This is a genomic window from Pseudomonas purpurea, from assembly GCF_039908635.1.
In the GTDB taxonomy this organism is placed as follows: domain Bacteria; phylum Pseudomonadota; class Gammaproteobacteria; order Pseudomonadales; family Pseudomonadaceae; genus Aquipseudomonas; species Aquipseudomonas purpurea.
In genome coordinates this window covers 4,145,407-4,201,548 of the sequence record NZ_CP150918.1, presented here as the reverse complement: position 1 = coordinate 4,201,548, position 56,142 = coordinate 4,145,407, and the positions used below count along the sequence as shown (strand labels likewise).

General features: G+C 61.2%; 54 protein-coding genes, 3 pseudogenes and 1 riboswitch (2 of these 58 cut by a window edge). Of the genes and pseudogenes, 34 read left to right on the top strand and 23 right to left on the bottom strand.

Going from position 1 to position 56,142, the window contains the following annotated elements:
• A pseudogene (locus AABM54_RS18840) lies at positions 1–246 on the top strand (ATP-binding protein); it begins 1,102 nt to the left of the window's first position.
• 20 nt (positions 247–266) lie between these two features.
• Here the strand turns inward: AABM54_RS18840 and AABM54_RS18835 are convergent.
• Positions 267–1,265, bottom strand: coding sequence for an AraC family transcriptional regulator (locus tag AABM54_RS18835; protein WP_347901512.1), 999 nt, complete (start codon positions 1,263–1,265; stop codon positions 267–269).
• A 334-nt stretch (positions 1,266–1,599) separates the two neighbouring features.
• Between AABM54_RS18835 and AABM54_RS18830 the strand changes: the two genes are divergently transcribed.
• Together AABM54_RS18830 and AABM54_RS18825 are read left to right on the top strand one after the other, a co-directional pair.
• Positions 1,600–2,934, top strand: coding sequence for a dicarboxylate/amino acid:cation symporter (locus AABM54_RS18830; protein ID WP_347901511.1), 1,335 nt, complete (start codon positions 1,600–1,602; stop codon positions 2,932–2,934).
• Positions 2,935–3,131: 197 nt separating this feature from the next.
• Entirely contained in the window at positions 3,132–4,313 is a 1,182-nt protein-coding gene (locus tag AABM54_RS18825) for a CaiB/BaiF CoA-transferase family protein (protein WP_347901510.1), read from the top strand.
• 102 nt (positions 4,314–4,415) lie between these two features.
• On the opposite strand, the gene AABM54_RS18820 is transcribed toward AABM54_RS18825, so the two are convergent.
• Together AABM54_RS18820 and AABM54_RS18815 are read right to left on the bottom strand one after the other, a co-directional pair.
• Positions 4,416–4,910 (bottom strand): SprT family zinc-dependent metalloprotease, encoded by a 495-nt coding sequence (locus AABM54_RS18820; RefSeq protein ID WP_347901509.1) that lies wholly within the window; start codon positions 4,908–4,910, stop codon positions 4,416–4,418.
• A 183-nt stretch (positions 4,911–5,093) separates the two neighbouring features.
• A complete protein-coding gene (locus tag AABM54_RS18815; protein WP_347901508.1) occupies positions 5,094–5,696 on the bottom strand; it encodes a Yip1 family protein in 603 nt (200 codons plus the stop codon).
• 437 nt (positions 5,697–6,133) lie between these two features.
• Between AABM54_RS18815 and ttcA the strand changes: the two are divergent.
• A pseudogene (gene ttcA / locus AABM54_RS18810) lies at positions 6,134–6,960 on the top strand (tRNA 2-thiocytidine(32) synthetase TtcA).
• Between the two features lie 49 nt (positions 6,961–7,009).
• On the opposite strand, the gene arnT reads toward ttcA, so the two are convergent.
• From arnT to arsC, 6 genes are all read right to left on the bottom strand, one after another.
• The gene (arnT, locus tag AABM54_RS18805; RefSeq protein WP_347901507.1) at positions 7,010–8,662 is read right to left on the bottom strand and encodes a lipid IV(A) 4-amino-4-deoxy-L-arabinosyltransferase; all 1,653 of its coding nucleotides are present in this window, start codon (positions 8,660–8,662) and stop codon (positions 7,010–7,012) included.
• A gap of 379 nt (positions 8,663–9,041) precedes the next feature.
• Positions 9,042–9,716 carry a histidine phosphatase family protein gene (locus tag AABM54_RS18800; protein ID WP_347901506.1) on the bottom strand — a complete coding sequence of 225 codons (675 nt, stop codon included), beginning with the start codon at positions 9,714–9,716 and terminating at the stop codon, positions 9,042–9,044.
• Between the two features lie 422 nt (positions 9,717–10,138).
• Positions 10,139–10,810 (bottom strand): DNA-3-methyladenine glycosylase I, encoded by a 672-nt coding sequence (locus AABM54_RS18795; RefSeq protein WP_347901505.1) that lies wholly within the window; start codon positions 10,808–10,810, stop codon positions 10,139–10,141.
• Between the two features lie 79 nt (positions 10,811–10,889).
• Positions 10,890–11,315 (bottom strand): DUF2069 domain-containing protein, encoded by a 426-nt coding sequence (locus AABM54_RS18790; protein WP_347901504.1) that lies wholly within the window; start codon positions 11,313–11,315, stop codon positions 10,890–10,892.
• Positions 11,308–11,913: an NAD(P)H:quinone oxidoreductase gene (wrbA, locus tag AABM54_RS18785; RefSeq protein WP_347901503.1), complete on the bottom strand. Its 606-nt coding sequence runs from the start codon at positions 11,911–11,913 to the stop codon at positions 11,308–11,310. The genes AABM54_RS18790 and wrbA overlap by 8 nt, the downstream gene beginning before the upstream one ends.
• Positions 11,910–12,263 carry an arsenate reductase (glutaredoxin) gene (gene arsC / locus AABM54_RS18780; protein WP_347901502.1) on the bottom strand — a complete coding sequence of 118 codons (354 nt, stop codon included), beginning with the start codon at positions 12,261–12,263 and terminating at the stop codon, positions 11,910–11,912. The genes wrbA and arsC overlap by 4 nt, the downstream gene beginning before the upstream one ends.
• 114 nt (positions 12,264–12,377) lie before the next feature.
• On the opposite strand from arsC, the gene AABM54_RS18775 reads away from it, so the two are divergent.
• The gene (locus AABM54_RS18775) at positions 12,378–12,845 is read left to right on the top strand and encodes a TlpA disulfide reductase family protein (protein ID WP_347901501.1); all 468 of its coding nucleotides are present in this window, start codon (positions 12,378–12,380) and stop codon (positions 12,843–12,845) included.
• A gap of 189 nt (positions 12,846–13,034) precedes the next feature.
• On the opposite strand, the gene AABM54_RS18770 is transcribed toward AABM54_RS18775, so the two are convergent.
• From AABM54_RS18770 to AABM54_RS18755, 4 genes are all read right to left on the bottom strand, one after another.
• Positions 13,035–13,439, bottom strand: coding sequence for an META domain-containing protein (locus tag AABM54_RS18770; RefSeq protein ID WP_347901500.1), 405 nt, complete (start codon positions 13,437–13,439; stop codon positions 13,035–13,037).
• Positions 13,439–13,873, bottom strand: coding sequence for a hypothetical protein (locus AABM54_RS18765; protein WP_347901499.1), 435 nt, complete (start codon positions 13,871–13,873; stop codon positions 13,439–13,441). The genes AABM54_RS18770 and AABM54_RS18765 overlap by 1 nt, the downstream gene beginning before the upstream one ends.
• A gap of 146 nt (positions 13,874–14,019) precedes the next feature.
• Complete coding sequence (locus AABM54_RS18760) at positions 14,020–15,006, bottom strand: 2-hydroxyacid dehydrogenase (protein ID WP_347901498.1); 987 nt, start codon at positions 15,004–15,006, stop codon at positions 14,020–14,022.
• Positions 15,007–15,070: 64 nt separating this feature from the next.
• On the bottom strand, positions 15,071–17,824 hold the full coding sequence (locus AABM54_RS18755) for a response regulator (RefSeq protein WP_347901497.1): 2,754 nt from the start codon (positions 17,822–17,824) through the stop codon (positions 15,071–15,073).
• Between the two features lie 218 nt (positions 17,825–18,042).
• Between AABM54_RS18755 and AABM54_RS18750 the strand changes: the two genes are divergently transcribed.
• From AABM54_RS18750 to AABM54_RS18720, 7 genes are all read left to right on the top strand, one after another.
• Positions 18,043–18,765, top strand: a complete 723-nt coding sequence (locus tag AABM54_RS18750; protein ID WP_347901496.1) for a response regulator transcription factor — start codon at positions 18,043–18,045, stop codon at positions 18,763–18,765.
• Complete coding sequence (locus tag AABM54_RS18745; RefSeq protein ID WP_347901495.1) at positions 18,752–20,110, top strand: histidine kinase sensor domain-containing protein; 1,359 nt, start codon at positions 18,752–18,754, stop codon at positions 20,108–20,110. The genes AABM54_RS18750 and AABM54_RS18745 overlap by 14 nt, the downstream gene beginning before the upstream one ends.
• Before the next feature lie 146 nt (positions 20,111–20,256).
• Positions 20,257–21,159, top strand: a complete 903-nt coding sequence (cysM, locus tag AABM54_RS18740; RefSeq protein ID WP_347901494.1) for a cysteine synthase CysM — start codon at positions 20,257–20,259, stop codon at positions 21,157–21,159.
• Positions 21,159–22,511: a 23S rRNA (uracil(1939)-C(5))-methyltransferase RlmD gene (gene rlmD / locus AABM54_RS18735; RefSeq protein WP_347901493.1), complete on the top strand. Its 1,353-nt coding sequence runs from the start codon at positions 21,159–21,161 to the stop codon at positions 22,509–22,511. The genes cysM and rlmD overlap by 1 nt, the downstream gene beginning before the upstream one ends.
• A 125-nt stretch (positions 22,512–22,636) precedes the next feature.
• Positions 22,637–24,880 carry a GTP diphosphokinase gene (relA, locus tag AABM54_RS18730; protein WP_347901492.1) on the top strand — a complete coding sequence of 748 codons (2,244 nt, stop codon included), beginning with the start codon at positions 22,637–22,639 and terminating at the stop codon, positions 24,878–24,880.
• Positions 24,881–25,017: 137 nt separating this feature from the next.
• On the top strand, positions 25,018–25,851 hold the full coding sequence (mazG, locus tag AABM54_RS18725; RefSeq protein ID WP_347901491.1) for a nucleoside triphosphate pyrophosphohydrolase: 834 nt from the start codon (positions 25,018–25,020) through the stop codon (positions 25,849–25,851).
• A gap of 25 nt (positions 25,852–25,876) precedes the next feature.
• Positions 25,877–26,419, top strand: coding sequence for a DUF2058 domain-containing protein (locus tag AABM54_RS18720; protein WP_347901490.1), 543 nt, complete (start codon positions 25,877–25,879; stop codon positions 26,417–26,419).
• A 77-nt stretch (positions 26,420–26,496) separates the two neighbouring features.
• Here the strand turns inward: AABM54_RS18720 and AABM54_RS18715 are convergent, their stop codons facing one another.
• The 4 genes from AABM54_RS18715 to purM form a co-directional block, all read right to left on the bottom strand.
• Positions 26,497–26,676 carry a hypothetical protein gene (locus AABM54_RS18715; protein ID WP_347901489.1) on the bottom strand — a complete coding sequence of 60 codons (180 nt, stop codon included), beginning with the start codon at positions 26,674–26,676 and terminating at the stop codon, positions 26,497–26,499.
• Positions 26,677–26,971: 295 nt separating this feature from the next.
• Complete coding sequence (locus AABM54_RS18710) at positions 26,972–27,685, bottom strand: DUF3108 domain-containing protein (RefSeq protein WP_347901488.1); 714 nt, start codon at positions 27,683–27,685, stop codon at positions 26,972–26,974.
• 8 nt (positions 27,686–27,693) lie between these two features.
• On the bottom strand, positions 27,694–28,344 hold the full coding sequence (purN, locus tag AABM54_RS18705; RefSeq protein ID WP_347901487.1) for a phosphoribosylglycinamide formyltransferase: 651 nt from the start codon (positions 28,342–28,344) through the stop codon (positions 27,694–27,696).
• 23 nt (positions 28,345–28,367) lie between these two features.
• Positions 28,368–29,426 carry a phosphoribosylformylglycinamidine cyclo-ligase gene (gene purM / locus AABM54_RS18700; protein ID WP_347901486.1) on the bottom strand — a complete coding sequence of 353 codons (1,059 nt, stop codon included), beginning with the start codon at positions 29,424–29,426 and terminating at the stop codon, positions 28,368–28,370.
• A gap of 385 nt (positions 29,427–29,811) precedes the next feature.
• Between purM and AABM54_RS18695 the strand changes: the two genes are divergently transcribed.
• From AABM54_RS18695 to AABM54_RS18670, 6 genes are all read left to right on the top strand, one after another.
• A complete protein-coding gene (locus tag AABM54_RS18695) occupies positions 29,812–30,864 on the top strand; it encodes a DUF2066 domain-containing protein (RefSeq protein ID WP_347901485.1) in 1,053 nt (350 codons plus the stop codon).
• Positions 30,865–30,901: 37 nt separating this feature from the next.
• A complete protein-coding gene (locus tag AABM54_RS18690) occupies positions 30,902–31,975 on the top strand; it encodes an AI-2E family transporter (RefSeq protein ID WP_347901484.1) in 1,074 nt (357 codons plus the stop codon).
• A gap of 229 nt (positions 31,976–32,204) precedes the next feature.
• The gene (gene hda, locus AABM54_RS18685) at positions 32,205–32,909 is read left to right on the top strand and encodes a DnaA regulatory inactivator Hda (protein WP_008033543.1); all 705 of its coding nucleotides are present in this window, start codon (positions 32,205–32,207) and stop codon (positions 32,907–32,909) included.
• 214 nt (positions 32,910–33,123) lie between these two features.
• On the top strand, positions 33,124–33,747 hold the full coding sequence (locus AABM54_RS18680) for an NlpC/P60 family protein (protein WP_347901483.1): 624 nt from the start codon (positions 33,124–33,126) through the stop codon (positions 33,745–33,747).
• 166 nt (positions 33,748–33,913) lie between these two features.
• On the top strand, positions 33,914–34,447 hold the full coding sequence (locus tag AABM54_RS18675) for a C40 family peptidase (RefSeq protein ID WP_347901482.1): 534 nt from the start codon (positions 33,914–33,916) through the stop codon (positions 34,445–34,447).
• 15 nt (positions 34,448–34,462) lie between these two features.
• Positions 34,463–35,125, top strand: coding sequence for a class I SAM-dependent methyltransferase (locus AABM54_RS18670; protein WP_347901481.1), 663 nt, complete (start codon positions 34,463–34,465; stop codon positions 35,123–35,125).
• 133 nt (positions 35,126–35,258) lie between these two features.
• On the opposite strand, the pseudogene AABM54_RS18665 reads toward AABM54_RS18670, so the two are convergent.
• Positions 35,259–36,573, bottom strand: a pseudogene (locus AABM54_RS18665) (sorbosone dehydrogenase family protein).
• A gap of 66 nt (positions 36,574–36,639) precedes the next feature.
• Entirely contained in the window at positions 36,640–37,224 is a 585-nt protein-coding gene (locus AABM54_RS18660) for a hypothetical protein (protein WP_347901480.1), read from the bottom strand.
• Positions 37,225–37,378: 154 nt separating this feature from the next.
• A riboswitch (cobalamin riboswitch) is annotated at positions 37,379–37,596 on the top strand.
• A gap of 79 nt (positions 37,597–37,675) precedes the next feature.
• Between AABM54_RS18660 and cobO the strand changes: the two genes are divergently transcribed.
• The 14 genes from cobO to AABM54_RS18590 all read left to right on the top strand — a co-directional run bounded on the left by cobO (position 37,676) and on the right by AABM54_RS18590 (position 49,138).
• Entirely contained in the window at positions 37,676–38,287 is a 612-nt protein-coding gene (gene cobO, locus AABM54_RS18655) for a cob(I)yrinic acid a,c-diamide adenosyltransferase (protein WP_347901479.1), read from the top strand.
• Entirely contained in the window at positions 38,284–39,609 is a 1,326-nt protein-coding gene (locus AABM54_RS18650) for a cobyrinate a,c-diamide synthase (protein ID WP_347901478.1), read from the top strand. The genes cobO and AABM54_RS18650 overlap by 4 nt, the downstream gene beginning before the upstream one ends.
• Positions 39,606–40,256, top strand: a complete 651-nt coding sequence (gene bluB / locus AABM54_RS18645) for a 5,6-dimethylbenzimidazole synthase (RefSeq protein WP_347901477.1) — start codon at positions 39,606–39,608, stop codon at positions 40,254–40,256. Before AABM54_RS18650 ends, bluB begins: the two co-directional genes overlap by 4 nt.
• Positions 40,253–41,161, top strand: coding sequence for an adenosylcobinamide-phosphate synthase CbiB (gene cbiB / locus AABM54_RS18640; RefSeq protein WP_347901476.1), 909 nt, complete (start codon positions 40,253–40,255; stop codon positions 41,159–41,161). Before bluB ends, cbiB begins: the two co-directional genes overlap by 4 nt.
• Positions 41,154–42,146 carry a threonine-phosphate decarboxylase CobD gene (gene cobD, locus AABM54_RS18635; RefSeq protein WP_347901475.1) on the top strand — a complete coding sequence of 331 codons (993 nt, stop codon included), beginning with the start codon at positions 41,154–41,156 and terminating at the stop codon, positions 42,144–42,146. Before cbiB ends, cobD begins: the two co-directional genes overlap by 8 nt.
• On the top strand, positions 42,143–43,594 hold the full coding sequence (locus tag AABM54_RS18630) for a cobyric acid synthase (RefSeq protein WP_347901474.1): 1,452 nt from the start codon (positions 42,143–42,145) through the stop codon (positions 43,592–43,594). The genes cobD and AABM54_RS18630 overlap by 4 nt, the downstream gene beginning before the upstream one ends.
• Before the next feature lie 150 nt (positions 43,595–43,744).
• Entirely contained in the window at positions 43,745–44,266 is a 522-nt protein-coding gene (cobU, locus tag AABM54_RS18625) for a bifunctional adenosylcobinamide kinase/adenosylcobinamide-phosphate guanylyltransferase (protein WP_347901473.1), read from the top strand.
• Positions 44,263–45,318 carry a nicotinate-nucleotide--dimethylbenzimidazole phosphoribosyltransferase gene (gene cobT / locus AABM54_RS18620; protein ID WP_347901472.1) on the top strand — a complete coding sequence of 352 codons (1,056 nt, stop codon included), beginning with the start codon at positions 44,263–44,265 and terminating at the stop codon, positions 45,316–45,318. The genes cobU and cobT overlap by 4 nt, the downstream gene beginning before the upstream one ends.
• On the top strand, positions 45,315–45,890 hold the full coding sequence (gene cobC / locus AABM54_RS18615) for an alpha-ribazole phosphatase family protein (RefSeq protein ID WP_347901471.1): 576 nt from the start codon (positions 45,315–45,317) through the stop codon (positions 45,888–45,890). Before cobT ends, cobC begins: the two co-directional genes overlap by 4 nt.
• A gap of 2 nt (positions 45,891–45,892) precedes the next feature.
• The gene (locus tag AABM54_RS18610; protein WP_347901470.1) at positions 45,893–46,624 is read left to right on the top strand and encodes an adenosylcobinamide-GDP ribazoletransferase; all 732 of its coding nucleotides are present in this window, start codon (positions 45,893–45,895) and stop codon (positions 46,622–46,624) included.
• Between the two features lie 81 nt (positions 46,625–46,705).
• The gene (locus AABM54_RS18605; protein WP_347901469.1) at positions 46,706–47,110 is read left to right on the top strand and encodes a MarR family transcriptional regulator; all 405 of its coding nucleotides are present in this window, start codon (positions 46,706–46,708) and stop codon (positions 47,108–47,110) included.
• A gap of 88 nt (positions 47,111–47,198) precedes the next feature.
• A complete protein-coding gene (locus AABM54_RS18600) occupies positions 47,199–48,398 on the top strand; it encodes an MFS transporter (RefSeq protein ID WP_347906254.1) in 1,200 nt (399 codons plus the stop codon).
• Positions 48,395–48,517: a hypothetical protein gene (locus AABM54_RS18595; protein WP_347901468.1), complete on the top strand. Its 123-nt coding sequence runs from the start codon at positions 48,395–48,397 to the stop codon at positions 48,515–48,517. The genes AABM54_RS18600 and AABM54_RS18595 overlap by 4 nt, the downstream gene beginning before the upstream one ends.
• Before the next feature lie 69 nt (positions 48,518–48,586).
• Entirely contained in the window at positions 48,587–49,138 is a 552-nt protein-coding gene (locus AABM54_RS18590; protein WP_347901467.1) for a glutathione peroxidase, read from the top strand.
• A gap of 86 nt (positions 49,139–49,224) precedes the next feature.
• Here AABM54_RS18590 and AABM54_RS18585 read toward each other — a convergent pair whose 3' ends face one another.
• From AABM54_RS18585 to AABM54_RS18575, 3 genes are all read right to left on the bottom strand, one after another.
• Positions 49,225–50,496 carry an outer membrane protein transport protein gene (locus AABM54_RS18585; protein WP_347901466.1) on the bottom strand — a complete coding sequence of 424 codons (1,272 nt, stop codon included), beginning with the start codon at positions 50,494–50,496 and terminating at the stop codon, positions 49,225–49,227.
• A 145-nt stretch (positions 50,497–50,641) separates the two neighbouring features.
• A complete protein-coding gene (locus tag AABM54_RS18580) occupies positions 50,642–51,124 on the bottom strand; it encodes a hypothetical protein (protein ID WP_347901465.1) in 483 nt (160 codons plus the stop codon).
• Positions 51,125–51,400: 276 nt separating this feature from the next.
• Positions 51,401–51,625, bottom strand: coding sequence for a hypothetical protein (locus tag AABM54_RS18575; protein WP_007898912.1), 225 nt, complete (start codon positions 51,623–51,625; stop codon positions 51,401–51,403).
• Between the two features lie 1,023 nt (positions 51,626–52,648).
• Here AABM54_RS18575 and AABM54_RS18570 point away from each other — a divergent pair.
• Together AABM54_RS18570 and rmuC are read left to right on the top strand one after the other, a co-directional pair.
• The gene (locus AABM54_RS18570) at positions 52,649–52,972 is read left to right on the top strand and encodes a sel1 repeat family protein (protein ID WP_347901464.1); all 324 of its coding nucleotides are present in this window, start codon (positions 52,649–52,651) and stop codon (positions 52,970–52,972) included.
• Positions 52,973–53,147: 175 nt separating this feature from the next.
• Entirely contained in the window at positions 53,148–54,512 is a 1,365-nt protein-coding gene (gene rmuC, locus AABM54_RS18565) for a DNA recombination protein RmuC (RefSeq protein WP_347906252.1), read from the top strand.
• A 30-nt stretch (positions 54,513–54,542) separates the two neighbouring features.
• Here the strand turns inward: rmuC and AABM54_RS18560 are convergent, their stop codons facing one another.
• Positions 54,543–56,142: the end of a NahK/ErcS family hybrid sensor histidine kinase/response regulator gene (locus tag AABM54_RS18560; RefSeq protein ID WP_347901463.1), read on the bottom strand. 1,871 nt of this gene lie beyond the right edge of the window; only the last 1,600 of its 3,471 coding nucleotides appear in the window; its start codon lies off the right edge, out of view; its stop codon occupies positions 54,543–54,545.

The window sequence follows — 56,142 nt, the reverse complement described above, 5'->3', positions numbered from 1 at the left end:
CGGATCAGTGTGCGCGAGGTGATGGGTGACATCGAGTTATGCGTCGAGGACGACGGGCCGGGTGTGCCGCCGGATCAGCGGGCGCGGATCCTCAAGCGCGGCGAGCGCCTGGACCGCCAGCATCCGGGGCAGGGCATTGGTCTGGCGGTGGTCAAGGACATCATCGAAAGCTACGGCGCGCAGTTGACCTTGAACGACTCGGTGCTGGGCGGGGCGGCGTTCCGGATTCATTTTCCGGTGGCGTGAGCGAAGCTCGGCACTGAAACTCAATCCTCCTGGGCGCGGTAAGCGCCGGGGGTCAACCCGGTCCACTTCTTGAACGCCCGGTGAAACGCCGAGGGTTCGGAGAACCCCAGCTGTTCGGCGATCTGTTGCAACGACAGGTCGGCGCGGCCCAGGTGATAAATCGCGATATCGCGGCGCAACTGGTCTTTCAATTCCTGAAAACTCGAGCCCTCCTCACGCAAGTGCCGGCGCAACGTCTGCGGGCTGATGTGCAGGTGCGCGGCCACTGTTTCCAGGTCTGGCCAGCGCGAACTGTCGCGGCTGAGCAAGCGGCGCAACTGGCTGCTGAGGCTGTCCCCGTCGTCCGGGCGCGACAGCAGGTCGGCCGGCGAGCGTTCGAGAAAATGCTTGAGGGTGCGTTCGTCCTGCAACAGCGGCATGGCCAGGTAGCGGCTGTGAAACAGCAGGCTGCTGCGGGAGGCCGAGAACTGCTGCGGGCAGGGAAACAACAGGTCGTACTCGGCCGCATGCGCCGGTTTCGGGTAACTGAAGGTGGCTTCTTCCAGACGAATTCGCTGGCCGATCAGCCAACTGCCGAGCCGGTGCCAGATCACCAGCAGGCACTCGGTGAGGAAGTGTTCAGGGTCCCGCAGGGGCGAGTCGTCCAGGCTCAGGCGCACCATTTCGCCTTCGCGGCTCAGGGTCAGGCGCGGGCCGTCGGGGAATAGGCTATAAAATAATAAGCCGCGATGGAGTGCTTTCGACAGCGTCGGGCAGTGAATCAGGGCATGGCACATCATGGCAAAGGTGCCGGGTTTACTCGGGCCCTGGCCGAACCCCAGGTATTCGTCATCCAGCCCCTGCCATAGGCCTTGCAGCAGGCGGGTGAACTGCTCGGGGGCGAGGCGTGCGCGCGGTTCGTCAAGCAGTTCGGCGCTGATGCCCAGCGCCTGCAACAGCGGCGAATAGTCGTAACCCTGCCGACGCGCCCCCTCGAGGGCGGCGCGGGCGAAATGGCTGGCGATGGTACGTTCACGCATGGGTCGGGTCCGTCCAGTGAGTGGCGGATCTTAGCCACGACCCCACGCATGGACAAGGCGGATATCCGCCAAATTGTAGGACGAGATCCGGGAGGTGGGCGGGAATCCGCCACTTTGTGCGAGTGGGTGAGTCACGGCGACTGGGCTGTCACCCCTGCTGGCAAAGGGCTTGTGGGTGTTTTTGGTGAGCTGGCACGGGGTTTGCGATAAGGGCTGGAGATCTGCCAGCGCGCAGCTCGACAAAACAAATTCCTCCAGTGCAGGAGGGTTCGCAATTCAAGTGTCGTGGGCAACAGCCGGATGTTGCCACGCGGGACTCTTGAGGAACTTTGCAATGACGACTCGTCAGCCACTGTACAAATCCCTGTATTTCCAGGTGATCGTAGCCATCGCCATCGGCATTCTGCTCGGTCACTTCTACCCGCAGACCGGCGTGGCGCTCAAGCCGCTGGGCGACGGGTTCATCAAACTGATCAAAATGGTCATCGCCCCGATCATTTTCTGCACCGTCGTCAGCGGTATCGCGGGCATGCAGAACATGAAGTCGGTGGGCAAGACCGGTGGCTACGCGCTGCTGTACTTCGAAGTCGTGTCCACCATTGCCCTGCTGATCGGCCTGGTCGTGGTCAACGTCGTGCAACCGGGTGCCGGCATGCACATCGACGTCGCCACCCTGGACGCCTCGAAAGTCGCCGCCTACGTGACCGCTGGCGCTGACCAGAGCATCGTCGGCTTTATCCTCAACGTGATCCCGTCGACCATCGTCGGTGCGTTCGCCACGGGCGACATCCTGCAAGTGCTGATGTTCTCGGTGATCTTCGGTTTCGCCCTGCATCGCCTGGGTGCCTACGGCAAGCCGGTGCTGGACTTCATCGATCGCTTTGCCCACGTGATGTTCAACATCATCAACATGATCATGAAGCTCGCGCCGATCGGTGCGCTGGGTGCCATGGCCTTCACCATTGGCGCCTACGGTGTTGGCTCGCTGGTGCAACTGGGTCAGTTGATGATCTGCTTCTACATCACCTGCGTGCTGTTCGTGGTGGTGGTGCTGGGCGCCATCTGCCGCGCTCACGGTTTCAGCGTGCTGAAACTGATCCGCTACATCCGTGAAGAGCTGCTGATCGTACTGGGTACTTCCTCGTCGGAATCCGCCCTGCCGCGCATGCTGATCAAAATGGAGCGCCTGGGCGCGAAGAAGTCGGTAGTGGGTCTGGTGATCCCGACCGGTTACTCGTTCAACCTCGACGGCACCTCGATCTACCTGACCATGGCCGCCGTGTTCATCGCCCAGGCGACTGACACCCACATGGACATCACCCACCAGATCACGTTGCTGTTGGTGCTGTTGCTGTCCTCCAAAGGTGCTGCGGGCGTGACGGGTAGCGGTTTCATCGTGTTGGCCGCGACTCTGTCCGCCGTTGGCCACCTGCCGGTTGCCGGTCTGGCGCTGATCCTGGGTATCGACCGTTTCATGTCCGAAGCCCGCGCCCTGACCAACCTGGTCGGTAACGCAGTGGCAACACTGGTCGTGGCCAAGTGGGTCAAGGAACTGGACGAAGACAAGCTGAAGGTCGAACTGGCTTCCGGTGGTCGCGGTATCTCCGACACCCGCGAAGAAGACGATCTGGGCGTGGCTGAAGGCCCAACCCCGACGTCGGTGAAGTAATTCACTGAACCATGAAAAACCCGCTTCGGCGGGTTTTTTATTGCCTGCATACCTCCCCTCGCAGGAGCCGGCCGGGAGGCGTTCCTGCCGCGAGTGAGCGGGGCTTGAGCGCAAAAGTCACCCCGGCTGATGGTTAAGGTGATTGCTGTCCGGCCATCGGCTACCTAGGCTTGAGGCGTCGCTTACGGAGAACGCTCATGCTCGGTCCACTGGCATCACTCAAGGTTCTGGATTTCTCGACGCTGCTCCCGGGGCCATTCGCCTCGCTGTTGCTGGCGGACATGGGCGCCGAGGTATTGCGCATCGAATCGCCGACGCGCCTGGACCTGTTGCGGGTGTTGCCGCCCCATGATCGGGGCGTCTCCGCGAGCCATGCTTACCTCAATCGCAACAAACGCAGCCTGGCGCTGGACCTCAAGCAACCGGCGGCGCTGGAGGTGGTCAAGCAGTTGCTGCGCGACCACGACATTCTGCTGGAGCAATTCCGGCCGGGGGTGATGGAGCGTCTGGGGCTGGGCTACGAGGCGTTGAAGGCGATCAACCCGCGGTTGATTTACGTGTCGATCACCGGTTACGGCCAGACCGGCCCGTACAAGGACCGCGCCGGGCACGACATCAACTACCTCGCGCTGGCGGGCGTGGCCAGTTACACCGGGCGCCAGGACAGCGGGCCGCTGCCCTTGGGGATTCAGGCCGCGGACATCGCCGGCGGCTCGCTGCACGGGGTGATCGGCTTGCTGGCAGCGGTGATTGCTCGCCAGCACAGCGGCGTTGGGCAGCACCTGGATGTGAGCATGACCGACTGCGCGTTCAGCCTGAATGCCATGGCCGGCGCGGGCTATCTGGCCTGCGGTGTGGAGCCTGGACGCGAAGACCAGATGCTCAATGGCGGCAGCTTCTACGACTACTACCGCACGCGCGATGGTCGCTGGTTGTCGGTGGGCAGTCTGGAGCCGGATTTCATGCAGCAACTGTGCGCCGTATTGGGCCAGCCCGAGTTGGCTGCGCACGGGTTGTCGCCCAGGCCCGAGCAGCAAAAGGCCTTGAAGCTGGCGTTGCAGATCGAATTCGAGAAGCATGATTTTACCGAACTGCGTGAGCGGTTCGCCGGGATCGATGCCTGTGTCGAGCCAGTGCTGAGCCTGGCAGAGGCGGTTGAACACCCGCAGCTCAGGGCGCGGGAAGTGGTGACTGAGGTGCCCCGTGGCGATGGCTCGACCCAGGCTCAGATGGCGTGTGCGTTGAAGTTCTCGGATGGGCTGCCCGAGCCGAAACATATCGGTGCGGCGCTGGGGGCGCATACCGATCAGGTGCTGAGTGAGTTGGGGTACAGCGAGCAGCGGATCGAGGCGTTGCGCGGTGCCAAGGTCATTCTCTAGTGTCTGATCGGCCGCTATCGCGAGCCAACCCGCTCCCGACGCAGATCCAATGTGGGAGCGGGCTTGCTCGCGAAGAGGCCGGCCCAAACACCGGAAATCTCACTACTCGACTCGCATTTCCCCACTGAACACGAGGGTGTTGCGGCAGCGCCGGCACAAGTACCGTCGTCCCTGGCGCACCAGGCTATGGCGCTGGGCGGAAAACGGGAAATCGCTGTCGACGCACGGGCACTTGTAAATGTAGCGGGTGGCGCTGCGACGTTGAATCGCGTAGGTGTGACAGCGGTGGGGCGGCAATTCGTAGACGCCGCGCATGATCAACTGCCATTCCTCGCCGTGGGGTTGAATCCGGTCGCCAAACAACTGATGAGCGATCAGGTGCGCCACTTCGTGGGCAACGGTCTGCTTGAGGAAGTCGTCGCTGTTTTCCCGGTACAGCTGCGGATTGAAGCGCAGCAGGTTTTCGTGCAGATGCGCCACGCCGGCTTTCTGGCCACGCAACTTGAGGCTGACGACCGGGCGTTTGAAAGAGCGTTTGAAAAAGGATTCGGCTTGTTGGAAGCACTGTTCGACGCGGGTATTGAGTAGCTCGGGCATGCTTGACGGGTCTCCAGAGTCACCGAGTATGCCGCAAACGCCGCGCATTCCGAATCGTCCAGGCGCTGAATGGTCGCGGGGCAATTAAAAGGCCGCCTCGCGGCGGCCTGTATTGGCAGATCCTGGTGTGGTGTGTTGGCGGCATCCTTTGCTCGCTCGACTGCCCGCGTTAGCAGCGTTTGGCTAGTTGGTATAGACCGGGCCGACGCCCAGGCCCCAGACAATCACGGTGAACGCCATGATGGCGACCAGCACCACCAACCCTACGGCCAGCACCGAGCTTGAGAACAGAAAACCTTCGTCCGATGGAATGTTCATGAAGGTCGGCAACCCCACGTAGAGCAGGTACACCGTGTAGCAGACGGCGGCCGTGCCGACGACCATTCCCAGCCACAAGTGCGGATAGAGTGCCGCCAGCCCGCCGATGAACAGCGGTGTCGCGGTGTAGGTGGCAAACGCGACGCAACGCGCCAGGCTCGGGCTCGCGTCATAGGTGCGCGCCATCCAGTGAATGAACGCGCCCATCACCGCGACGCCACCGAGCATCGCCAGGTAAGACATGATGGTCATCCACAGGGCGCTTTCCTGGGTCAGCATGACCGGCGCCCGGCTGCCGATGACCCAGCCGACCTGCGTGGTGCCGATGAACGCCGACACGGCGGGGATCGCCGCAAGAATCAGCGTGTGCGTGAGGTACATGTGGCTGATGCTTTCCTCTTGGTCGCCACGGATTTCTTTCCATTCTTGATCAGGGTGGGTGAAAAGCCCCACGACGTGATGGATCATAGTCAGTCACTCCTTCGTGATTGCTATCGCCCCCCAGCGGAGCGCTTACGGGCCTGCGGCCCTGTAAGAAAGGTCTGAAATGTGTGCGACCTTATGTCGCAGTATAGGGAGGAGTTGTGGGCGCGGGAGCGGCTGCTTTAGAGCAAATTGCGCTGTAAACCCGGGGGTTAATCGCTGCTGAGTCTTGCGCAAACCCCCTGTGGCGAGGGAGCTTGCTCCCGCTCGGCTGCGCAGCAGTCGCAAAACCTGCCGCCTCAATTTGCCTGATACAACGCGGTGGATGGTTTTGGGGCCGCTTCGCGCACCAGCGGGAGCAAGCTCCCTTGTCACAGGGGTATGCTTCGCTCGGACAAAGTGCACTTCCCTGGCATCTTCGCCGATACAAAGTTTTTGCGTAAAATGCCGTCCTTTCGTCACTCCTCGCGGATTTGAGCATCATGGGCACGCTTTCGGTCAACCAGAACAAACTGCAGAAACGTCTTCGCCGGCAGGCCGGTGAGGCCGTCGCCGATTTCAATATGATCGAGGAGGGCGACAAGGTCATGGTCTGCCTGTCCGGAGGCAAGGACAGCTACACCCTGCTCGATGTGCTGATGCACCTGCAAAAGGTGGCACCGATCAAGTTCGAGATCGTGGCGGTGAACATGGACCAGAAGCAGCCGGGTTTCCCCGAGGATGTGTTGCCGGCCTACCTCAAAACACTGGGCGTGGAATACCACATCGTCGAAAAGGACACCTATTCGGTGGTCAAGGAGCTGATTCCGGAGGGCAAAACCACGTGCTCGCTGTGTTCGCGCCTGCGCCGTGGCACGCTCTACACCTTCGCCGACGAAATCGGTGCGACGAAAATGGCCCTCGGTCACCACCGCGATGACATCGTCGAGACGTTCTTCCTCAACATGTTCTACAACGGCTCGCTCAAGGCCATGCCACCCAAGCTGCGTGCCGATGACGGGCGCAACGTGGTGATCCGGCCGCTGGCCTACTGCAACGAGAAAGACATCCAGGGCCCTACTCGGACTTCAAGCAGTTCCCGATCATCCCGTGCAACCTCTGCGGCTCCCAGGAAAACCTGCAACGCCAGGTGGTCAAGGAAATGCTTCAGGAGTGGGAGCGCAAGACGCCGGGCCGTACCGAAAGCATCTTCCGTGGTTTGCAGAACGTGATTCCGTCCCAACTGGCGGACCGCAACCTGTTCGACTTCACCAACCTGCGCATCGACGAAACCGCTGCCTCGCGCTTCGTCAACGTGGTCAATCTCTGATTCATTCCGCCCCCTGGTGCCGTGGCGCCAGGGGGGCGGCTGATTCAGTTCATGGCTGGCGCTGGGGGAAAACCAGAATCACGATCTCGCCTTTCTGGTAACGCTTGCCATCGACCGGCAACAACTCGACTTCCTGTTCCTCGACCACGTTCTTGACCCGCATCACCACGCCCACCGGGCCGTGCTTACGGGCTTCGGTCATCCACTGCTGGACGTTGTTCATGTCCACCTGGCGCTGGCTGGCGTCAGCGTAGTCCAGACCATATTTCAACTCGCCCGACGTGTTGTACAGCACGACGTCCGTTCGTCGCAGGCGCCAGGTCAGGGCAGAGGCAGCGCTCAGGTCGTTACTCAACAGTGCCGTGGTGGGTTGCAGCTCGGCCAGGTGTTCGTTGACGAACTGGTCGGGCATCTGGCTGTAGACAATGCTGTTGGGCATACCGGGCGGCAGCAGCGCGACCAGCAGCCAGATGCCCAGGGCCGGGGCGGCCCAGAACGTCAGTGGCCGGAAGGCTTGCAGCACGTTGGCGATGATCCAGCCCATCAGCACAATGAAGGTCAGCGACAGGCTGAGCATTTCTTCATGGCCGTAGACCGGTCGGGCTATTTGCAGGTAGATCAGCGCGATCAGGGCGCCGATCCCCACGACCAGATTGAGTACACCGTTGATCCGCAGCACCCGGCCCCTGGCTTGAGTGATGTGCTCGATCAGCACGTGGCCCATCAGCAGCGCCAGCGGCAGCAGGCACGGCATGATGTAGGTCGGCAGTTTGCCTCGGCTCAGGCTGAAAAAGGCCAGCGGCAAGAGCATCCAGAGCAACAGGAAACCAATGGCCGGATTGAGTTTTTCCTTCCAGCCCTGGATCAGCGCCGACGGCAACAGCGCGGCCCATGGCAGGCTCGACGCTATCAGCAGCGGCAGGTAGAACCACCATGGCCGGGTGTGCTGGGCATCGTCTGCGGCGAACCGGCGAATGTGTTCGTGCCAGAAGAAAAACCGCCAGAAGTCCGGCTCCTGGGTGTGAATCTTCAGCACCCAGGGCAAGCACACGAGGGCCGCCACCAGAACGGCCAGCGGGCCGTAGCGCAGTAATTCACCCAGGCGTCGCTGCCAGAGCATGTAGGGGAGGGCGATCAGTACGGGCAGCAACCAGGCCAGAAAGCCCTTGGTCATGAAACCGATGCCGCAGGCAACGCCCAGCATCGCCCAGGCACCCGTTCGGGCACGGGTGGTGGTGCTGGAAAGTGCAAACCACAGGGCCACCAGGCTCAAGTTGACCCAAAGAGTGAACTGCGGATCGAGATTGGCGTACCCGGCTTGTCCAGCGATCAGGCCGAAGCTCATGTAGAGCCAGGCGGCGGCAAAGCGCTTGCGCGGATCGGTCCATAGACGCCCGGCAATCAGGTAGGTCAGCAGCACACTCAGCCCGGTCGTCAGCGCTGAGGCAATACGCACACCGAACAGGTTTTCACCGAAGACTGCCTGGCCCACGGCAATCAGCCAATAGCCGGCAGCCGGTTTTTCGAAGTAACGAATGCCCATGAAATGCGGCGACACCCAGTCACCGCTCAGGAGCATTTCCTGACTGATTTGCGCGTAACGGGTTTCGTCGGGGATCCACAAGCCGTGAGTGCCCAGCGGCAGGAGATAGAACAGGCCAAAGGCCAACAGCAGCAGCGGCAATGCCCAGCGTCTGATCATCGTTGCTGTCCCTGCGGCTGACCCTCGTGATCGTTCAATGCATAGCCTGGCAGGGGCGCCATGAGTGAGGGGAGCAGTGTCTGGTGCATGACATTCCTTGGAGTCAGGGGCTGATCATAGAAGTGGTTTTGCGGCCGGGTACTCAAACAACGGTGTGTTTCAGGCACGGGCGAAACAGGTTGGATAACCAGAGAGATTCAAGCGCTTAAACAAAAAAAGTCCAGTTTCAGTGTTCAGATAAGTGCAATTCTCATTGTCGGTTTAAATGAGTGGAGTTGAGTGCTAGTCCAGATTGACTCAAAGTCAAACGGCAATACCGTAGAGCGAGGCACTCGTGGCGAAAGAGGCCTCTATTTCCTGGGCTTTAAAATCGTAACAACTAATTTAATGTCTTCTTCAAGGCCTGCGGCCAATCTTCGGCATTAAGTAAACCGAGTATTTTCAACTGGCCGTCATTCCCGACCGTCACAAAGAGCGAACTGGTGTACTCGCTGAATTGCGCATGCTCGAACCCCAATGCACTTTCGACGTCGCTGATGCAGCCGCTGTGGGTAATCAGCACCAGGTTGCGCTGCCGGGCCTTGTGCTTCAGGGCGGCGTCCCCCAGCGTTTTGTCGCATTTGGCTGCCCAGTCCTGCGCGCTGCCGGCATGGGCAAACATCGCTGTGGAGGTTTGTTGCGTGCGGGTGGTCGGGCTGCTGACGACATCGGCGTTTTCCATGCCGATGGTCTGGAACGCCTTGCCCAGTTGAGTAGCCACCTCATTGCCATGGCGGGTGATGCCATCCGCCGGTCCCAGGCACGGGTTGCTGGAGCGGTCGCAGCGCTCGGCATGCCTGACCAGCACGATGAGGTCGCCGGCTTTCCAGTGTTGGTAAACGCCTGCGCTGAGCAGGTGGTCGCTTTCCCCCAGGTTCAAGGGGCTTCTGGGCCACACGGCAAAGCCTGTGACCAGTGCCGCGATCAGCACCGCCACACTTCCCAGCAGGATTTTCTTGAGTCGGCGGGTTTTACCGTTACTTGGCGATACACCCGGCAGGACAGCGTTGGCCACATTGATTACCTGTGTGCGTTTTTCAAGCGAATCGCTCAATGCGCAAGGGCGCGGATTGCGGCGGTGTCACATCGAACTGGAACGCAGCAAATCTAGGGCAATCGTGGTGGGGGATTGGTGAAACCAATGTGAAAAATTCGAGTGGGCATGAACGATCCTTGTCAGCCAGATAAACGTTGAACGGGCAGTAGTCCCTGCGCGTGGCGCACCCGTGGCCCTCACGGTATGGCAGAAGAGTTACTTGTTCTTGGAGGCTGGAAACTAACGATAGTCGATAACCAGGAAGTATCGAGAGGGAGGCTGAAGTGTTGCGGAAATTGTGTGTCCGGGTGTTAGCGTGTGGCAGGCGGACACTACACACAGTCTGAAAGTGTAAGGCCTGCCGCGGCAAGTTCATCCCGCAGCAGGGTTTTGCCAGCGTTTTAATGGTTGACGGTAAACGCCAGCATGGCCGACAGCTGACACAACGGGCGGCCACTTTCCTGATGCAATTGATTGAAGACGGCTTGCACGGTTGCCCGGTCCCGCTGGCTGTTGGGAACCTTGTCGATGATGTTCTGCGCATTCAGCGCCGCCACCACATCCGTGGTGGGAATGAACGTGTCTTTGCCGATCATTCGCAAAAAACGCGGGGCTGAGAGGCCGCCGAGCTGGCTGCCGTGTTTGGCCAGGTATTGCCAGAGGCCAACGATATCGGTCACCGGCCAGTTCGCGATGAAGTTGCCGAAACTGCCGTGCTCATGGGCAATGTCGAGTATCAACTGCGCGTTGCGCGGCACGCTTTTGAGTTTGCCCAGGTGCCGGATAATGCGCGTGTCCTGCATCAGCCGTTCCAGGTGTTCGGCGCCCATCAGCACGACCTTCTGCGGGTCGAAACCAAAAAAGACCTGCTCGAATGCGGGCCATTTTGCGTCCACCAGGCTGTGTTTCAGCCCGGCGCGAAACACTCGCAAGGCCAGCATCGACAGGTAGCGGTCGGCGCCGAGCGCGCGCAGTTGCTGCTCGGACGCGGGGACCGGCAAGTGCGCCTCCAGGGCTGCCGCTGAACCGAAGCGGTTAAGGCAGTATTCGTTCAGCCATTTGTAATCGTGCATGCCCGCTCCGGGTTCGGTGACGACAGTCATGTGAGTCTTGCAACACTGAGGGGGCGGCCCTCAGGGGCAGGGTGTTCGATCAGGCGACGCTTGCCTCGCCTTCACCGGCGAGTTTGCGATTGAGCTGAAAGCGCCAGCGAACATACAGCAGGGCCGAGCAGAACACGGCCAGGCTCGCGAGCATTTCCAGCAGCCCGAACAGTTGGCGGTTCGGATCGAACACGGCAATGGCGCCCTTGATGAAGTACAGGTTCACCACGAAACACATCCACGAATGCCCGCGCGCACTGCCGCTGAGCATACCGGGCGCCAACAGCAGCAAGGGCACCAGTTCGATCAGCAGGATTACCCAGGGGCGGGCGCCGTGCAGGTCGGCGATCACCAGGTAGTAGGCGCACAGCAGGCCGATCAGGCCAATAAAACACATCAGGCTGAGCACCCGGCTGATGCGCACGCGTGGTTCCAGCCACTCGAGGGAGGGCAAAATCTTCGGCTTTTTAGCCACGGTTGCTCTCCAGTTGCAGGGCGGTTTTCGCCAGGCGCAGGCCCAACGCCCGGCACAGTGCGACTTCGTGTTCATTCAAGCCGCTTTTGCCGTCGGCACCGGCATGGTGGCTGGCGCCGTAAGGCGTACCGCCGCCACGGGTTTCCAGCAGGGCCGATTCGCTGTAAGGCAGGCCGGTGATCAGCATGCCGTGGTGCAACAACGGCAGCATCATCGACAGCAGGGTGGTTTCCTGGCCGCCGTGCAGGCTTGCCGTGGAGGTGAACACGCCGGCCGGTTTGCCAACCAGGGCGCCGGTCAGCCACAGGTTGCTGGTGCCGTCGAGGAAGTATTTGAGCGGCGCCGCCATGTTGCCAAAGCGGGTCGGGCTGCCAAGGGCCAGGCCCGAGCAGTTTTTCAGGTCGTCGAGGCTGGCGTACAAGGCGCCTTCCTCGGGAATGCTCGGTGCGACGGCTTCGCAGTCGGCTGAGATCGCCGGCACGGTGCGCAGGCGTGCTTCCATCCCGCCCTGTTCGATGCCGCGAGCAATTTGCCGGGCCATTTCATTGGTCGAGCCGCTGCGGCTGTAATACAGCACCAGAATGTACGGCGCGCTCACGGCAGAATCTCCAGCACGTTCTCCGGCGGACGGCCGATCACGGCTTTGTCGCCCGCTTCAAGAATCGGCCGTTCCATGAGTTTGGGGTGCGCGGCGATGGCAGCGATCAATTGCGCCTCGCTGAGGGTGCTGTCGGCCAGGTTCAGCGCCTTGTATTCGTCTTCGCCGGTGCGCAGCAGTTGGCGTGCGCCGATTCCCAGCTTGCCCAGCAGGCTTTGCAACTGCGCGGCATTCAGCGGGGTTTCCAGGTAGCGGACCACAGTGGGCGTCAGGCCTCGGGCTTCCAGCAGTTCCAGCGCACCGCGCGATTTCGAACAGCGCGGGTTGTGATAAAGCGTCAGATCGGTCATGTGCGGGTCGCATCTTGCGTAAGGTGGCGGCTATTCTACCTGCGCCGCGAGCAGTCCTGAACCTTGGGAGGCGATGGGTCGCAGCGAAATCACTTTTTTAACAGGGATCAGCTCATGACAAGGCGATTGGCAGCAGCATTGGTACTCCTCTTTCCCCTGCTGCTCAGCGGCTGCGGTTACGACTTCGGCGTGGATCAGCGGGGGCAGAAAGTTGCGTCCGAGCGCCTGGACAATCAATGGCTGGTGCTCAACTACTGGGCGGAATGGTGTGGGCCGTGCCGTACCGAAATCCCTGAACTGAATGCCCTGGCCGAGCAGCTCAAGGCCCAGAAGGTCGGTGTGTTCGGGGTCAATTTCGACAATGTTCAGGGCGAAGACCTGAAGGCTGCCAGTGAAAAGCTCGGGATCACCTTCACGGTGCTGGCCCAGGACCCGGCCGATCATTTTGAATTGCCACGCAGCGAAGCCTTGCCGGTGACGTACATCATCGACAATAAGGGCAAGGTGCGTGAACAGTTGCTGGGGGAGCAGACGGCGGCAGGCGTGATGGCGAAGCTGAAAGCATTGCAGGCCAAGAACTGATTGTGTATCGACGGCCTTAAAGTGGGCTTTTGTGGCGAGGGAGCTTGCTCCCGCTGGGCTGCGCAGCGGCCCCAAAACCAGGCAGCGCGGTTAGTCGGATGTACCGCGGTGAATGGTTTTACGACGGCTGCGCAGCCGAGCGGGAGCAAGCGCTCTCGCCACAGGTGTCACTTGGCTGAGACGGGGTGATCAACCCTCTTCCAGCCACCAGCGCAGTGGCTTGCCTTCGGCTGGCCAGAAGCGCAGTTGCTCGATCGGTGAAATGTCCCAGCGCTGCACGGTTTCCAGGGCTTGCAGGAAGCGTTTTTCCTGCTCCATCAGGGCCGGTGCGCACATTTTTCGGGTGCGGCCGACCTTGCCGAAGCTCAGTTGCTGACCTTCAAGGGTGTACGGCGCGAACCAATGGTTGCAGCCGCCCGTGCCATAAGCGCGCCCGTCCTCACCGAGGGTGATGGTCAGGTGGCTGTTGTCGATCAACGGACGTTCGCCGATCCACTCCAGCACGTAGCTGCGCTCTTGCTGTAGTTTTACCGGGTCACCCGCGCAGCCTGACAGGCCCGCGCCGATCATGACGGCCAACGCGAGGCGTTTCATTACGCAGGCTCCTGACATTTAGGGCACAGGTGTTTCTCACCCTGGCTGGTCCAGCCCAACTCGGCGATACGTGCGCTCGCCGCAGGCTTTTGTGCCTTGACGCCAAGTTTGGCGTCGACCGCGAACTCGAAGTTCAATTCGGTGGCGCAGCTGTCGCAATTGACCTTCCACTGGTGAATCGCCAGTTCGGCAAACACCGGGCCACTCGCCATGGCCACCCATTGGCCCATGGGCTTGAGCAGGTGGCGAACGTTTTCAACGGTCAGGCGCATGGACAAGTCCTTGCTGCCCTTGAGCGTGACCAGCAGCACGTCACTGGCACGGATCGAGCCGCCGTTGCCGGTGACTTGAAAACGACCCGGCGCCAGAGAGCGGCATTCGATCAGTGTGTGCTGCGGGTTCATCAGGGTGTAGCGGAAATCGTGTTCGACCATGGGTCCTCCAAATATGGCCGGTATGCTAGCACGCGAAAGAATTCGGGATGGCGCGCGGTTGCGACCTTCGATCAGGTTCAGGCGCCCATGCGCGTCTGAAAGTCGGCTCGGGCCCGCTGTCGAGGCGGGCCGTGAGGTCTGCGGGGTCAGTCGACCCGGTTCTGTGGATTGCCCGCCGCCCAGGCCGCGATGTTCTGCAAGGTCGTCGTTGCAATCGCCGCCAGTGCTTCGCGCGTCAGGAACGCCTGGTGAGCGGTGATGATCACATTGGGGAACGTCAGCAGGCGCGCCAGCACATCGTCCTGCAAGGGCAGGTCGGAGCGGTCCTCGAAAAACAACTGGGCTTCCTCTTCATATACGTCCAGCCCCAGATAACCCAGTTGACCGTTTTTCAGCGCGTCGATCAGCGCGGGCGTGTCCACCAGGCCGCCGCGCCCGGTGTTGATCAGCATCGCGCCCGGTTGCAAATGGGCCAGCGACTCGCAGTTGATCAGGTGCTTGCTGTCTGGCGTGAGCGGGCAATGCAGGCTGATGATTTGCGATTCGGCCAGTAACTGCGGCAGGGGCAGATAACGTGCGCCGAGAGCTTCGACCTGCGGGTTGGGGTAGGGGTCGTAGGCCAGCAACCGGCAACCGAAGCCATTCATGATTTTGGCAAACGTGGCACCGATCTGGCCGGTGCCGACCACGCCGACGGTCTTGCCCACCAGGTCGAAACCGGTCAGCCCGTGCAGGCTGAAATCGCCTTCGCGGGTGCGGTTGTAGGCGCGATGCAGGCGCCGGTTCAACGCCAGAATCAGCGCCACCGCGTGCTCGGCCACGGCGTGGGGCGAGTAGGCCGGAACCCGCACGATGGAAAGCCCCAGGCGTTTGGCGGCGGCGAGGTCGACATGGTTGTAACCGGCCGAGCGCAGGGCAATCAGCCGCGTGCCGCCCGTCGCCAACTGTTCGAGTACCGGGGCGCTGAGGTCGTCATTGATGAAGGCACAGACCACGTCGTGGTGCTCGGCCAGTGCCACGGTGTCCAGGCTCAGCCGCGCGGCTTGAAACTGTAGCTGCACGCCGGACGGCAACGCGGCTTCAAGGAAGCTTTCGCGGTCGTAGGTCTGGCTGCTGAAGAGAATCGTGCGCATGACAGGCTCCATATTCGTGAGCGCCGAGCTTAACCCTGACAGGCCTCGGCGCTATTGCTGTGGATCAGGCGCTGATGCGCGCTTCGCTGGCCAGGCGGTTGATCGCCCGTTCGAGTTCGTCGAGGGCGCTGACGGCTTTGGGGTCCTGTTGCTTGAGCAGGGTTTCGCTGCGTTGGCACGCCGCGCGCAGTTGCGGTACGCCGCAGTAACGGGTGGCGCCATGCAGGCGATGGACGCGTTCGATCAGAGCATTGTGGTCATTGGCCTCGCGGGCCACCCGAATGGCTTCGCGGTCGGCTTCCAGCGAGGCGAGCAGCATGGCCAGCATATCGGCTGCCAGATCTGCCTTGCCGGCTGCCAGGCGCAGGCCTTCGTCGGGGTCGAGCACCAGCAGGTCAATGCCGGTGCCCGACGCGTCGCTGCCGCGCTCCGGCCCTTGATTGCGCAGGGCCAGGCCGGTCCATTTCAAGACCACCTGCGCCAGTTGCCGTTCGCTGATGGGCTTGGTCAGGTAGTCGTCCATGCCGCTTTGCAGCAACGCGCGTTTTTCGTTGGCCATGGCGTGAGCGGTGAGGGCCACCACCGGCAACGGCGTGCAATGGCGCTCGCTTTCCCACTGGCGGATCGCTTCGGTGCTCTGGCGGCCGTCCATGCCGGGCATTTGCACGTCCATCAGCACCAGGTCGAAGGTTTCGTTCTGCACGGCCTTGACCGCCGCATAACCGCTTTCGACCGCCAGTACCTTGGCGCCCATGTCTTCGAGCAAGGTTTGCACCAGCAGCAGGTTGGCCGGGTTGTCGTCTACGCAAAGCACCTTGGGCGGGCGACTGGCCACCGGCTCGCCGGGTTCGCTGCGCAACTGGCGCGGGTTGACCATGTCGGACAGGGCCCGGCGCAGTTTGCGCGTACAGGCAGGCTTGGCCTGCAACTGGCTGTGAGGGTTGGGCACCGAGAGGTGAAACAGCGTCTGCTCGGTGGTCGGGCACAACACCAGGACCTTGCAGCCCAGGTGTTCGATGTCCCAGATATGTTGATTGAGGCGCTCGGGCGGCATGTCGTTGCTGGTGATGCCGAGCACCGCGAGGTCGATGGCCTGGTCGGTCTGATGGGCGCCAGTGATGCCGTTGGTCAGGCTTTCCAGGGTGTTGAACGGTGTGACCAGCAGGCCGCAATCTTCCAGTTGATGCTGCAACGCCTGACGCGCCAGTTCGTGGTTTTCCAGCACGGCAACGCGGCGCCCGAGCAGTGGCGGGGCTGGCAGGTCTTCGGCGTCGTCGCGGGTCTTGGGCAGGCTCAGGCTGATCCAGAACACCGAACCTTCGCCCGGCGTACTGTCGACCCCGATCTCCCCGCCCATCTGTTCGATCAGGCGCTTGGAGATGACCAGCCCCAGGCCAGTGCCGCCCGGTTGGCGGGACAGCGAATTGTCGGCCTGGCTGAAGGCCTGGAACAGGGCGCGCACGTCCTGATTGGACAAGCCGATGCCGGTGTCCTGAATGCTGATGCGCAATTGCACGCTGTCTTCATGCTCTTCTTCCAGCATGGCGCGGGCGACGATGGTGCCTTCGCGGGTGAACTTGATCGCGTTGCTGACCAGGTTGGTGAGGATCTGCTTGAGGCGCAGCGGGTCGCCGACCAGCGACAACGGCGTGTCGCGGTAAACCAGGCTGACCAGTTCGAGCTCTTTGGCGTGCGCCGCCGGGGCGAGGATGGTCAGAGTGTCTTGCAGCAGGTCGCGCAGGTTGAACGGAATGTTGTCGAGCACCAGTTTGCCGGCTTCGATTTTCGAGAAGTCGAGAATCTCGTTGATAATCCCCAGCAGGCTGTCAGCGGACTTTTCGATGGTGCCCAGGTAATCAAGCTGGCGCGGGGTCAGCTCGCTTTTTTGCAGCAAATGGGTGAAGCCGAGAATGCCGTTGAGCGGTGTGCGGATCTCATGGCTCATGTTGGCGAGGAACTCGGACTTGATGCGGCTCGCCTCCAGGGCTTCCTTGCGCGCCAGGTCCAGTTCGATGTTCTGGATTTCGATGGTTTCCAGGTTCTGGCGTACGTCTTCCGTCGCCTGATCGATGCTGTGCTGCAATTCTTCCTGGGCGTTTTGCAGGGTGCTGGCCATGCGGTTGATGCCCGAAGCCACCTCGTCGAGTTCCTGGCTGCCCAGCGGTGGCAGTCGGGTTTCGAGGTGGCCATCCTTGAGTTGCGCCACCGCCAGTTTGATTTTGCTCACCGGGTCATTGATGGTGCGGCCCATGCGCAGGGCCAGCAGCGCCGTGGCAATCAAACCGGCGGCGATCAACATCACACTGGCAAACAGGGTGCGATAACCGCGCAGCAGCATGCCGTTGTGGGTCAGCTCAAGCTCGACCCAGCCCAGCAACCGGTCGGCTTCATCGGGGATCAGGTCACCGGCCAGGTTGCGATGCTTGCCAAATACCGGCAGCAAGTAGCGGGTCGCGTCGAAACCGGTGTGTTGCAGCATGTGCGAACTGTTGCCGACTGGCGTCGGGTTGAGCATGCTCGGGCCGGCATGGGCCAGCAGCGAGCGGTCCGGCGCCAGGAGCGACACGGCGCGAACATCGGGTTGTTCCAGGGATTGGGTGGCGATGCGCTCGAGCATGTCACTGTCCTGATGACCCATGGCGGGTGCCACCAGGGGCGCCAGGTGTTCGGCGATCATTTCGCCGCGTTGCAGGAGTTGGGTTTGCAGGTCGGACTGCTGCATCCAGGTGAAATAGCCACCCAGCACCATCGCCATCAGGCTGGTGGGCAACAGGGTCAGCAACAGTACGCGGCCTTTGATTCCCAGTTTCTTTAGCACGCAAATCTCCTGCTTCCACGCAATTTTTAATGTTCGACGCCTGCATCCGGCACGCGCCACCTGCGCAGTGTATCGATTTGCTTGCAGGCAATCTTCGTAAAATTTAGCGCGACCCCGTACCGCCAAAATGGCAGGTATGTGCCGGATTCCACGGTGCGGGTTGCCCGTGGGTGAGCAATCTTGAATAATCGGCGATTGAGAATGACTTGCAGAAGCTAATGACTCCCGTACCTGTTGGCCACCCCCGCATTCTGGTGATTGAAGACGACCCCGTGCTGGGCGCTTATGTTCGCGATCACCTGGCGCGCTGTGATTTTCACGTCACCTGGTGCCAGAACGGTCAGGAGGGGCTGGCGATTGCCCGCCAGCAGGTGTTCGAGGTGGTGCTGATGGACATCCTGTTGCCGGGGATGGACGGGCTGTCGATCCTGACCCATCTGCGCGAACGCCACTCCACGCCAGTGCTGCTGATGTCGGCGCTGGGTGCCGAGGCCGATCGCATCAGCGGTTTCCGTCTGGGTGCCGATGATTACCTGCCCAAACCCTTCAGCATGGCCGAGTTGCGGGTGCGCATCGAAGCGATCCTGCGCCGCGTGGCGCTTGATCGGCGGCATGTGCCCGCGCTGGTCGCGCAAGACCATCACAGCCTGCGCCTGGACGATGAACTGTGCGATGCGTTTTACGGTGAGTGCTGGGCGGGGTTGACCCGCAGCGAGTACCGCTTGCTCGAAACCCTGGCCCGCAACAGCGATGAAGTGCTGAGCAAGGCGTTTCTGTACCAGCATGTGCTGCAACGCGGCTATGCACCTCATGACCGCAGCCTGGACATGCACATCAGCCAGATCCGCCGCAAGCTCAAGGCCATCGGTTACAGCGAGCGCGAAGTGCGTACGGTGTGGGGCAAGGGGTATGTGCTGAGTGCCGTCGATGAAATGGTCTGACCTGCCCGGCAAGCACTCTCTGTTCTGGAAACTGGCTTTCCTGCTGGTGGGGTTCTGCCTGCTGATGATCTGGCTGAGCTGGTCCTGGGGCCGTTATGTGGAACAGCAAAACCTGTTCCTGTCCGATGAAGCCCGGGGCACCCTCAGCGGTTATGCCGCCGAAGCCGAACGCGCCTGGATGCTCGGTCGTGGCGCGGGTGTCGACGCCTGGTTGCAGGACATGTCGGACCGCGAAAGCACCAGCCTCGTGGTGATCGGCCAGGACCTGCAATCGCTCGGTAACCTGCCGTTGAGCGAACGCCAGGTTCAGCACGTGACGTTCCTGCGTGGCCTCGACTGGCCCGTCAGCCGTCATGCGAAACGTCTGCCGTGGCTGAAGATCGCGTTTCCCGAAGACCCTGCGGCGGGCAGCCTGGTGATCGAGCTGCCGCAACGGTTCATGCCCGGTCATTACCGGGTGTTCTGGCGCGTGATCACCAACGGGGTGATTCCGGGGCTGTTCACCTTGTTGCTGTGTGTGGGCCTGTACCGATTGCTGGTGGTGCCGCTGAACAGCCTGCGTGAACAGGCCAATGCCTGGCGCGCTGATCAACTGACCACGCGGTTGCCGACCCTGACGACCAGCCGTGCCGATGAGCTGGGCGAGTTGGGGCGTGCCTTCGATCAGATGTCCGAACGCCTGCAAGGCACCGTGGCCTTGCAGCAGCAATTGCTGCGCGACCTGTCCCACGAACTGCGCACCCCGTTGAGTCGCCTGCGGGTGGCCAGTGAAAGCGAACAGGACCTGCTGCAATTGCGTGAGCGCATCGGTCGGGAAGTGGATGTCATGCAGCGGCTGGTGGAGGACACCTTGCAACTGGCCTGGCTCGACACCGAGCGCGCGCCGCTGCCCCGGGAGGCAATCCAGATCCAGGCGCTGTGGGAAATGCTCACGGAGAACGCCTGTTATGAAAGTGGCTGGTCCGCCGAACAATTGCAGTGTGCGGTGGAGGCGTCGTGCTGGGTTCGCGGCAATCTGAATACCTTGGCTCAGGCCCTGGAAAACATCCTGCGCAACGCCATCCGCCATTCCCCGGACGGTGGTGTCGTGCGCCTGGACGGTCGGCGCGACGGCAACTATTGGCACCTGTGGCTGGACGATCAGGGCACAGGCGTCGCCGAACATGACCTGGAACGCATCTTCGCGCCATTCACCCGGCTCGACGGGTCGCGGCCGGGCGACGGCGGTTTCGGGTTGGGCTTGAGCATTGCGAGGAATGCAGTGCAGCGTCAGGGCGGGCGCTTGTGGGCGGAAAATACGTCGCAAGGGTTACGACTCAACCTGCGATTGTTGGCGGATGGTTGAGGGTGTCAGGGACGATGAAGCTCTCACATTCAACGCAAATATCGTCCTTATTCCCATAAAACATAAGCACCACACTTTGCGTGATATGGCCTGCCGAGGTTTGCCGGTATGATGGGCGCCCCCGCAGTCTGGATTGCGAATACGCCATGACCTTGCAGTACCCCACCATCGCCGATTGCGTCGGCAACACTCCGCTGGTTCGTTTGCAGCGCCTGCCTGGCGCCACCAGCAACACCCTGCTGCTCAAGCTCGAGGGTAATAACCCGGCGGGTTCGGTCAAGGACCGTCCGGCGCTGTCGATGATCACCCGCGCCGAATTGCGTGGGCAGATCCATGCCGGCGACACCCTGATCGAGGCGACTTCCGGCAACACCGGAATCGCCCTGGCCATGGCGGCAGCGATCAAGGGTTACAAGATGATCCTGATCATGCCCGACAACTCCAGCGCCGAACGCAAGGCCGCGATGACCGCCTATGGCGCCGAGCTGATTCTGGTCAGCCAGGAAGAGGGCATGGAAGGCGCGCGTGATCTTGCCCAGCGAATGGAAGCCGAAGGCCGCGGCAAGGTGCTGGACCAGTTCGCCAACGGTGATAACCCCGAGGCGCACTACACCACCACCGGCCCGGAAATCTGGCGCCAGACCGAAGGTACCATCACGCACTTCATCAGTTCGATGGGCACCACGGGCACCATCATGGGTGTTTCGCGCTACCTCAAGGAACAGAGTTCCACGGTGCAGATCGTTGGCTTGCAGCCGATGGAAGGCTCGGCGATTCCGGGCATCCGTCGCTGGCCGCAAGAGTACCTGCCGAAGATCTATCAGGCCGACCGGGTGGACCGGATCGTCGACATGGCCCAGAGCGAAGCCGAAGACGTGACCCGTCGACTGGCCCGTGAAGAAGGCATCTTCTGCGGCGTGTCCTCGGGCGGTGCGGTAGCAGCGATGCTGCGCTTGTCCCGGGAAGTCGAAAACGCGGTGATGGTCGCGATCATTTGTGACCGGGGCGACCGTTACTTGTCGACCGGCATTTTCGACGCGCCCAACTGATGGCCAAGCACGAGAGAGGCCTGCGCTTCCAACCGACGGGTGGCAGCAAGGCCCCGCAAATTCCGACCGGCAAAAAGCAGCGCTTGACCATCGAGCGCCTGGCTAACGACGGTCGCGGTATCGCGTTTTTCGAAGGTCGTACCTGGTTCGTCATCGGTGCCTTGGCCGGTGAAGAAATCGAAGCGCGGGTTCTGGGGGCCCACGGCAAAGTCGTTGAGGCACGCACCGAGCGCGTGTTCGTCGCCAGCGATCTGCGCCGTCCCGCGCCCTGCGCCCATGCCGGGCGTTGCGGCGGTTGCAGCGTGCAACATCTGCCCCACAACGAACAGCTTGCCCTGAAACAGCGCATGCTCGCTGAGCAGCTGTCGCGGGTGGCTGGTGTCGAGCCCGAGCAATGGGCCGCGCCGTTGAGCGGTCCTGAATTTGCCTATCGACGTCGCGCCCGGGTGGCGGTGCGCTGGGACATCAAGGCGAAAAAACTCGAAGTGGGTTTCCGTGCGGCGGGTAGTCAGGACATCGTCGGCATCAACGATTGCCCGGTGCTGGTACAGCCCTTGCAACCGATCATGAGCCGCTTGCCGGACATGCTTCGACGCTTGAGCAAACCCCAGGCGCTGGGTCATGTGGAATTGTTTGCCGGTTCTTCCCTGGCGGTGCTGTTGCGGCACATGGCGCCGTTGTCGGAAGCCGACCTGACGATCCTCAAGGAGTTCTGCGCGTTCCATGAAGCCCAGTTGTGGCTGCATGGCGAAGGTGAACCGCAACCGGTGGCTGCGGATCAATCGCTGGGGTATCGCCTTGAGCAATGGGACTTGAACCTGGCGTATCGGCCGGGGGATTTCGTCCAGGTCAACGCCGGGGTCAACGAGGCGATGGTTGCCCAGGCCCTGGAATGGCTGGCGCCGACCGCCGATGAGCGCGTTCTGGATCTGTTCTGCGGCTTGGGCAACTTTGCCTTGCCGCTGGCGCAGAAGGTTCGCGAAGTGGTGGCGGTGGAGGGCGTACAGGCCATGGTCGAGCGCGCCGCCGCGAATGCACTTAGCAACAATCTACATAACGCTACATTTTTTCAGGCCGATTTGTCCCAACCTTTGGCTGATGCCGAATGGGCCCGTGAAGGCTTTTCTGCGGTACTCTTGGACCCACCCCGTGACGGTGCTTTCGAGGCGGTGCGCACGCTCGCATCCCTGGGTGCCAAGCGGCTGGTTTATGTGTCGTGCAACCCGGCAACGCTGGCGCGCGACACGGTCGAATTGATCAAGCAGGGCTATCGGTTAAAACGTGCCGGGATCCTCGATATGTTTCCTCAGACGGCACATGTCGAAGCCATGGCGTTATTTGAAGCGAGCTAGGATGGCTCGTCTGGTCCGACTGGCCCGCCCGTGCAGTACCCGCGCCAGCCCTGCGTGGGTGCATCGGCAATACAGGTCAGCGTATTTGACGCATTGAATCGGCGTCGTAGGGAAGGTAAAGCAAGATGGTACAGGTGAGAGCACACCAGCCGATCAACACTGACGGCAGTATCAATCTCGAGGCTTGGCTCGATCATGCGGTCAGTGTCGACACGGCACTCGATCGCGAAGCCTTGAAGGAAGCCTGCGAGTTCGCTCGTGCGGCCGAACAGCAAGCCAATGCGGCGAAGAACCTGTGGTCCGAAGGGACCTCGAGTTTTCGCACCGGCCTGGAAATCGCCGAGATCCTCGCCGACCTCAAGCTCGATCAGGATTCGCTGGTCGCCGCGGTGCTATACCGTGGCGTACGCGAAGGCCAGATCCAGTTGCCGGCGGTCAGCCAGCGCTTCGGCACGGTGGTCGCCAAGCTGATCGACGGCGTCCTGCGCATGGCGGCGATCAGTGCCAGCCTGAGCCCGCGTCAGTCCATGGTGCTGGGCACTCAGGGCCAGGTGGAAAACCTGCGCAAGATGCTGGTCGCGATGGTCGACGACGTTCGCGTCGCGCTGATCAAACTGGCCGAGCGCACCTGTGCGATTCGTGCGGTGAAAACCGCCGATGACGAAAAGCGCAACCGCGTCGCCCGTGAAGTCTTCGATATCTACGCGCCGCTGGCGCATCGCCTGGGTATCGGCCATATCAAATGGGAACTGGAGGACTTGTCCTTCCGTTACCTGGAGCCGGACCAGTACAAGCAGATCGCCAAATTGCTGCACGAGCGGCGCCTGGATCGCGAGCGCTTCATCAGCGACGTGATGAACCAGTTGCAGAACGAATTGCAGGCCACCGGCGTCGATGCCGACATCAGCGGCCGGGCCAAACACATCTATTCGATCTGGCGTAAAATGCAGCGCAAGGGTCTGGAGTTCAGCCAGATCTACGACGTGCGTGCGGTGCGCGTGCTGGTGCCGGAAATGCGCGATTGCTACACCGCGCTGGGCATCGTCCACACCCTGTGGCGGCACATCCCCAAAGAATTCGACGACTACATCGCCAACCCGAAAGAGAACGGCTACCGCTCGTTGCACACGGCGGTAATCGGCCCTGAAGGCAAGGTGCTGGAGGTCCAGATCCGCACCCACGCCATGCACGAAGAGGCCGAACTCGGCGTCTGCGCGCATTGGCGCTACAAGGGCACGGACGTCAAGGCCAGCTCCAACCACTATGAAGAGAAAATCTCCTGGCTGCGCCAGGTGCTCGAGTGGCACGAAGAGCTGGGGGACATCGGTGGCCTGGCCGAACAGCTGCGCGTCGATATCGAGCCGGATCGGGTCTACATCTTCACCCCTGACGGTCACGCCATCGACTTGCCCAAGGGCGCGACGCCGCTGGACTTCGCTTACCGCGTGCACACCGAAATCGGTCATAACTGCCGTGGCGCGAAGATCAACGGGCGGATCGTCCCGCTCAACTACAGCCTGCAAACCGGTGAGCAGGTCGAGATCATCACCAGCAAGCACGGCACCCCGAGCCGCGACTGGCTGAACCCGAACCTGGGCTACATCACCACGTCGCGGGCGCGGGCGAAGATCGTTCACTGGTTCAAATTGCAGGCCCGTGACCAGAACGTCGCGGCCGGTAAAACCCTGCTTGAGCGCGAACTCAATCGCCTCGGTCTGCCGCAGGTGGATTTCGACAAGCTGGCCGACAAGGCCAACATGAAAACCGCCGAGGACATGTTCGCAGCCCTCGGGGCCGGCGACTTGCGCCTGGCGCAACTGGTCAACCTGGCGCAACAACTGGTCGAGCCTGAGCGCGGCAACGAGCAGCTGGAGCTGATCCCGCGCAAAGCCACGGGCTATAAGCCGGGCAAGCGTGGCGATATCCAGATCCAGGGCGTTGGCAACCTGATGACCCAGATGGCCGGCTGCTGCCAGCCGTTGCCGGGGGATGCGATTGTCGGCTACATCACCCAGGGGCGAGGTGTGAGCATTCACCGTCAGGACTGCGCCTCGGTGCTGCAACTGGCCGGGCGCGAGCCGGAGCGGATCATCCAGGTCAGTTGGGGACCGGTGCCGGTGCTCACCTACCCGGTGGACATCGTCATTCGGGCCTACGACCGTTCCGGTTTGCTGCGTGACGTGTCGCAGGTGTTGCTCAACGAGCGCATCAACGTGCTGGCGGTCAACACCCGCTCGAACAAGGAGGACAACACGGCGCTGATGTCCCTGACCATCGAGATTCCGGGGCTGGACGCATTGGGTCGATTGCTGGGGCGTATTTCCCAGTTGCCGAACATCATTGAAACCCGGCGTAACCGAACCCCGTGATGATTGGTGCGGGAGCTGCTTTATGTGGGAGCGAGCTTGCTCGCGATGGCGGTTGTCCAGTCAACAGTTATGCTGGATGTGCCGGCCCTATCGCGAGCAAGCTCGCTCCCACATGGGGTTTGTGAAGAGATTGATTGATGTATTCACTTGAAGACTTGCTGCACCTGATGAACCGCCTGCGGGACCCGCAGTTCGGCTGCCCGTGGGACATCAAGCAAACCTACGCGACCATCGTTCCGCATACCCTGGAAGAGGCGTATGAAGTCGCGGATGCCATCGAGCGCGGCGACTTCGATCACTTGCAGGGCGAATTGGGCGACCTGCTGTTCCAGGTGGTGTATTACAGCCAACTGGCGCGGGAGGAGGGGCGTTTCGAATTCATTGGGGTGGTCGACAGCATCACCCGCAAGCTGATTCGTCGTCATCCCCATGTGTTCCCGACCGGTGATCTGTACGCGCCGCTGGATGTCCCGCGCCTCACTGAGGAGCAGGTCAAGCAGCGCTGGGAAGAGATCAAGGCCGAGGAGCGCGCAGAGAAATCGCAAGCGCCCGAGCAGCTGTCGTTGCTCGACGATGTGCCGATGGCGCTGCCCGCGCTGTCTCGTTCTGCCAAACTGCAAAAGCGTGCCGGACAGGTCGGTTTCGACTGGCCGGATGCATTGCCGGTACTCGACAAGGTCCGCGAAGAGCTCGATGAAGTGCTCGAAGCCATGGCCGACAACGATTCGGCGGCGATTGCCGATGAAGTCGGCGACCTGCTGTTTTCCGTCGTCAACCTGGCGCGTCACCTCAAGGTTGACCCGGAAACCGCATTGCGTGGTGCCAATGGCAAGTTTGAAAGACGTTTCCGATTTATCGAACAGGCATTGCGCGACACCCACCGTCCCATAGAAGATTGCACCCTCGAAGAGTTGGACGCCTTGTGGGGCGAAGCCAAACGTCAGGAAAAGAATTTGCCCAGCTGCGGCTGAGCTGTTGCCTAAGTGAGTAAGCACCATGAGCCTTTCCCTTCGCGACCAGTTGCTCAAAGCAGGGCTGGTCAACCAAAAGCAGGCCAAACAGGTCGGCAAAGAAAAACAGAAGCAGCAACGTCTGGTCCACAAAGGCCAGATCGAACTCGATGACTCCCAGCAGCGTGCAGCCCAGGAGGCCATGGCCGAGAAGGTCAAGCGTGACCAGGAACTCAATCGTCAGCAGCAGGAGAAGGCCGAGCAAAAGGCCCGTGCCGCGCAGATCAAGCAATTGATCGAAGTCTCGCGTCTGCCGAAGCTGACCACCGAGGATTACTACAACTTTGTTGACGACAAAAAGGTCAAGCGCCTGTCGGTCAACACGCTGATGCGCAACAAGCTCAGCAGCGGCTCGCTGGCCATCGTGCATCATGCCGGCGGCTATGAAGTGATTCCGCGCGAGGCAGCGCTGAAGATTCAGGAGCGCGATCCCCAGCGCATCGTGCAACTGAATGTTCAGACCGAAGAGGTCGATGCCGAAGATGATCCGTACGCGGCCTATCAGATCCCTGATGATCTGATGTGGTAAGCGTTTAGCGTCCGCTACAACGACAGACCCCGCTCAATGGCGGGGGTTGTCGTTTTCCAAGTCTGTCATTGCCGGGGTCAGGCGTCGCGTTGCTGTTCCAGGGTCTCGAGTTCGGCTTTGTAGCGGTGGGCATCGCTCTGGGAATGGAACATCCCTACCAGCAGGTCTTGTTGGTACACATCCCAAATCCGTACGCCGGCGGCGACGCCTTCGTGGGACATGTGTGAATCATCGCGTTCAGTCACTTTTACAGTCATCGGCCAGCTCCACTTTCGGGTGATCTGCAGCAAGGCGTGTGCAGGTCTTTGTTATATATTTTGTTAGCAGGCTAAGTAAATGACTGTGCTTGGTAACGAACCTTTACCGATTTCGCAAAAGAGCCGCAGCCCGCGAGATGCGCGACATTCGGTCGCGGGTCGTTGAGTTTCATTACGAATATTTCATGTTCGCCCAAGAGTTTTTGGTGAGGGCGATCCAGGTTCAGGCGCCAGGGCGTGATCCTGCAGGCGAAAAAAAGCCCCGCATTTGCGAGGCTTTTCGTTGCGTTTCGGCTTAGCTGCCTTTGACCGTCTTGCCGTTGACCGTACCGTCCAGGAGCATGATGTTGTACTCCTTGCCGTCGGTTTCAACCTGTTGCAGACGTACCAGCAGGTAATCCCAGTCCTTGGCGAACCAGAGTACGGTGGTGCGCTTGCTTTGTGTCGGGTCACGCACGCGCTCGACCTTGATGGCGTCGATCTGGCCGGCCTTGGTGTCGACTTTTTCAGAACCCAGCACACGGAAGTCATAGGTATCGACTTCGCCATCATCGACAACCTGATAGCTCATGCTTTTTTTGCCGGCCGCAACATCATGCTGCAAGGCCAGTTGATAGGTGGATTTGTCGACCATGCCACGGTTCAGCGGGATTTTTACCGCATCGCCACGGTCAGTGCCGGTGACCATTTTGGTGGTCCAGTCGAAATCCAGGTCGGCTTTCTTGGCTTTGCCCAGGCCACCGCGCTCGAAGTGATAGGACTGCGGCAGCAGGGTGTCCTTGTCCAGTGTCAGGGTGCTTTCTTCGGTCAGGCTGGCGATCATCATCGATGCCTTGAAGCTGAGCTTCCAGACGCCGTTGGCGTTCTTGGTCAGGCTGCGCTCAGCCGTGCCGCTCATGGGAAGTTGCTTCCAGTCTGCGGTGTAACTGGCGGAGAACGGTTGAAGGTCTGCGGCCTGCGCAAAAGGCAGGGCGAGCAGAGCACAGGCGAAGAGCAGGGCGCGACGCATAAAATCTCCTAGGTACGAATCAAGTGGCCGCTGGCCGCGAGTAACTGACCATCCAGTAAAGCACCTTGTTCGCCAAGCGACAGTCGACCTTCGGCAAACCAGCGTACGGCCAACGGATAAATCAGGTGTTCCTGGACATGGACTCGCTGCGCCAGACTCTGCGGCGTGTCGTGCAACTCTACCGGTATTACTGCCTGTACGACCAGTGGTCCGCCATCGAGTTCCTCGGTGACGAAGTGCACGCTGCAGCCATGCTCGGTGTCGCCGGCCTCCAACGCTCGCTGATGAGTGTGTAACCCTTTGTATTTGGGCAGCAGCGAAGGATGGATATTGAGCAGGCGACCCTGGTAGTGACGCACGAAATCAGCGCTGAGAATGCGCATGAACCCGGCGAGTACCACGAGTTTGGGCTGGAAGGCGTCGATCAGTTCGACCAGGGCGGCATCGAAGGCCTCGCGACCTTCGAACGCTTTGTGATCAAGGGTGCGGGTGTCGATACCCGCGTCCCTGGCACGTTGCAGGCCGTAGGCGTCGGCGCGGTTGGAAATCACCGCGCGGATGCGAACCGGGCTGTCGCCGGCTCGCACGCTGTCGATCAAGGCCTGCAAGTTACTGCCGGTGCCGGACAACAGCACCACAACATCACAGGTGGCGGACATCTGCGATTGCATCCGCTCGTACATCAGTGTGCCTTGAGATTCTTCAGTTCAACCTGAGCCGCACCTTCGGCAGCGCTGGAGATCTGGCCGATCACCCAAGGCTGCTCGCCGGCTTCGCGCAGTACGTTCAGCGCGGTTTCAACGTGCTCTTGAGCGACGCAGATCACCATGCCGACGCCGCAGTTCAGCACGCGGTGCATTTCGGTTTCGTTGACGTTGCCTTTCTCTTGCAGCCAGTCGAAGACTGCCGGGCGGGTCCAGCTCGCCACGTCAACCACGGCCTGAGCGCCTTTTGGCAGTACGCGCGGGATGTTGTCGAGCAGGCCGCCACCGGTGATGTGGGCCATGGCCTTGACGGCGCCGGTGTCTTTGATCAGCTTGAGCAGCGGCTTCACGTAGATGCGGGTCGGGGCCATCAGCAGGTCGGTCAGCGGTTTGCCGTCGAGCTGGATGTTTTCGATGTCGGCACCGGACACTTCGATGATCTTGCGGATCAGCGAGTAGCCGTTGGAGTGCGGGCCGGAAGACGGCAGGGCGAGCAGCGCATCGCCAGCAGCGACTTTCGAACCGTCGATGATTTCGGATTTCTCGACTACGCCGACGCAGAAGCCTGCCAGGTCATAGTCTTCGCCTTCGTACATGCCAGGCATTTCAGCGGTTTCGCCGCCTACCAGCGAGCATCCGGACAGCTCGCAGCCAGCGCCGATGCCGGTCACGACCTGGGTCGCGGTTTCGACGTTCAGTTTGCCGGTGGCGTAGTAGTCGAGGAAGAACAGCGGTTCAGCGCCGCAGACGACCAGGTCGTTGACGCACATGGCAACCAGGTCGATACCGATGCTGTCGTGCTTGTTCAGGTTCAGTGCCAGGCGCAGCTTGGTGCCCACGCCGTCGGTGCCGGAAACCAGCACGGGCTGTTTGTAGCCGGCCGGGATTTCGCAGAGGGCGCCGAAACCGCCCAGGCCGCCCATGACTTCCGGGCGCGCAGTGCGCTTGGCGACGCTCTTGATGCGTTCGACCAATGCTTCACCGGCGTCGATGTCTACACCGGCGTCCTTGTAGCTCAGGGAGGGTTGCTTGCTCATGATCCAGGCCTTTAGGGGGGATTCAGGGGTAACGACCGAGCCCGGTGAGAGCGCTGAAAAAAATCGCTGCGGGTGTGCCGCGTGAAAATTTCAGAGTGCCCAGCCGTTGCCGGTCTGCGAAGGCGCGCGATTTTATCAGGCTTGAGGGGCAGCGGCCATCCTCGGGCCGACGGGCAGGGACATATCGCGTTAAAAAAACCGATATTGGCCGTGTTGGGCCGCACCGCTCATGGCTGTATAAGGTATAGCCGTTAAGCGGCTATCGTTATGACAGTACGAAAACTTCCATCGGTCGTGTGAATGATTTGCGAGGGTCTGTGGTCACAGCCTTGCTCTGATGTGTTCATGCGCACTGCTCCAACCGTTTTTTTGTCGGGAATCTTCCATGGGTTTGCGTAAATTTCTTTTTGTAGGCTGTTTGTCGCTGGTCAGCCTGGCGAGTCATGCCGAAACGCTCAATGGCCTTTATCAAGTGCGCGAGCCGGTCAGTGGCCAGACACCACAGGAGCGCGATCAGGCCACGCAGAAAGCGCTGGAAACCCTGGTGCTGCGCCTGACCGGCGATGCCAAGGCTGCCCAGAGCCCGGCGCTGGCCGCGATTCGCAAGGACCCGCAGCAGATCATCAGCCAGTACGGTTATGACGCCGGGCCGCCGGAAAGCTTGCAGGTCGATTTCGATCCGGTCAGTACCGACCGCGCATTACGCCAGGCCGGGCTGGCATTGTGGGGCGCCAATCGGCCGTCGATTCTTGGATGGTGGCTGAACGATTCGACTGAAGGCTCAAGCCTGGTCGGCGACGGCCAGGCCAGCGCTGCACCGCTGCGCCGTGCGGCGCAGCATCGCGGTTTGCCGTTGCGCCTGCCGCTGGGTGACCTGGATGAGCAGATCGTCGCGACTGCGCCCAATCTGGAAGGGACAGACCCGGCACCGTTGCGAAATGCGTCGGAGCGTTATGGTGCCGACGCCTTGCTGGCGGTGCATGCCCGCGAAGAGGGTGGCCAATGGCAGGCCAAGTGGCGCTTGTGGCTGGGTGATCAGCGTGAGCAGGGCAGCGTACAGGGCGCCGACACGGCGGCTGTCGCCGATGCGGTGTTGCTGGCGGTCAGCGAGCGATTGGCGCCACGGTTTGTTGCCAAGCCGGGTGTCTCCACCGAGCAGTTGCTTGAAGTGCAGGGCATGAATCTGGAGCGCTACGCGGCTTTGGGACACCTGCTTGAGCCGTTTGGTGCGCACCTGCAAAGTGTGGACGGCGATCGGATTCTCTATCGGGTCAACGGCAGTGCCGAGCAATTGCGGGCACAACTGCAGTTGGCAAAGTTGCAGCCGATACCAGCGGGTGAGGCGCTGGCGCCAGTTGCGGCGGTTCAGCCGGCGGTCGCGGGTTCGGCGCCTGCTGTAGCGCCGACACCGGCTGCGCAACTGCGTTTCCGTTGGTAAGCGTTTCTTTCTTTATATAGAAGCAATGGAGTGGTTCATGGCCGATACGCGGCGTTGGGTCTGGCTTGGTGGGGTGTTCCTGCTGTGCGCGTTTGTGTACTTGTTACATCCTATCCTCACGCCATTTCTGGTGGCGCTGTTGTTGGCCTATCTGTTCGACCCGCTGGTGGATCGACTGGAGAGGCTTGGCCTGTCACGCACGTGGGGCGTAGTGGCGGTGTTTGCCTTGTTCACCCTGATCGTCATGACGCTGCTGTTGGTGTTGGTGCCGATGCTCGCCAAGCAGTTGTTCCGCTTATATGAGCTGGCGCCGCAGATGCTCGACTGGTTGCAGCACACCGCGATGCCTTGGGTTCAGGCGAAAATGGGGTTGGCGGACGGTTTCTGGAAGTTCGACAAGGTCAAGGCTGCGATCAGTGAGCATATGGGCCAGACCACCGATATCGTCGGTGTGGTGCTGAGCCAGGCGACGGCTTCGAGCCTGGCGTTGATCGGGTGGCTGGCCAACCTGGTGCTGATTCCGGTAGTGAGTTTTTACTTGCTGCGCGACTGGGACCTGATGATGGCGAAGATCCGCAGTCTGCTGCCGCGTGATCGCGAGGCGCGGGTGGTGTCGCTGGCGGGCGAATGCCATGAAGTACTCGGGGCTTTCGTGCGTGGGCAGTTGCTGGTGATGCTGGCGCTGGGCGTGATTTACGCCGCTGGTTTGATGCTGGTCGGGTTGGAGTTGGGCCTGTTGATTGGCTTGATTGCCGGTCTGGCGGCGATTGTGCCGTACATGGGCTTTGTGATCGGTATCGGTGCGGCGCTGATTGCCGGGCTGTTCCAGTTCGGCGGTGATCTGTACCCGATGATTGGGATTGTCGCGGTGTTCATGGTGGGGCAGGCGCTCGAGGGCATGGTGCTCACGCCGTTGCTGGTGGGTGACCGAATCGGCCTGCACCCGGTGGCGGTGATCTTCGCGATTCTGGCGGGTGGCGAGCTGTTTGGTTTCACCGGGATCCTGCTGGCGTTGCCGGTGGCGGCCGTCATCATGGTGCTGGTGCGTCATGTGCATGATTTGTATAAAGATTCTGAAATCTATAGCGGCGTTGAAGACCCTGATTTATGACGGTGTCCGATTGACCCTTCCAGGCCGCCCGGCGCAATGTCGGGCGTGCCCTGCGGGCGGTTCGGCTGTCACATACGCTGTCAAAAAATCCTCCGTGAATCCAATAAGTTAACGCAAACCTTTGATTTTGCTTGTGGTCTGTTGCATTGTGCGGCCAGCTTCACGGGTATAAACTTTGCAAACTTTACACAGAGGCCACTAACGGTTCGTTTGGAACTGTTCAGTCAGCATGAAACCGATTCAGCTGCCCCTAGGTGTGCGTCTGCGTGACGACGCTACCTTTATCAACTACTACCCAGGCGCCAATGCCGCTGCACTCGGCTATGTCGAGCGTCTATGCGAAGCCGACGCCGGCTGGACCGAAAGCCTGATTTACCTCTGGGGCAAGGACGGCGTAGGGCGTACGCACTTGTTGCAGGCGGCCTGTTTGCGTTTCGAGCAGTTGGGTGAGCCGGCGGTCTACCTGCCGCTGGCCGAGTTGCTGGATCGCGGCATCGAAATCCTTGACAACCTAGAACAATACGAACTCGTCTGCCTCGATGACTTGCAGGCAGTGGCCGGGCGAGCGGATTGGGAAGAGGCGTTGTTTCATCTGTTCAACCGGTTGCGTGACAGCGGCCGACGTCTGTTGATTGCCGCGTCGACCTCGCCACGAGAGTTGCCGGTGAAGCTGGCGGACCTCAAATCGCGCCTGACCCTGGCGCTGATTTTCCAGATGCGTCCCTTGTCCGACGAAGACAAATTGCGAGCCTTGCAATTGCGTGCATCGCGTCGTGGACTGCACCTGACCGACGAAGTCGGGCATTTTATTTTGACCCGTGGCACGCGCAGCATGAGTGCGTTATTCGAGCTGCTTGAGCGTCTCGACCAGGCCTCGCTTCAGGCTCAGCGCAAGCTGACCATTCCTTTTCTCAAAGAAACCCTGGGCTGGTAAAACCGTGGCCTCTAGCGTGTTTCGGCATATTAAAGGCGCCAGAAAACACGCATCGGGAATAGGTTTCCACGGCGCGTGCGTAATCAATTCGGGCTTAAGCGCTTAGATGTAAACGAGAAACCGATAAGTCACATTAAGATCGATTGAATTTGCAAATGAAGTTGATAGCGGGCATAGTCTCGGCTTCTTTACAACTTCAGCCACGGTCGTGCCCATGCTAAATCGCTTCGCACCCCTCGTGCCTCTCGCACTTGTCACCCTGTTGTTCGGTTGCGCTGCACACTCTCCAGTGTCCCAGCAAGAGCAGCAACAACAGGTTAAAAATTCTTCTACTGCTCAGTCTTCCGTTATTTACCAGGAAGAACTGGCCACCGAAAAAGAGCTCTCCGACTTCGCCGATGGCAAGTCCTACCAGCTTCCGGTTCTGGCCGACAGCATCCTCGAACGTGGCATGTCCCTGATCGGTACCCGTTACCGTTTCGGCGGTACCTCTGAAGCCGGTTTCGATTGCAGTGGCTTCATCGGTTACCTGTTTCGTGAAGAGGCGGGCATGAACCTGCCGCGTTCCACTCGCGAAATGATCAACGTGGATGCCCCGCTGGTTTCTCGTAAAAACCTGAAACCGGGCGACTTGTTGTTCTTCGCTACCAATGGTCGTCGCGGTCGTGTCAGTCACGCCGGGATCTACCTGGGTGATGACCAGTTCATCCACTCCAGCAGCCGCCGCAGTGGTGGTGTCCGGGTCGATAGCCTGGGCGACAGCTACTGGAGCAAGACCTTCATCGAAGCCAAGCGTGCACTCGCCATGGCCCCGACAACGGTCACCGCGCGCAAGTAATCAGTCAATTTGTAAGGCTATCTTAAAGTCTTACTTGAAGTTTGACGCGCAGCCGCTAGAATCCAGACATATTGTTGATTAACTAACCGCGTAAGCCTTGCTTACGCGGTTTTGTTTTCAGCCTCACGGCAGAGAAAGCCGCATCCAGATCAGGATTGTTCTGCATATGTCGACGTCGGCCCGCCTCATACTCATCTGCTTCGTCGCGCTGCTCAGCGCCTGCGCCATCCGTACGCCACCCCCTGCCAAAGTGGTCCGGGCGCCGGTATTCGCGCCCTCCCAAACTTTTTCGCCCGCCGCTGAAGACGTACTGTTTCGCGCCTTGGGCCTGGTCGGTACGCCCTATCGCTGGGGCGGCAATACGCCGGATTCGGGGTTTGATTGCAGTGGCCTGATCGGCTACGTCTACCGCGATGCGGCCGGTATCTCCCTGCCGCGTTCGACTCGCGAAATGATCGGTATGCAAGCCCCGAGCATTGGCAAAGAAGCCCTGCAAACCGGCGACCTGATCTTCTTCGCCACCAATGGCGGCTCTCAGGTCAGCCACGCCGGGATCTACGTCGGTGAAGGTCGCTTCGTGCATGCGCCGGCCACGGGCGGCACGGTGAAGCTGGACAGCCTGTCCAAGGCCTATTGGCAAAAAGCCTATCTGAGTGCCAAACGGGTGCTGACCCCCGAACATCTGGCGCACAATCCCTAGCTCGCAGAGGTTGTCATGACCACTCGCACGCTTAATCTCGATGATTCACTCTACCACTACCTGCTCGACGTTTCCCTGCGTGAAACGCCGTTGCAGCGCCGTTTGCGTGACGAAACCCAAGCGTTGCCCAACGCTCGCTGGCAAATCGCACCCGAGCAGGGGCAGTTCCTCGCGTTACTGGTCAAGCTGACTAGCGCCAGGCGCTTGTTGGAAGTCGGCACGTTCACCGGTTACAGCGCTCTCTGCATGGCGGCGGCATTACCCGATGACGGCTCGTTGATCTGCTGCGATATACCAGGTGACTACAACGCGACGGCGCTGCGCTATTGGCAGGAAGCGGGATTTTCCGAACGCATCGAGTTGCGCCTGGCGCCGGCACTGCAAACCTTGGCTCAACTCGAGCAGCAAGGGCTGGGCGGTTGCTTCGATCTGATGTTCATTGATGCCGACAAGGCCAATTACCCGGCGTATCTGGAGAGCGCCTTGCGGCTGCTGCGCCAGGGCGGGTTGGCGGTGTTCGATAACACGCTGTGGAGTGGGCGAGTGCTGGAGGTCGATTCCGACAGCGAGGACACCCGAGCCATCCAGGCGCTCAATTGTGCCTTGAAGGATGACCCGCGTGTCGACCTGTCACTGTTGCCGATCGGAGATGGGTTAACCCTTTGCCGCAAAAGGTAGGCGCTGACCCCGATTAATGTGGGAGCGGGCTTGCTCGCGAAGACGGACTGACAGTCAACATTGATGTTGAATGTTAGAACGCTTTCGCGAGCAAGCCCGCTCCCACATTGGTTATGTGTTGGCGTTGGAGGACTTATTGGGCGGCCGAAACCCGCCACACCTTATTCCCCACGTCATCAGCCACCAGCAAACTGCCCTGCTGATCGATCACTACGCCCACCGGCCGGCCCATGGCTTCTTCGTCTTTGTTGAGGAAACCGGTGAGCACATCCACCGGTTGTCCGCTCGGCTTGCCGGCATTGAACGGTACGAAGATCACTTTGTAGCCGCTGTGCGGTTTGCGATTCCAGGAGCCGTGCTGGCCGATGAATACACCTTGGGTGAACGGCGCGGGCAGTTTGCTGCCCTCGGCGAAGGCCAGCCCCAGCGACGCCGTGTGCGGGCCGACGGCGTAATCCGGGGCGATAGCCTTGGCTACCAGGTCCGGGTTGGGTGGCGTGACGCGCACATCGACGTGTTGGCCGTAATAGCTGAAAGGCCAGCCATAAAAGCCGCCGTCCTTCACCGAGGTGATGTAGTCCGGCACCAGGTCACTGCCGATCTCGTCGCGTTCGTTGACGGCGGTCCAGAGCTTGCCGGTCTGCGGTTCCCAAGCCAGGCCGTTGGGGTTGCGCAGGCCCTGAGGCGAAGATGCGGTGGTTACCGGTAGCGCGGTCGACTTCCCAGATGGCGGCGCGACCTTCTTCCTGGTCCAGGCCGTTTTCACCGACGTTGCTGTTGGAGCCGACAGTGACGTAGAGCTTGCTGCCGTCCGGGCTGGCGATGACGTTTTTGGTCCAGTGATGGTTCAGCGCGCCGCCCGGCAAATCGACGACTTTGGTCGGTTGCGACGTGATGGCGGTTTCGCCGCTTTCATAATGGAAACGCAACAAGCGGTCGGTGTCGGCAACGTACAGGTCATTGCCGACCAGAGTCATGCCGAACGGCGAGTTGAGGTTTTCCAGGAATACCGTGCGGGTTTCGGCGACGCCGTCGTGGTTGCTGTCACGCAGCAGGGTGATGCGGTTCGCGCTGGGTACGCTGGCGCCGGCGCGCCCCATGACTTTGCCGGCGATCCAGCCACGAATACCGGCGCCGTCGTCGGACTTGGGTGGCGAGTTGGTTTCAGCCACCAGCACATCGCCGTTGGGCAGCACGTAGAGCCAGCGGGGATGATCCAGGCCTTCGGCGAAGGCTGCGACGTGTGTGCCTGGCGCCGCAATCGGTTTTGCGCTCTTGGTCCAGCCGACCGCCGGGGCGATGTTCACCGTCGGGATCAGGGCTTTGTTCGGTTCCGGCAGTGTGGGCGATGGCCCGGTACCGTCCGAGACTTGCAGGTTGGACGTCTCACCGCAGGCAGCAATCCCTGCGGCGATGGCGATGACGAGGACATGTTGAGGCTTGAGCATGTGGATCTCCCTATGAATGCAGTGCCTGCATCATAGAGGACCCTGACGGCCGGATGGTTCAATCGGTCAGCCGCGGGCTTCCTTGAGGAGGACGGCAATCCCGGGGTGGTAGTTGCCGGCATCGTTGTGCAGCTTGCGGTAGGCATACGGGAAGTACCAGGCCACGGCGCAGGTCAGTTCCTTTTGCAGGTCGTCGACCATGTCCTGGAGTTCTTCTGGAGTGGCGCTGTGCTGGGCCTTTTGTGGCGCAACGAACAGGCAGCCGAGTTTCAGGTCGCTGGCGTAGCCGATTTTCTTCGCGTCGCTGACGGCGTCTTGCAGGGCCTGTGTCAGGTTGAGGTTACTGACCCGCGGCCAGCGCTGGGTGGCTTGCAGATAGGCGCGTTCCTCTTTGCTGGCGATGTACAGATCGGCGCGGCCATTGCGTTCGCCTTCCTCGATCTGTTTTTTTGTCGGGGCCTGCTCCAGCGTGGCCAGTTCGGCCATCCATGCTGCGGCAGACAGCAATCCGAGGTTGGCGCGTTCGTCGAACCAGTAAGGGGTTTCGTTATCGCCGCGCACCGCGTTGTAGCGATCGATACAGTCAAACCAGCGCTCCAGCACCGGGCGCAGGAATTCCAGTTTCGGATTGCTGATGATCATGCCTTGCATGTTGCTCACCTTGTTCTTGTGGTTTGGAGTTATGGCGATTTGATATCACTGCTCTGAGTGTGGCACAAGATTGGCGTCAGTAAATTGATTCAGGCCAATTTTCCTCGGGTATTGGCGTCTGGCTTTAATTGACGCTCCATCCCCAACCCTCTAACCTTCGCGACTTGTTTCAGGTGCTCTGTGACCCATGGGTCGACCGAGTGAAACAGGGAAGCCGGTGAGTGTTTCGCATGATCCCGGCGCTGCCCCCGCAACGGTAAATGAGTCAAGACTGCGCCTGGTGCCACTGTGTCGAGTGTCGATACGGGAAGGCGCGCAGTCGGCAACTGCGGCTCATGAGCCCGGAGACCGGCCTGATCCATCCAGCGGCATCACGGTGGGCGATGCCAGGCTTCTTGCCGTCTATTGCTATGCCCGCCCGCCGTTACCCCGCCTCAACGGAGAGCTCCCCATGACTGATTCCCCTGATCGTGACGAACGCCATCTGGCGCGCATGCTGCGTAAAAAAGCCGTAATCGATGAACGTATTGCCAATTCGCCGAATGAATGCGGCCTGATGCTGGTGCTGACCGGCAACGGCAAAGGCAAAAGCAGTTCCGCTTTCGGCATGCTGGCGCGGGCCATGGGCCACGGCATGCAGTGCGGCGTGGTGCAATTTATCAAGGGCCGCAACAGCACGGGCGAAGAGCTGTTCTTCCGGCGCTTCCCCGAGCAAGTACGTTTCCACGTCATGGGCGAAGGGTTTACCTGGGAAACCCAGGATCGCCAGCGTGACATCGCCGCCGCCGAGGCGGCCTGGGCAGTGTCGCGCGAACTGCTGCGTGACCCGACCATCGGCCTGGTGGTGCTCGATGAGCTGAACATCGCCCTCAAGCACGGTTATCTGGACCTGGACCAGGTGCTCAGCGACTTGCAGGCCCGCCCGCCGATGCAGCACGTGGTCGTTACCGGTCGCGGCGCCAAACCCGAGATGATCGAGCAGGCCGATACGGTCACCGAAATGGGCATGGTCAAGCATGCGTTTCAGGCCGGTATCAAGGCGCAAAAAGGCGTTGAATTGTGAGTGAGCCACGTCATTGCCCGGCGGTCCTGATCGCTGCGCCGGCTTCCGGCCAGGGCAAGACCACCGTCACCGCCGCGCTGGCCCGATTGCATCGCAATCAGGGGTGCAAGGTGCGTGTGTTCAAATGCGGCCCGGACTTTCTCGACCCGATGATTCTGGAGCGCGCCAGTGGTGCGCCGGTGTATCAGTTGGACATGTGGATGGTTGGCGAGCAGGAAAGTCGTCGGCTGTTGTGGGAAGCCGCAGGCGAGGCTGACCTGATCCTCATTGAAGGCGTCATGGGCCTGTTCGACGGCACGCCGTCCAGCGCCGATCTGGCGCGCCACTTCGGAGTGCCGGTGCTCGGTGTGATTGACGGCACCGCCATGGCCCAGACGTTTGGCGCACTGGCCCTGGGGTTGGCGCGCTATCAGCCGGACCTGCCGTTTGCCGGGGTGCTGGCCAACCGTGTCGGCACCTTGCGCCACGCGCAATTGCTGGAAGGCAGCCTCACCGAAGGGCTGCGTTGGTATGGCGCCCTGTCCCGGGAAACCGGGATCGAGCTGCCGAGCCGCCATCTCGGGCTGGTCCAGGCGAGCGAGCTGAACGACCTGGACGCGCGTCTCGACGCCGCGGCCGAGGCCCTGGCCAGCAGTTGCGAAGTGGCGTTGCCACCCGCCGTCGAATTCGCCGCTCCCGAGGTGATTGTCGCCGAACCATTGCTGGCCGGCGTGCGCATTGCCGTGGCCCGCGATGAAGCGTTTGCGTTCACTTATGGCGCGAGTCTGGACCTGCTGCGGGCGATGGGCGCCGAGTTGCTGTTCTTCTCGCCGATCCATGACCGTGAGTTGCCGGATGCCGACAGCCTGTACCTGCCGGGCGGCTACCCGGAATTGCACCATGTGGCGCTGGCGCAAAACACCACGATGCTGGCGGCGATTCGCGCGCACCACGAGGCGGGCAAGCCGTTGTTGGCCGAGTGCGGCGGCATGTTGTACCTGCTCGACTCGTTGACCGATGTCGAGGGTACGCGTGTCGAGCTGGTCGGTTTGCTGGCCGGTGACGCGGTGATGCAGAAGCGACTTGCCGCGCTGGCATTGCAAGCGGTTGAGCTGCCGGAAGGCTCGCTGCGCGGGCACACCTATCACCACTCGTTGACGAGCACTGAGCTTGAGCCGATTGCCCGTGGGCTGAGCCCCAACGGCGGGCGCGGGGCGGAAGCGGTTTACCGTGACGGGCGGATGACCGCCTCTTATGTGCACTTTTACTTTCCGTCCAATCCGAAAGCGGTCGCCGCACTGTTCCTACCTGAATCCGAGGTCGCCATCGCGAGCAGGCCATGACCGACAATGCATTTTCCGAAGCCGAACGCGCAGCGGTCTACCGGGCTATCGGCGAACGTCGCGACATGCGTCATTTCAGCGGCGGCACGGTAGACCCCGAGCTACTGCGACGTCTGCTTGAAGCGGCGCATCAGGCGCCGAGTGTCGGCCTGATGCAGCCTTGGCGTTTCATCCGCATCAGCGACCGCCCCTTGCGCGGCAAGATCCAGCAACTGGTGGAAGAAGAGCGGGTACGCACTGCCGAAGCGCTGGGCGAACGCTCCGATGAATTCATGAAGCTGAAAGTCGAAGGCATCAACGATTGCGCCGAAGTGTTGGTGGCCGCGTTGATGGAGGATCGCGAGCGGCACATTTTCGGGCGTCGAACCTTGCCGGAAATGGACATGGCGTCGTTGTCCTGTGCGATTCAGAACCTGTGGCTGGCGTCCCGCGCCGAAGGGCTGGGCATGGGCTGGGTGTCGTTGTTCGAGCCGCAGGCCCTGGCCGACCTGCTCGGTTTGCCGCCCGGCGCCAAGCCGCTGGCGGTGTTGTGCCTGGGGCCGGTCGAGGCATTTTATCCGGCGCCGATGCTGGTGCTTGAAGGGTGGGCGCAACCGCGTCCGCTGAATGAACTGTTGTATGAGAATTATTGGGGAGTGAGTCAATGAGTGTGGCGTTATTGAGTGTCGCCGGGGTGGCGCTGGATGCGCTGCTGGGCGAACCCAAACGCTGGCATCCGCTGGTGGCGTTCGGCCGTTTTGCCGACCGCATCGAGCAACGTTTCAATTCCGGCGGTCGTGGCTGGCGCAGCCACGGCGTGACGGCCTGGGTGTTGGCGGTGTTGCCGCTGACCTTGTTGGCGACGGCGTTTGCCTGGTTGCCGTACATCGGCTGGATCGTCGAGATCCTGGCGTTGTACTGCGCCCTCGGTTTGCGCAGCCTTGGTGAACACGTCGAGCCGGTCGCCCAGGCGCTGCGCAGCGATGACCTGGTGGAGGCGCGCAAGCGTGTCAGTTACCTGGTCAGCCGTCAGACCGCCGAACTGGACTCGACCGAAGTCGCCCGCGCTGCCACCGAGTCGGTGCTGGAGAATGGCAGCGATGCGGTGTTCGCCGCGTTGTTCTGGTTTATCGTCGCGGGCGTGCCGGGGGTGGTGCTGTATCGCCTGAGCAATACGCTGGATGCCATGTGGGGTTATCGCAACGAGCGCTTCGAGCGTTTCGGCTGGGCGGCGGCGAAGATCGATGACGTGCTCAACTACATTCCTGCACGGCTGGTGGCCTTGACCTACGCGTTGCTGGGTAAAACCCGTCTGGCGCTCAAATGCTGGCGCACTCAGGGGCCGATGTGGGACAGCCCGAATGCCGGGCCGGTGATGGCGGCGGGTGCCGGTGCGCTGGGTGTGGAGTTGGGCGGCGCGGCGATTTATCACGGCGAGCTGCATCAGCGCCCGACCTTGGGTGAAGGCGTGCCGGCGGACGCCGACTCCATTGACCGTGGCTGGCAATTGGTCCAGCGCGGGGTATGGTTATGGCTGCTGATTCTCTGCCTGGGGGTTGAGTTCTATGCTTGAGCACGGTGGCCGTTTGCGCAAGGCGGCGCTCACCTATGGCATCGCCGAAGCCGACTGGCTTGACCTGTCCAGCGGCCTCGCGCCCTGGCCGTGGCCGATCCCGGAGATCCCGCTGCGAGCCTGGGCCCGCTTGCCGGAAACCGACGATGGCCTGGAGCAGGCCGCTTGCGAGTACTACGGCGCGCCCCAAGTGTTGCCGGTGGCGGGCTCGCAAGCCGCGATCCAGTTGCTGCCGCGTTTGCGTCGCGCCGGCAAGGTGGGCGTGCTGTCGCCGTGTTACGCCGAGCACGCCGAAGCCTGGCGCCGCAGTGGCTACATCGTTCGCGAAGTGACGGAACAGGAAGTCGACTTCTTTCTCGACAGCCTCGACGTGCTGGTGGTCGTCAACCCGAACAACCCGACGGGCCTGAGCCTGACCCCGGAGCGTTTGCTCGACTGGCACGCACGGCTGGCCCAGCGCGGCGGCTGGCTGGTGGTCGACGAAGCCTTTATGGACAACACTCCGCACCTGAGCTTGTCTGCCCATGCGAACAAAGTCGGGCTGATTATTTTGCGCTCGTTCGGCAAGTTCTTTGGTCTGGCCGGCGTTCGTTTGGGGTTTGTGTTGGCCGAACGCAAGTTGCTCAAATTGCTGGCCGAGCAAGTCGGGCCGTGGGCGGTCAGTGGGCCGACGCGGATTCTGGGGCAGGTGTGTTTGCGCGATACCGCCGGGCACGCACAACAACGCCAGCGCAGCGAGGCGGCGAGCCAGCGCCTGGCGTTGCTCCTTGAGCGCTACGGCTTCAAGCCGCAGGGCGGGTGTGCGTTGTTCCAGTGGTTGATCACCGACCGCGCCGGGCAGCTTCACGAATTCATGGCCACACGCGGCATTTTGCTGCGTCTGTTCCCCCACAACAGCAGTCTGCGTTTCGGCTTGCCGGCCGATGAAGCCGACTGGCTGCGCCTCGACGAGGCGTTCGCGGCCTACCGCAAGGATGTTCCATGAGCACGCTGATGGTGCAGGGCACCACTTCCGATGCAGGCAAAAGTACGCTGGTGACGGCGCTGTGCCGCTGGCTGAGCCGTGAGGGTGTCAGCGTGGTGCCGTTCAAGCCGCAAAACATGGCGCTCAACAGTGCGGTGACCGCCGACGGTGGCGAGATCGGCCGGGCGCAGGCCGTGCAGGCGCAGGCGGCGAACCTTGAGCCGCACACTGACATGAACCCGGTGCTGCTCAAGCCCAACAGTGACACGGGCGCGCAAGTGATCATCCATGGCCGCGCCGTGACCACGATGAACGCAGTCGCCTATCACGACTACAAAGCCATCGCCATGCAAGCGGTGTTGGCGTCCCATCAACGCCTGAGCGCGGCGTATCCGGTGGTCATGGTTGAAGGCGCGGGCTCGCCGGCCGAGATCAATCTGCGAGCCGGTGACATCGCCAACATGGGCTTTGCCGAAGCGGTGGATTGCCCGGTGATATTGATCGCCGACATCAATCGCGGCGGTGTCTTTGCCCATTTGGTCGGCACCCTGGAGCTGTTGTCGGCCAGCGAGCAGGCGCGGGTCAAGGGGTTCATCATCAACCGTTTTCGCGGTGACATTGCCTTGCTGCAACCGGGCCTCGACTGGCTCGAGGCGCGCACCGGCAAACCGGTGATTGGCGTGTTGCCTTATGTGATGGATTTGCACCTGGAAGCCGAGGACGGCATCGACCAGCGCCAGACCGACAAAGCCGAGCAGGTGCTGAACGTCGTGGTGCCGGTGCTGCCGCGCATCAGCAACCACACCGACTTTGATCCGTTGCGCCTGCACCCGCAGGTCAATCTGCAATTTGTCGGGCCTGGCCAGCCGATCCCGCCTGCTGACCTGATGATCCTTCCCGGTTCAAAAAGTGTGCGCAGCGACCTTGCATATCTGCGGGCCAATGGGTGGGACAGTGCGATCACCCGGCATCTGCGTTACGGCGGAAAACTGTTGGGCATCTGCGGCGGTTTGCAAATGCTCGGCGAGCAGTTGCACGACCCGTTGGGGCTGGAAGGCGCGCCGGGTTCCAGTGCCGGTCTGGGGTTGCTGGCGTTCGAAACGGTGCTTGAAGAAGAGAAGCAGTTGCGCAACGTGCGCGGGCGTCTGGCCCTGGAAAACGCTGAGGTCAGCGGCTATGAAATTCACGCTGGCGTGACCACCGGGCCGGCGCTGGAACACGCGGCGGTGCTGCTGGATGACGGTCGCAGCGACGGCGCACACAGCGCGGACGGGCAGGTGTTCGGCACGTACCTGCATGGCGTGTTCGAGTCGGCGCCCGCGTGCAGCGCGCTGTTGCGCTGGGCCGGTTTGCAGAACGTGCAGGAGGTCGATTATCACGCCCTGCGCGAGCGTGATATCGAGCGGTTGGCGGACTTGGTGGAGAAGCACCTGGACACCGGGCTGTTACGTGAACTCTGTGGGTTTTGAGGTGGTTTTGAGGACGCATTCGCGGGCAAGCCCGCTCCCACAGGGTTACGAGGCGTATTCAAAATTTGTGTTCATTCGAGATCAACTGTGGGAGCGGGCTTGCCCGCGAATAGGCGAGTTGCCTCACCGAATATTTTTCAGGATACCTTCATGCTGCAACTGATCCTTGGTGGTGCCCGCTCCGGCAAGAGTCGCCTGGCTGAAAAACTTGCGTCCGACAGCGGTCTGGCGGTGACGTACATCGCCACCAGCCAGCCGCTGGACGGCGAAATGAATGCGCGGGTGGCCCATCACCGCGAGCGTCGTCCGGCTGCGTGGGCGCTTATCGAAGAACCGCTGGAACTGGCCCGCGTGCTGCGCGAAACCGCACGCGCCGAGCATTGCCTGCTGGTGGACTGCCTGACGTTGTGGCTGACCAACCTGCTGATGCTCGACAACCCCGAGCGTCTGGCGCAGGAACGTGAAGCCCTGCTGGATTGCCTGGCGGCGCTGCCGGGGGAAATCATTTTTGTCAGCAACGAGACCGGTATGGGTGTCGTGCCGCTGGGCGAATTGACTCGCCGTTATGTCGATGAAGCCGGTTGGTTGCATCAAGCCCTGGCCGAGCGCTGTCAACGCGTTGTGTTGACCGTCGCCGGCCTGCCCCTGACTTTGAAAGGAACTGCGTTATGACTGACTCCTGGTGGCTGAACCCGTGCAAGCCGATCAACGCCGAGGCCCACGCGCAAGCGGCGGCCCGTCAGCAACAGCTGACCAAGCCGGCAGGCTCGCTGGGGCAGCTCGAAGCGGTGGCGGTGCAATTGGCGGGATTGCAGGGGCGGGTCAAGCCGAGCCTGAATCAGCTGTGGATTGCGATTTTCGCCGGTGATCACGGAGTGGTCGCGGAAGGTGTGTCAGCGTTTCCCCAGGAAGTGACCGGGCAGATGCTGCACAACTTCGTCAGTGGCGGCGCGGCCATCAGTGTGTTGGCACGGCAACTGGAGGCGCGCCTGGAAGTGGTCGACCTCGGCACGGTGACACCGTCGTTGAGCCTGCCGGGTGTGCGTCATCTGAATATCGGTCCCGGTACGGCGAACTTCGTCCATGCCCCGGCGATGACTCGGCGCCAGGGCGAGCAAGCCTTGCAGGCCGGTCGCGACAGCGTGCATCGGGCAATCGCAGAGGGTGCGGAGCTGTTTATCGGCGGCGAGATGGGCATTGGCAACACCACGGCCGCCAGTGCCGTGGCGTGCGCGCTGCTTGATTGCCCCGTGGTCAACATGACCGGGCCGGGCACCGGATTGAACGCGGCGGGCGTCAGCCATAAGGCTCAGGTCATCGAGCGGGCGTTGGCATTGCACGCAGGCCAGCGCGGCGACGTGTTACAGACGTTGCTCAACCTGGGCGGTTTTGAAATTGCGGCGCTGGTGGGGGCTTACCTGGCCTGTGCCCAGGAAGGCGTGGCGGTGTTGGTGGATGGGTTCATCTGCAGCGTGGCCGCACTGGTGGCGGTGCGCCTGAACCCGGCCTGCCGCGAATGGCTGCTGTTCGGCCATCGTGGTGCCGAGCCTGGTCATCGCCATGTGTTGGAAGCCTTGAGCGCCGAGCCGTTGCTCGAACTCGGGTTGCGTCTGGGCGAGGGCAGTGGTGCCGCGCTGGCGGTGCCGCTGTTGCGACTGGCGTGTGATCTGCACGGGCAAATGGCGACCTTTGCCGAAGCGGCTGTGGCGGATCGCCCGGCATGACCTTGCGCCTGGACCTGCTGCGCCATGGTGAAACCGAACTGGGTGGCGGCTTGCGTGGCAGCCTCGACGACGCCCTCACGGCCAAGGGTTGGAAGCAGATGCGCGGGGCAGTGATGGCCAAAGGTCCGTGGGATCGGGTGGTCAGTTCGCCGTTGCAGCGTTGTGCTCGCTTCGCCGAAGAATTGGCTGAGCAACTTGGGGTGCCGGTGCAGCTTGAGCGCGATCTGCAAGAACTGCATTTCGGCGCCTGGGAAGGGCAGAGCGCAGCGGCGTTGATGGAAACCGACGCCGAGGCGCTGGGCCTGTTTTGGGCTGATCCTTACGGCTTCACGCCGCCCGATGGTGAACCGGTGATCGCGTTTTCTGCACGCGTGTTGGCGGCGGTCGAGCGGCTGCATCAGGCCTATGCGGGCGAGCGGTTGTTGCTGGTCAGCCATGGCGGAGTGATGCGTTTGTTGCTGGCGCAGGCGCGGGGCTTGCCCCGCGAGCAATTGCTCAATGTCGAGGTCGCTCACGGGGCGCTATTTTCGTTGCAGGTGCACGCCCAAGGCTTGCTCAAGGAAGAGGTCTGAACGTGTTGCCCTTGTGGATCGCCCTGCAATTTCTCAGCAGTTTGCCGATTCGTCTGCCAGGCATGCCGCAACCTCGGGAATTGGGGCGCTCGCTGTTGTTCTATCCGTTGGTGGGGCTGTTGTTCGGCGTGTTGCTGTGGGCGCTGAACAGTCTGTTGAACGGCACGCCGCCGTTGTTGCACGCCGCTTTGCTGCTGACTGCGTGGGTGGTGCTCAGTGGTGGTTTGCACCTCGATGGCCTGGCCGACAGCGCCGATGCGTGGCTTGGTGGTTTCGGTGATCGCGAACGTACATTGACCATCATGAAAGACCCGCGCAGCGGACCGATTGCGGTGGTCACGCTGGTGTTGGTGTTGCTGCTTAAATTCACCGCGTTGCTGGCGTTGATCGAGCAGGGGCACGGCGTTGTTTTGATCATCGTTCCATTGATCGGCCGTGCCGCGCTGTTGGGGTTGTTCCTGACCACGCCGTATGTGCGCGCCGGTGGCTTGGGGCAGGCGCTGGCCGATCATTTGCCGCGCAAGGCCGGGTGGTGGGTGATGGCGATCAGTGCGTTGGCGTGTGCGTTGATCGGCGGTTTTGGCGGCGTTTTGGCGATTGTTATCGCGGTGGTGATGTTTGTCTGGTTGCGGCAGGTGATGTTGCAGCGTTTGGGCGGAACGACGGGCGATACTGCGGGGGCGTTGCTGGAGTTGCTGGAGATGGCGGTGTTGGTGGGATTGATGTTGGTCTGATGGTGATTTTTTGAATTTACAGCCGCCATCGCTCTCAATCTGTAACTTGATTTAACAGACTCGCGGGTATATACACGCACCATGCTTGCCTCTCAATGTTTATGCACCAACCTGCGTCGTGCCGCCCGTGGCGTCAGCAGGCATTACGACGGCGCCCTCGACGGCTTCGGGATCAACGTTGCCCAGTATTCTTTGCTGTGCAACTTGCAGCGGCTGGACCAGCCGAGCATTTCCACCCTGGCTGAGGCCATGGGCCTGGATCGCAGCACGTTGGGGCGCAACCTCCGGGTACTGGAAGGCGAGGGGCTGGTGCTGCTGGTCGAAGGTGAAGACCAGCGCAACCGCATCGTGCAACTGACCCAGGCCGGAAGCGAGCGTCTCGCGGCGGCGTTGCCTGCCTGGGAAGCGGCGCAGCAGCGCTTGATCGATCGTTTGGGTGCCGAGAAGCGTGCAACCTTGCTGGCCTTGCTGGACGAACTCGCCTGAGGTGGCGGGCCTTTCCAAACGTAAGCCCGAATTTAAGTCCGAGCTCAAGCGGGTATATACCCGCGACTGGAGAATAAAAATGACATCGATGTGGCGTACCAGCGGTTGGGTGCTTCTTGGGAGTGCGCTGATTCTTGCGTTGTCATTGGGCGTGCGGCACGGCTTTGGGTTGTTCCTGCCGCCGATGAGCGCGCAGTTCGGCTGGGGGCGTGAGGTATTTGCCTTCGCCATCGCCTTGCAAAACCTGATCTGGGGGCTGGCGCAGCCGTTTACCGGTGCGTTGGCTGACCGTTTCGGTGCCGCGAAAGTGGTGCTGGTCGGTGGCGTGTTGTACGCCGTGGGCCTGGTGTGCATGGGCTTGTCCGACTCGGCAGTGACGTTGTCGCTGAGCGCCGGGTTGTTGATCGGTATCGGCCTGTCGGGCACTTCGTTCTCGGTGATTCTGGGTGTGGTGGGGCGCGCGCTACCGCCGGAAAAACGCAGCATGGGCATGGGCGTCGCCAGTGCGGCGGGGTCGTTCGGCCAGTTCGCCATGCTCCCCGGGACCCTCGGGTTGATCGGCTGGCTGGGCTGGTCGAGCGCATTGCTGGTGCTCGGTCTGTTGGTCGCGCTGATTGTGCCGCTGGTGAGCATGCTCAAGGACAAGCCGCTGCCGGTGCTGGGTCATGAGCAGACGTTGACCGAGGCGCTGCGTGAAGCCTGCTCCCATTCCGGTTTCTGGCTGTTGGCGTTCGGCTTTTTTGTCTGTGGTTTTCAGGTGGTGTTCATCGGCGTGCATTTGCCGGCCTACCTGGTCGATCAGCACTTGCCGGCCAGCGTCGGCACCACGGTGCTGGCATTGATCGGCCTGTTCAATATCTTCGGTACGTACACCGCAGGCTGGCTCGGCGGGCGGATGTCCAAGCCACGTCTGTTGACCGGTTTGTACCTGCTGCGCGCGGTGGTCATCGGGTTGTTTCTTTGGGCGCCTGTCACGCAAACCAGCGCCTACCTGTTCGGTATGGCCATGGGCTTTCTGTGGTTGTCGACGGTGCCGTTGACCAACGGCACCGTGGCAACGCTGTTTGGTGTGCGAAATCTCTCTATGCTCGGTGGTATTGTTTTCCTCTTCCACCAGTTGGGTTCGTTCCTCGGCGGCTGGCTGGGGGGGGTGGTCTACGACCGAACCGGGAGCTATGACTTGATATGGCAAGTGGCGATTCTATTGAGCCTGTTGGCGGCCGCCCTGAACTGGCCCGTGCGCGAGCGTCCGGTGGCGCGTCTGCAAGCGCAGGCGAGCGCGGCGTGAATCGTGTCGCGGTGTGGCTTGGCGTGGCCAGCCTGGGCGCGTTGCTGCTGGTGCTGGCCTGGTGGGGCTGGCATCAGGGCGGTCTGGCGCTGATGCAATTGGGCATGGGCGTTTGCTGAATCGCTGCTTGCGAGGTCTGCGGAAGGGCGAGTAACGTCGCCCTCTGATTTCTATCAAGGACGTACGACATGCTGATGCGCTGGTTAGCCGTTCCAGCTGTTCTGTTGGCCATGGCCGGTTCAACCCTGGCGGCCGAGTGCCCGCCATTGCTTTCGGGCGTTTTGCCCAAGTTGCATGCCAAGGAATCCATCGATCTGTGCCAGCGCTTTGCCGGCAAGCCGCTGGTGGTGGTCAATACCGCCAGCTTTTGCGGTTTTGCCCCTCAGTTCAAAGGCCTTGAAGCGCTTTATCAGCGTTATAAAGGCCAAGGGCTGGAGGTGCTCGGCGTGCCGTCCAATGACTTCAAGCAAGAGTCCGGGGACGGTGCCGAGACCGCCAAGGTCTGTTATGTGAACTACGGCGTGACCTTCACCATGACCGAACCGCAAAAAGTGCGCGGTGCCGATGCGGTCCATTTGTTCAAGGCCTTGGCGCAGCAGAGCAGTGCGCCGAAATGGAACTTCTACAAATACGTGGTCGACCGTCAGGGCCAAGTGATTGCCAATTTCTCCAGCCTGACCAAGCCCGACAGCCCGGATTTCATCGAGGCCGTGGAAAAGGCCCTGGCCTCCAAGCCCTGATTGGCGTCCATCAAAAAGCCCCGCCTCTTCATCAGAGAGCGGGGCTTTTTCAATTCAGGCGGCGAGCCGCCAGGGCTCGCAGTGAATCAGAAGCGGTAGGTTGCACCTACACCGAAACCATTTGCCCAGTTTTCATACTTGGCGTTGTAGCTCTGGCCACGGTTGTTGTGGTTGTTGACCTTGACGGCTTCTTCCTTGAGGTAGGAGTAAGCGACGTCGATGGTCAGGTCGTCCGTTGGGCTCCAGCCAGCACCGAGGCTGAAGATTGTCCGGTCGCCAGTCGGGATGCGCGGGGAGCGGTCGACGTTGTTGGTCGGCGCCTGGTCAAACGACAGACCGGTACGCAGTACCCATTGCTTGTTCAGCTTGTACGAGGCACCGATGGCGTGAGCCCAGGTATCGTGCCAGTTCTGCTCTTCGGTGATGGAGCCGAATTGACCGTTCAACAGCGGCTGAACGCCTTTGTTCTCGACGGTGATGTTTTCCAGGCGGCTCCAGCGGGTCCAGGTGCTACCAGCGTAGATTGTCCACTGGTCGTCGAGTTCGTGGGTGACCGAGAGGTCTACCGACTCAGGGGTTTGCAGTTTCAGCGAGGCGTCGTACTTCTGGCTCGGGTTCAGGCCAGCGGCGGCAAGCACGCTGTAGTTGACCTTGGTGTCACCTTCGAGCTTGTACTTCACTCTCGAGTGATAGGTCAGGCCCACACGGGTGCTGTCGGTAACCTGCGCCAGAACGCCGATGTTGTAGCCCAGCGCGGTGTCGTCGCCCTTGATCTTGACCTTGCCGTCATTCGCCCGCGGGGTAATCGACAGGTTGGATTCCAGGGTGCCGTCGATACGGTTGATGGTCGGGCCGAAACCGATCGAAATCTTGTCGTTGAAGGCATAGCTGACGGTAGGTTGCAGCGTCATGACTTTAACGTCGCTCTTGCTGCCGAAGTAGCGGCCAGCAAAGCCTTTTTCGTAATCGGTCACGAGACCGAACGGTGCGTACATACCGATACCGAACGCCCAATGGTCGTCGATTGGCTTGACGTAGTAGCCCATAGGTACGGCAATGAACGGCACCATGTCGCCGTCGTTGGTGCCTTTGTTCGGGCGCGAACGTGCGTCGCTGATGTCGGTGTGAGCGTCGAGCATGGCGACACCGCCAGTCGCTTGTTCGCGCTTGATGCGGGACATACCGGCAGGGTTACCAAAAATTGTGCTTGCGTCGTCGGCGACAGAAGATCGCCCGGCAAAACCAGTGCCCATCCCACTGATGCTCTGTTCGTTGATGGCAAAGCCACTCGCGAAAATCTGCGTGGATGCCAACGTCACGGCGAGGCTAAGGGTGGTTTTGAGCATTACTTTTTTCATTATTAGAACTCCTGGTGATCACCGGGGCGAAAATTACCAACATTTTCGTTCCAGCGCTATAGGCTGTAACGCTTGAGTTAGAGCGGTTTTGTAGGACAATCCGACCAGGTTCGCGTCTTTTGCGCGATCTTGAAAAAGTGGCGGATCAGCAGGCGAGTTCGTTCAGGGGGCAAACGCAGGTTTGCCAGGCGCAGGTGAAATCTCTCAAGCGGCCTTGGGGCTGGAATGTTTGACGCCAGATTCTTGCCATTCCCAGCAGGTCGTCTGCTTCAGGGAGTGGGGTGTTCTGTTCTTCTATCAGCAGCCAGGCGATGGCGGTGGCGTAGCGCAGGTTGACGGTCAGTTCCAGGTGCGGCCCGCTCAAAAAAGCATGCTGGCTGGCCAGGCCGCGAACCAGGCTCGCGCGCTCGGGGTCCAGTGCCAGGTAATGGTCCCAGAGTGCCTGGTGACGAAGCTCGGCAATCCGGTAGAGCCCGTGTCCACGGCGGTCATGCAGGGCTGAGCCCAGGGCGGACTGACTGGCGGCGATGCCCAGCAGAAGGGATTCGGCGGTCCGGCTGTGGCGCCCGAGATAGATCAGTGTCGGGCGGATCACATAACGGCATAGTTCGCTGGCGGCGATACCCATAAGGCCCTCGAAACACGAAGTGGGCGGCGATACCTGAAGGGGGCTTGGCAGCTGTGAATCGACTCAGGCTCGCCGGAAGCGGATCAAGCCGCTTGAGTTGAAGTGTAGTGTCATATTCGAGCTGTAAAGGACTGTATTTAAAATATTTTCGGCTGCGAGTTATAACCGTTATATCGGTTCGTACTTAGGGTCGTTTCAGCGCAAAGAGAAATATCGGGCAATAAAAAGCCCTGCTTGTTGGGCAGGGCTTTTGAGGTTTTCAGCCTTTCTGGCGTCTCAGGCAACCAGTGCCTGACGGGTACGCTCGATCACGGCCTGCAGCGGCTCTGCGCTGGAGTATTGATCGGGGTACAGGCGTTCGCTGTGACGGGCGATGCCGTGTTCGTTGACCAGGGTGAAGCTGAAGCAGCCTTTGCGAGCGGCCATGATCAGGCAGTTCATTGGTGCAAAAGCGTTGGTTAGGGTGCGAATGGCATCCTGAGTGTGGATTTGAGTCGACATAGTTATTAGATGTTCCTGCAAATGACACGGATAAGAACCGTGCAACGTTAAAACGTTCCAGTAACGTCGACCACCATTGGTCGAACGAAGAACCCGACTGGAACAAAGCAGCCAGTTTGAAGCGCTTTGATTTTTGCGCGCTTGGGCCGGCAGGTAGGTACTTAGGAGGGCAGGCAACACATCAAGGGCAAAGGTTCTGGGCCCGGGGTGAAGATCCTGATCAATATGCAGGTTGGTTCGGTCAGAGTAAGTGAGCTTCGCAACACCCTTTGCATTCGATTCAAAGGCAGTGTTGACGCAAGGTTTACCTGGAAACCATCGAGGTGGTCGATCCCGCGTTGTCGGTAGAGGCTTCTCTTTAGGGAAGGCTGACCGTGGAGATTTGTTCGACCAGAATTGACTTTCAGCTTGGTACTAACGCCGCGGATACTAACGGTTTGAATTTGAGAAAGGAAGTGTGTTAGGCAAAAAAGATTCGTGATGTCGTAAAAAAACGGCCTGGGCTATGCGCCGATGAAAGGTGGCGAGCCCCTAAGACCGAGGGCTTCACGGAGGCTGAAGGTGCCTGCTTGCCGTTGGTCGGCCGGTCATGGCTTCACGACCATGGAAGTGCGAAGGGGGCTCGATCTGGGTATGCCCCACCTTGAGGCCCGCATTTTCCATCAGTGTGCGAAAAATGTGCACCGATATAACCACCTCAACAGGACTTGTGCACATTAGTTGCGCGGATCGTCACCGCACTGTCATCTGGCCCTCAGCGGCAGTGGGTGCCTGTACTGAAAATTTAAGTCAATGAAAAACATCGGTTTTTTTTACTGGTGAAAAAATCGTCAGTTTGACTGCGGGCCCCATTCCACAGGGCTTGTGGCGAGTTCAGGGGCGGTTGTCCACTGAGTTATCCACAGCTTCTGTGGATTGTCCCGAGCGCTTGCTCTAGCACGGGCGTGCCGGGTTTTTTTCGCCTTTACCCGTACGAAAAAAGGAGTAGAGTGGCGCGCCTTCTGATCTGCCTCACAGTGCTTTATGAAGTTTCGCTCAGCATCAACCTCTGCTACCGCTGCACCCACTGGTGTTACCCCACCCAAACGATTCTCCCTGCGTGTCGCCGAGTGGCTGCTCGACAGCCCGACCCTGGGCGATAACCACAACGTCAAGCATTTTGCCGGGCGCTTGCTCAAGCAGCCTGCGCGTGAAGGTGTGGTGGCTGCGCAAAGTCGCTTGGGCCAGTTGATGTGCCGCGAGTGCGGCAATGCACGGGACCGTCGGATCGGCCAGGACCTGCTGCGCCAGGCCGCTCGAGCGGGCGACCGGCGCGCCCAGCAGGAACTCGGTCGGATCGAAGACTGAGCTGTCCAAGCTTGCACGGCTTGGTTAACCTTCAAGCTTTATCTCATCGGCAGGAGTCGCCATGGCTATGGACTTGACCAGTGTGCTGCTCGGTCTGGCAGGCGCGGCGTTGCCACTGTTGGCACTGGCCTGGCAACTGCAGCGGCGCATGAGCGCCAGCCAGGCTGACCTGGCCCTGCTTGAAGAGCGCCTGAGCACGGCCCAACTGGCGCAGGACGGCCTCAATGCGCAACTCGATGCCTGCCGCGATGAGATCAGTGATCTGGGGCAGGCCAACGCGGCCAAACAGGCCGATCTGGCGGCGGTGAATCGTGAAGTCGAGTTGTTGCAGATCGAGCGCGACAACGCCCGCGATGCGGCCCACGCCTGGAATCTGGAGCGCAGCAGCAAAGAGGCCGAGTTGCGTCAGCTGGACGCCCAGACTGCCTCGCTCAACGCCGAGCTGCGCGAACAGCAGGACAGTCATCAGCAGCGCCTCAGTGACTTGCAAGGTTCGCGAGACGAGCTGCGGGCACAGTTCGCCGAGCTGGCCGGGAAGATCTTCGATGAGCGCGAACAGCGGTTTGCCGAAACCAGTCAGCAGCGCCTCGGGCAATTGCTCGACCCGTTGAAAGAACGTATTCAGTCCTTCGAAAAACGTGTGGAAGAAAGCTATCAGGCCGAAGCCCGCGAGCGTTTCTCCCTGGCCAAGGAGCTGGAGCGCTTGCAGCAGTTGAACCTGCGTTTGAGCGACGAAGCGACCAACCTGACTCGCGCACTCAAGGGCCAGAAAACCCAGGGCAACTGGGGCGAGTTGATCCTTGAGCGTGTTCTTGAGCATGCCGGCCTGGAGAAGGGGCGCGAGTACCAGACTCAGGTCAACCTCAAGGGGCCGGATGGCGAGCGTTTCCAGCCCGACGTCATCATCTATCTGCCCGGCGACAAGCAGGTGGTGGTCGACTCCAAGGTCAGCCTCACCGCCTATCAACAGTATGTCGCGGCCGACGACGAACAGATCGGCCAAGCGGCCCTCAAGCAACACGTGCTGTCCCTGCGCAATCACGTCAAAGGCCTGGCCGGTAAGGACTACAAACGCCTGGACGGCTTGCACAGCCTCGATTTTGTCTTGCTGTTCGTTCCGATCGAAGCGGCGTTTTCCGCCGCGTTGCAGGGTGAGCCGACGCTGTTTCAGGAAGCGTTCGACCGCAATATCGTGATCGTCAGCCCGACCACTTTGCTGGCGACGTTGCGGGTGATCGACAGCCTGTGGAAGCAGGAGCGCCAGAGCCAGAATGCCCGGGAAATCGCCGAGCGTGCCGGGTGGTTATACGACAAGTTCGTGTTGTTCATTCAGGATCTGGATGAGGTCGGCAATCGCTTGCAGCAACTGGACAAGGCCTACAGTGCTGCCCGTAACAAACTGACAGAAGGACGCGGCAACCTGGTCAGCCGCAGCGAGCAACTCAAGCTGCTCGGTGCCCGTGCGAGCAAGAGCCTGCCCGCGGACCTGCTGGAGCGGGCGATGACGGATGCCGACGGCTTGGCTGAGTTGCCTGAATAGCGGCTTTTGTGGCCGACCTCCAGGCCGTATTCACAACGGCAAATGCCGACTCAACAACGCTCGCAATGCTGCTGGTTTAACCGGTTTCGGCAGGTAATCGAGGCCCGCCGCATGCACTTGGGCAACCATCTCCGGCCGGCCATCAGCACTGATCACAACGCCCGGCACCGGTTCGCCCAGTTGCGTGCGCAGCCAGGCCATGAGTTCGGTCCCGGTTTCACCGTCGTCGAGGTGATAATCCACCAGCGCCAAATGCGGGCGCACGCCGTCGCCCAGCAGCGCCGCGCATTCCTCGCGGTTGCGCGCTGTCCAGACTTGACAGCCCCAGCGCGTGAGCAGGCTGTTCATGCCGATCAGAATGCTGTCTTCGTTGTCGATGCACAGTACCTGGGCACCGTTCGGCAATGCGCCGTTCAACTCGGCCGCCTGCTTGGGCGCGCTGGTTTGCGCGCGCGCCAGAGGCACGCAGACACTGAACACGCTGCCCCGGCCCGGCCACGAACGCACTTGCAGCCGATGGCCGAGCACCCGGCAGAGCCCGTCGGCAATCGCCAGGCCCAGTCCCAAACCTTTTTCGGCGCGGGTCTGGTGGCTGTCGAGGCGCTTGAACTCTTCGAAAATCACCTGGCGCTTGTCTTCCGGAATCCCCGGTCCGCGATCCCAGACTTCCAGGCACAACTGATCGTCCTGGCGCCGGACACCCAGCAGCACCGGGCCTTTGGCGTAGCGGAAGGCGTTGGTCAAAAAGTTTTGCAGCACGCGGCGCAGCAGCTTGATGTCGCTGTCGACCCGCAACCGGCTACCGCGCAGGCGAAATTTCAGGCCCTGCTCCTGCGCCAGTGCCTTGAACTCCGCGCCGAGAATGTCGAACAGTTCGTTCAGCACGAACGGTTTGCGGTCCGGGTTGATCTTGCCGTTTTCCAGGCGTGAGATATCCAGCAAGTCGCTGATCAGGTCTTCGGCCGAGCGCAGCGAACTGTCCAGGTGCTGCACCAGTTTCTGGGCTTCGGCGCAAAAGCTGTCGTCCTGGTGGGAGAGGGCGGCCGAGAACAGTCGTGCGGCGTTCAAGGGCTGCATCAGGTCATGGCTGACCGCCGCCAGAAAGCGGGTTTTCGACTGGTTGGCCGACTCGGCGGTGCCCTTGGCTTCGGTCAGCGCGACGTTCAGTTGCGACAGTTCATGGGTGCGCTCGGTGACCCGTCGCTCCAGCCCTTCGTTGGCCTCGGTCAGCGCTTGCTCGGCTTCGCGGAACGCGGTGATGTCGGTGAAACTCATGACGAAACCGCCGCCCGGCATCGGGTTGCCGATCAGTTCGATCACCCGGCCATTGGGGAACAACCGTTCAGAGGTATGCGCGCGGCCCTGACGCATCCAGTGCAAGCGCCGGGCGACATGCACTTGCGCCTCGCCGGGGCCGCACAGGCCACGCTCGGCGTTGTAGCGAATGATGTCGGCAATCGGCCGGCCGACGCTGATCAGCCCGTCCGGGTAGTTGAACAGCTCCAGATAGCGCCGGTTCCAGGCCACCAGTTTCAGCGACTGGTCGACCACGCTGATGCCTTGGGTGATGTTTTCAATCGCGCCTTGCAGCAGGGCTCGGTTGAATTGCAGCACTTCCGACGCTTCGTCG

Bases quoted from the DNA above. Each gene is read 5' to 3' on its own strand.
- AABM54_RS18835 (WP_347901512.1), bottom strand. From the start codon at position 1,265: ATGCGTGAACGTACCATCGCCAGCCATTTCGCCCGCGCCGCCCTCGAG.
- AABM54_RS18830 (WP_347901511.1), top strand. From the start codon at position 1,600: ATGACGACTCGTCAGCCACTGTACAAATCCCTGTATTTCCAGGTGATC.
- AABM54_RS18825 (WP_347901510.1), top strand. From the start codon at position 3,132: ATGCTCGGTCCACTGGCATCACTCAAGGTTCTGGATTTCTCGACGCTG.
- AABM54_RS18820 (WP_347901509.1), bottom strand. From the start codon at position 4,910: ATGCCCGAGCTACTCAATACCCGCGTCGAACAGTGCTTCCAACAAGCC.
- AABM54_RS18815 (WP_347901508.1), bottom strand. From the start codon at position 5,696: ATGATCCATCACGTCGTGGGGCTTTTCACCCACCCTGATCAAGAATGG.
- arnT (WP_347901507.1), bottom strand. From the start codon at position 8,662: ATGATCAGACGCTGGGCATTGCCGCTGCTGCTGTTGGCCTTTGGCCTG.
- AABM54_RS18795 (WP_347901505.1), bottom strand. From the start codon at position 10,810: ATGCACGATTACAAATGGCTGAACGAATACTGCCTTAACCGCTTCGGT.
- arsC (WP_347901502.1), bottom strand. From the start codon at position 12,263: ATGACCGATCTGACGCTTTATCACAACCCGCGCTGTTCGAAATCGCGC.
- AABM54_RS18775 (WP_347901501.1), top strand. From the start codon at position 12,378: ATGACAAGGCGATTGGCAGCAGCATTGGTACTCCTCTTTCCCCTGCTG.
- AABM54_RS18770 (WP_347901500.1), bottom strand. From the start codon at position 13,439: ATGAAACGCCTCGCGTTGGCCGTCATGATCGGCGCGGGCCTGTCAGGC.
- AABM54_RS18765 (WP_347901499.1), bottom strand. From the start codon at position 13,873: ATGGTCGAACACGATTTCCGCTACACCCTGATGAACCCGCAGCACACA.
- AABM54_RS18760 (WP_347901498.1), bottom strand. From the start codon at position 15,006: ATGCGCACGATTCTCTTCAGCAGCCAGACCTACGACCGCGAAAGCTTC.
- AABM54_RS18750 (WP_347901496.1), top strand. From the start codon at position 18,043: ATGACTCCCGTACCTGTTGGCCACCCCCGCATTCTGGTGATTGAAGAC.
- AABM54_RS18745 (WP_347901495.1), top strand. From the start codon at position 18,752: ATGAAATGGTCTGACCTGCCCGGCAAGCACTCTCTGTTCTGGAAACTG.
- cysM (WP_347901494.1), top strand. From the start codon at position 20,257: ATGACCTTGCAGTACCCCACCATCGCCGATTGCGTCGGCAACACTCCG.
- rlmD (WP_347901493.1), top strand. From the start codon at position 21,159: ATGGCCAAGCACGAGAGAGGCCTGCGCTTCCAACCGACGGGTGGCAGC.
- relA (WP_347901492.1), top strand. From the start codon at position 22,637: ATGGTACAGGTGAGAGCACACCAGCCGATCAACACTGACGGCAGTATC.
- mazG (WP_347901491.1), top strand. From the start codon at position 25,018: ATGTATTCACTTGAAGACTTGCTGCACCTGATGAACCGCCTGCGGGAC.
- AABM54_RS18720 (WP_347901490.1), top strand. From the start codon at position 25,877: ATGAGCCTTTCCCTTCGCGACCAGTTGCTCAAAGCAGGGCTGGTCAAC.
- AABM54_RS18715 (WP_347901489.1), bottom strand. From the start codon at position 26,676: ATGACTGTAAAAGTGACTGAACGCGATGATTCACACATGTCCCACGAA.
- AABM54_RS18710 (WP_347901488.1), bottom strand. From the start codon at position 27,685: ATGCGTCGCGCCCTGCTCTTCGCCTGTGCTCTGCTCGCCCTGCCTTTT.
- purN (WP_347901487.1), bottom strand. From the start codon at position 28,344: ATGTCCGCCACCTGTGATGTTGTGGTGCTGTTGTCCGGCACCGGCAGT.
- purM (WP_347901486.1), bottom strand. From the start codon at position 29,426: ATGAGCAAGCAACCCTCCCTGAGCTACAAGGACGCCGGTGTAGACATC.
- AABM54_RS18695 (WP_347901485.1), top strand. From the start codon at position 29,812: ATGGGTTTGCGTAAATTTCTTTTTGTAGGCTGTTTGTCGCTGGTCAGC.
- AABM54_RS18690 (WP_347901484.1), top strand. From the start codon at position 30,902: ATGGCCGATACGCGGCGTTGGGTCTGGCTTGGTGGGGTGTTCCTGCTG.
- hda (WP_008033543.1), top strand. From the start codon at position 32,205: ATGAAACCGATTCAGCTGCCCCTAGGTGTGCGTCTGCGTGACGACGCT.
- AABM54_RS18680 (WP_347901483.1), top strand. From the start codon at position 33,124: ATGCTAAATCGCTTCGCACCCCTCGTGCCTCTCGCACTTGTCACCCTG.
- AABM54_RS18675 (WP_347901482.1), top strand. From the start codon at position 33,914: ATGTCGACGTCGGCCCGCCTCATACTCATCTGCTTCGTCGCGCTGCTC.
- AABM54_RS18670 (WP_347901481.1), top strand. From the start codon at position 34,463: ATGACCACTCGCACGCTTAATCTCGATGATTCACTCTACCACTACCTG.
- AABM54_RS18660 (WP_347901480.1), bottom strand. From the start codon at position 37,224: ATGCAAGGCATGATCATCAGCAATCCGAAACTGGAATTCCTGCGCCCG.
- cobO (WP_347901479.1), top strand. From the start codon at position 37,676: ATGACTGATTCCCCTGATCGTGACGAACGCCATCTGGCGCGCATGCTG.
- bluB (WP_347901477.1), top strand. From the start codon at position 39,606: ATGACCGACAATGCATTTTCCGAAGCCGAACGCGCAGCGGTCTACCGG.
- cbiB (WP_347901476.1), top strand. From the start codon at position 40,253: ATGAGTGTGGCGTTATTGAGTGTCGCCGGGGTGGCGCTGGATGCGCTG.
- cobD (WP_347901475.1), top strand. From the start codon at position 41,154: ATGCTTGAGCACGGTGGCCGTTTGCGCAAGGCGGCGCTCACCTATGGC.
- AABM54_RS18630 (WP_347901474.1), top strand. From the start codon at position 42,143: ATGAGCACGCTGATGGTGCAGGGCACCACTTCCGATGCAGGCAAAAGT.
- cobU (WP_347901473.1), top strand. From the start codon at position 43,745: ATGCTGCAACTGATCCTTGGTGGTGCCCGCTCCGGCAAGAGTCGCCTG.
- cobT (WP_347901472.1), top strand. From the start codon at position 44,263: ATGACTGACTCCTGGTGGCTGAACCCGTGCAAGCCGATCAACGCCGAG.
- cobC (WP_347901471.1), top strand. From the start codon at position 45,315: ATGACCTTGCGCCTGGACCTGCTGCGCCATGGTGAAACCGAACTGGGT.
- AABM54_RS18605 (WP_347901469.1), top strand. From the start codon at position 46,706: ATGCTTGCCTCTCAATGTTTATGCACCAACCTGCGTCGTGCCGCCCGT.
- AABM54_RS18600 (WP_347906254.1), top strand. From the start codon at position 47,199: ATGTGGCGTACCAGCGGTTGGGTGCTTCTTGGGAGTGCGCTGATTCTT.
- AABM54_RS18590 (WP_347901467.1), top strand. From the start codon at position 48,587: ATGCTGATGCGCTGGTTAGCCGTTCCAGCTGTTCTGTTGGCCATGGCC.
- AABM54_RS18585 (WP_347901466.1), bottom strand. From the start codon at position 50,496: ATGAAAAAAGTAATGCTCAAAACCACCCTTAGCCTCGCCGTGACGTTG.
- AABM54_RS18580 (WP_347901465.1), bottom strand. From the start codon at position 51,124: ATGGGTATCGCCGCCAGCGAACTATGCCGTTATGTGATCCGCCCGACA.
- AABM54_RS18575 (WP_007898912.1), bottom strand. From the start codon at position 51,625: ATGTCGACTCAAATCCACACTCAGGATGCCATTCGCACCCTAACCAAC.
- AABM54_RS18570 (WP_347901464.1), top strand. From the start codon at position 52,649: ATGAAGTTTCGCTCAGCATCAACCTCTGCTACCGCTGCACCCACTGGT.